Source organism: Neotabrizicola paludis (assembly GCF_044142105.1).
Taxonomy (GTDB): Bacteria; Pseudomonadota; Alphaproteobacteria; order Rhodobacterales; family Rhodobacteraceae; genus Pseudogemmobacter.
Genome location: NZ_JBGTYM010000005.1, coordinates 220,841 through 275,829, shown reverse-complemented (window position 1 = coordinate 275,829; position 54,989 = coordinate 220,841). Strand labels below are relative to the sequence as shown.

The following is a 54,989-nucleotide window of genomic DNA, read 5'->3' as shown; positions in this document are numbered from 1 at the left end:
ATCGGCCAGGGTGCCGGGTGTGCTGCCCTGGGCGAAGGCCTCTTTCTGCGGCGTCATCTGCTCGGTCCGACCCTTGTAGACCAGACCGGCCAGATCGCAGAGCCAGATGTTCTCGCGCCGGACACCCAGCTTCACCAGCATCTCGAGGCAGGCGATGCCCGCGGCTCCGCCGCCGGTGGACACGACCTTGATCTGGTCGAATGTCTTGCCCGCGACGATCAGCGCATTTGTGGCCGCTGCGCCGACAACGATGGCGGTGCCATGCTGGTCATCGTGGAAAACCGGGATCTTCATGCGTTCGCGGCACAATTGTTCAACGATGAAGCAATCCGGCGCCTTGATGTCCTCAAGGTTGATTGCGCCGAATGTCGGCTCAAGCGCGCAGACGATATCGGCCAGTTTGTGGGGATCGGCCTCGTTCACCTCGATGTCGAAACAGTCGATATTGGCGAATTTCTTGAAGAGGACGGCCTTGCCTTCCATGACGGGTTTCGAGGCCAAAGCCCCGATATTGCCCAGCCCCAGCACGGCGGTGCCGTTCGAGACCACGGCGACCAGGTTGCCGCGCGCGGTGTAGCGGCTGGCGGTGGCGGGATCGGCCTTGATCTCGAGACAGGCTTCGGCGACGCCGGGGGAATAGGCGCGGCTGAGGTCGCGGCCATTGGCAAGCGGCTTGGTGGCGCGGATCTCCAGTTTCCCGGGTTTGGGGAATTCGTGGTAATCCAGCGCGGCCTGCCGTGCCGCGGCGCGGGCCTCGTCGTGACGATCGTCGCTCATGATCCCCTCCCTGAAGATGGTTCAGCCTTAAACCACCCGCGCCTGTCCGCCAAGTCGCGGCTTTCCGCAAGACTTGCATGGCCGGGTTGCAAATCCGGTGCCTGCCGAAGCATCCTGCCCGCAAACAGGAGTCAACGGAATGACGCAAACCCGTGCCGAGATCCAGGTGCCGACGAGCAGCCTGCGCGAGGACCTGCCGTTCTTTACCAAGCTGCTTGGGATGCGGCTGGACATGATCTATCCGGCCGACGATCCGGCGGTGGCGGTGGTTTCGGGTCATGGGTTGCGGCTGCGGCTGGAACAGGGCGCGGGCGCGCCGGCACGGCTGCGCATCCTGACCGAAACGCCCGATGCCTTTGCCGGGGGGCAGCGGCACCTGACGGCACCGGGCGGCGCGCAGGTGGAAATCGACGAGCTGGATCCACCGCTGGTCCTGCCCGCGACCGAACATGCCTTCGTCGTCCGCAGGTTGGCCGATCAGGCGCCCTGGGTGATCGGGCGGGCCGGGATGATGTATCGCGACCTGGTGCCATCGCGGCTGGGGGGGGCGATGATCGCAAGCCATATCCGCGTGCCCGATGGCAAGGTCCCGGATATGGTGCATTTCCACAAGGTCGGCTTCCAGTTGATCTTCTGCATCCATGGCTGGGTGGATGTGCTGTATGAAGATCAGGGCGGCATCCGCCGCCTGCATGCGGGCGACTGTTTCATCCAGCCGCCGCAGATCCGCCACCGGGTGCTGGAATCGGGCGCGGGGATCGAGGTGATCGAGATCGGCGTTCCGGCCGAGCATGTGACCGAGATCGACCATGACATGGAGCTGCCGACGCCGCATTTCCGACCCGAGCGCGAATGGGACGGCCAGCGCTTCGTGCATGATCTGGGCAAGGAAGGCCGGTTCCGCCCCTGGCGGATTCCTGGGTTTGAGGCGCGCGATACCTCTATTGCCGAACATACGAAGGGTGTGGCCAGTGTCATGGTGGCGCGCCCGACCGGGGCAGAAGTGCCCTGGGTGCGCCATGCCGGCGATATCCTGTTCGGCTTCGTGATGACGGGCGGGATGACACTGATGGGCGAGGGGAAAGAGCCCTATCGCCTGTCGCCGGGCGATGCTTTCGTGATCCCGCCGGGAATGGCCACCCGCTTTGCCGAGGCCAGCGAGGATCTGGAACTGCTGGAAGTGACGCTGCCGGGCAATCCTGAAACCGCGGTCGTGGCGGAACCGGCGTGATCCGGCGCCGCCGCTTTGCGCGGAAGGTGCGCGAGGCCTCGAGACAGGGGGGCTGCCCCCCGGCTTCGCCTCCCCCCGGAATATTGGGGCCAGGGTGAAGGGGTGGGGCCGGGCTTGCGGGCGGGCGGGCTTCGCGCCATCCTTTGCGCGATGTGACAGGAAAGGGTGCCCCCGATGGATCTGCTTGAAGCCGCAAGGCAAGTGCGCGAGCGTGCCTGGGTGCCCTATTCGCGCTTCAAGGTGGGGGCGGCGATCCGGGCCGAGTCGGGTGCCGTATATCAGGGGTGCAATGTGGAAAACGTGGCCTATCCCGAGGGCACCTGCGCCGAGGCCGGGGCGATCGCCGCCATGTGCGCCGGCGGCGATTACCGCATCGCCGAGATCACGGTGATCGCCGACAGCCCCGAGCCCGTGCCCTGCTGCGGCGGCTGCCGCCAGAAGATCGCGGAATTCGCCGGGCCGGAGGTGCGTGTCACCATGGCCACGATTGACGGCAAATCGCGCACCGTGACGGTGGCCGAACTGCTGCCGGGGGTCTTTTCCGCCGCGCATATGGATCGGGCCTGACATGGCGGCCCCGCCCGATGCCCGGCGCATCATCGCGACGATCCGCGATGGCGGGCGGCCCACGGCCGAGGAGCTGGGCTGGTTCGCGCAGGGCCTGGCCTCGGGCGCGGTCAGCGATGCCCAGGCCGGGGCCTTTGCGATGGCAGTCTTGCTCAAAGGCTTGGGCGAGGAGGGGCGGGTCGCCCTGACGCGGGCGATGCGCGATTCCGGGCATCGCATGGTCTGGCATCTGCCCGATCCGGTGGTGGACAAGCATTCCACCGGCGGGATCGGCGATTGCACCTCGCTTCTCCTGGCGCCGGCCCTGGCCTCCTGCGGGGCGGCGGTGCCGATGATCTCGGGCCGTGGGCTGGGCCATACCGGCGGCACGCTGGACAAGCTCGAGGCGATCCCCGGTTTCCGCACCGGGTTGAGCGAGGACCAGTTTCGTCGTCAGGTCGGCGATGTGGGCTGCGCCATCGTTGCGGCCAGCGCCGATCTGGCCCCGGCGGACCGGCGGCTTTACGCGATCCGCGATGTCACCGGCACGGTGGAAAGCATCGACCTGATCACCGCCTCGATCTTGTCGAAGAAGCTGGCGGCGGGGCTTGAGGCGCTGGTGCTGGATGTGAAATGCGGCTCGGGCGCCTTCATGGCCGGGCTTGAAGAGGCCGAAGCATTGGCCCGTGCGCTGGTTTCGACGGCGCAGGGGGCAGGGTGCATGACCTCTGCCCTGATCACCGACATGTCGCAGCCTTTGGCCACCGCGGCGGGGAACGCGCTGGAGGTGATAGAGGTGATGGAGACGCTGACCGGCACCTCGGTCAATTCGGCGCTCTGGGATCTGACCTGCGATCTGGGCGGCGAGGTTCTGGCGCTGGCGGGGCTGGCCAGCGACCCGCAGGATGGGGCCGGGCGGATGGCGCAGGCGCTGGAAAGCGGGGCTGCGGCAGAGTGTTTCGGGCGGATGGTCGCCGCGCAGGGTGGACCAGCCGATTTCGTGGAACGCTGGCCCGACCGGCTGGCCGCGGCGCCGGTGGTGGTCGAGGTGCCGTCGCTGGACGATGGTTATGTCGCGGCGATCGACGGGCGCGCGCTGGGCGAGGCGGTGGTGCATCTGGGCGGCGGGCGGCTGCGCGAGGGCGACCGGATCAATCCGGGGGTCGGCCTGTCGGATCTGGCCGGGATTGGCGAGGAGACCGGGGCGGGCGTGCCGCTGGCAATGGTCCATGCGCCCAGCCTTGAGGCGGCGGAAGCGGCGGTCAGGGCGGTGCAGGCCGCCTATCGCATCGCGGCCGCGGTGCCGGAGGAACCGGCGCTGGTTCTGAAAAGGATCACGTGATGTCCAGGGCCTTTCTGGTGGTGCTGGATTCCGTCGGTGCAGGCGGTGCGCCGGATGCGCGGGAATTCGGCGATCAGGGCGCGAACACGCTGGGGCATATCGCACAGGAATGTGCAGCGGGCCGGGCGGATACGGGCCGCAGCGGCAAGCTGCATCTGCCGGTGCTGGACGGGCTGGGTCTTGGCGCGGCGGTGAAGCTGGCCTCGGGGATGGACGCGCCGGGGCTGGGGGCCGAACCTGCAGGCCTTTGGGGCGCGGCGGAAGAGGTGTCGCGCGGCAAGGACACGCCCTCGGGCCATTGGGAATTGGCGGGCGTGCCGGTGCCCTGGGACTGGAGCTATTTCCCGCTGACCGAACCCGCCTTTCCCGCGGAGCTGGTGGCCGAGGTTTGCCGTCTGGCCGGGACCGAGGGCATCCTTGGCAATTGCCATGCCTCGGGCATGCCGGTCATCGCGCGGTTTTGCGCGGAGCATAGGCGGACCGGCTGGCCGATCTGCTACACTTCGGCGGATTCCGTCTTTCAGATCGCGGCGCATGAAGAGTGGTTCGGGCTCGACCGGCTCTTGGCGCTGTGCGAGGGCATCGCGCCGATGCTGCACGCGATGAAGGTGGGGCGGGTGATCGCGCGGCCCTTTATCGGCACATGCGACGATTTCCGGCGCACCGCCAACCGGCATGATTTTGCCATCGCGCCGCCTGCACCGACGCTTCTGGATTGGGTGGCGGGGGCGGGGCGGGCGACCCATGCCATCGGCAAGATCGGTGACATCTTCTCGATGCGCGGGGTGGGGAAGCTGTGGAAGGGCAAATCCGACGCCGATCTTTTCGAACATCTGGTGCGGCTTGGCGCCGAGGCGGAGCTGGGCTCGTTGACCTTCGCCAACTTTGTCGAGTTCGACAGCCTATATGGCCATCCGCGCGACGTTGCGGGCTATGCGCGCCACCTGGAATGGTTCGATGCCGCCCTGCCGCGCTTTCTGGCGACGCTTGGCCCGGGCGATCTGGCGATCTTTACCGCAGACCATGGCAATGATCCAACCTGGACGGGCACCGATCACACGCGCGAACGGGTGCCGGTGCTGGGGTTTGGTGTCGGGGCGAAACCGCTGGGCCTGCGCGGATTCGTCGATGTGGGCGCGAGCGTCGCGGCCCATCTGGGTGTGGTGGCGCAGGGGCCGGGGCGGCCGTTCCTGTGACCGGCCCCGGGGGCGCTGCGCCCCCGGTCCCCCGGAGAGTATGTGAGCCAAGATGAAGGGGCGGGAACGTGAAAGAGCTTCCGAAGGTCGAATTGCATCTGCATCTGGAAGGGGCCGCGCCGCCCGCCTTCGTGCGCGGCATGGCGGCGGAAAAAAGAGAGGATATCTCCGGCATTTTTGATGATCGCGGCGCCTATCACTACAAGGATTTCTGGGACTTCCTGAAAGTCTATGAGGCGGCGACATCCGTCTTGCGCACGCCAGACGACTATCGGCGCCTGACGCTGGCGGTGCTGGAGGAAAGCGCCGCCGCGGGCGTGGTCTATTCGGAATGTTTCCTTTCGCCCGATTTCTGTGGCGGGCGCGATGTGGCGGCCTGGAAGGATTATCTGGCGGCAATCCGCGATGCGGCGGATCAGGCCGAGCGGAGCATGGGCATCACCCTGCGCGGGATCATCACCTGCATCCGCCATTTCGGCCCCGACAAGGCGCGCGAGACCGCGATCTGCGCGGCCGAGACGGCGGGAGACTGGGTCGTGGGCTTCGGCATCGCAGGGGATGAGAAGGTGCTGGCGCCCAAGGATTTCCTGTGGTCCTTCGATTGCGCCCGCGAGGCAGGGCTGCGCATCACCGCCCATGCCGGGGAATGGCAGGGGCCGCAGGGCATCCGTGATACGCTGGCGGCGCTGAACCCCGAGCGGCTGGGCCATGGCGTGCGCGCCATCGAGGATCTGGCGCTGGTGGATGAGCTGGCCGAACGGGGCACGGTGCTTGAGGTCTGCCCGGGGTCGAATGTCGCCCTTGGTCTGTATCCGAATTTCCGCGCCCATCCGATCAACGAGTTGGACCGGCGCGGGGTGAAGGTGACGGTTTCGACCGATGATCCACCCTTTTTCCACAGCACCATGGTGCGGGAATATGAGGAATTGCACCGTGCTTTCGACTGGGATGAGGGCCAGTTCGCCAAGATCGCCAAGGCGTCGCTTGACGCGGCCTTTTGTGACGCCGATACGAAGGCAAGGATCGCGAAGAAGCTGGAGGCCTGAGACATGCTGGATCACCTGACCGTCGTTTCCCATCCGCTTGTCCAGCACAAGCTGACCCTGATGCGCGAGAAGGATACGTCGACCGCGTCCTTTCGCAAGCTTCTGCGCGAGATCAGCTTGCTTCTTGCCTATGAGGTCACGCGCGAATTGCCGATGACGACCAAGGCGATCGATACGCCGCTGGAGCCGATGAACGCCCCCACGATCGACGGCAAGAAGCTGGCGCTGGTGTCGATCCTGCGGGCGGGCAATGGCCTTCTGGATGGCATCCTGGAGCTGATCCCGGCGGCGCGGGTGGGGTTTGTCGGGCTCTATCGCGACCCCGAAAGCCTTCAGCCGGTGCAATATTACTGCAAGCTGCCCGATCATCTGGACGAGCGGGTTTCGATCGTGGTCGATCCGATGCTGGCCACCGGCAATTCCAGTGCGGCGGCGATCTCGCTGCTGAAACAATCCGGGGCCAAGGATATCCGCTTCCTCTGCCTTCTGGCCGCGCCGGAAGGGGTGAAGCGGATGAAAGAGGCCCATCCCGACGTGCCCATCGTGACAGCAGCGGTAGACAGTCACCTGAACGACCATGGATATATTGTGCCTGGCCTAGGGGATGCGGGTGACCGCATGTTCGGCACGAAATAGGGGGCGAACCCGCTTTACTTGGAAACAGTCTTGTTCCACACTTCCCGCAGCTGCTTCGGGGGAAGTGCATGTCTGTTTATCGTCTTCCGGCCGCGCTTGTTGCGGCCCTTTGCGCCGCCTCGCCCGCTCTTGCCGATCTGAGCGGTCCGGCCGAACTGCCGCCCGCTTCTTATCAAGGCCAGCAATATGTCGACAGCCGGGGCTGCGTATTCCTGCGGGCGGGCTATGGCGGGCAGGTGACCTGGGTGCCGCGGGTAACGCGGGATCGCAAGCAGCTTTGCGGCTATCCGGGATCGGGCGGCGCGGTCGATGTCGCGCCCGACGCAGCGCCTGTGGCCGCTGCGCCCGAGCCGAAGCTGGCCGAAAAGCCGGTTCCGGCGGTGCCGAACCCCGAACCTGTGGCCGAACCGAAAGCCCAAGCGTCCGTCGCGGTCGCGCCTCGGGTGACGGTCATGCCGGCGGTGAAATCGGCGAAATATCCCGACCCGGCGCCGCCCGCAGGCTGGAAGCAGGCCTGGAAGGATGACCGGCTGAACCCCAATCGTGGCAAGCAGACGGTCGCGGGCTTGCTGGATCAGGACGAGATCTGGGCGCGCACCACCCCCATGGTTCTGCGCGAGGACTGGGGCAAGCCCAAGGCCCCGCTGACGATCATTGTCCGCCGCGCCGATGGCAGCGAAGCGCGCTATGACGGCTTGGTGGTCTCGACCAAGGGCGACGGGCGGCTGGTGGTGCGGCTTGACGATGGCAAGGGCAGCACGGTTGTCGTTCCGGCGCTGGTGACGAAATCCAGCAAGAGCAGCCCGGAAGCGGTGGCTCCCTCTGGCAAGAAGGCCGGGACGGTGGCAAAAGCCACGACGCCGGTGACGACGGGGCAGAAGCTGTATGTCCGGGTCGGCGCCTATGGCGTGCAGGCCAATGCCGACAAGGCGGTCGGCAAGCTGCGCGGGCTGGGTCTGAAAGTGGCGCGCGGCAAAGCCAAGGACGGCGCGGTGCAGCTGGTCTATGCCGGTCCCTTCGCCTCCAAGGCCGAGGCCAAGGCGGCACTGGCCGCAGCGCGGGGCGCCGGGTTCCCGGATGCGGTTATGGTCCAGTAGCGCCCCGGTTCTTGACGAGGATCAAGGGCTGGTCCCTAGCCCTGGCAGACCGATTGCAAGGCGATCCAATCGTCATCCGGCAGCAGCGGGCTGGAGATCAGGCCCTTGAACGGATCGCCCGCGATCAGCCCCTCGACGCCCGCGCCTGAAGGCGCGCGCCATTTGACATAGGGCGACAGCGGCACCTGCGCCTTTTCGAAGGCGGCGATCAGCTTGGCGTCGGGCACCGCTTCCGGCGCGGCGCGCAGGAATTCCTCGCCATAGCCGGCAAGCGCCTCGGGTGGCAGGTTGCCCGAGGTCAGCAGGTCGAAACTGGCCCGCAGCCCGGCATGTTCAAGGATCGGGATCACCGGATCATCCAGCCCCGCCGCCACGCCTTCGGCCAGGGCGGCCCCGGCCAGCGCATCGGGGGCCTCAAGCTCGATCAGGCTGCGGGGCAGAAGGATCACTCCGCCGGGAAGATGGGCGGGGCGGGTCAGCCCTTCGGGGAGAATATAGAGGATCGGTGTATTCTCGGGGCCGAAGACCCGTTCGGACAGTTCGGCCAGCGCGGGCAGGCCCATTGCCCCGTCACAAGGCGCGCCGGTCAGGCGCGTCACGTCATCCAGCGCCGTCTGGCCGATTTCGGCCCGTTTGGCGGCGGGCATGACCTTGGCGGTATGCGAGACCAGCACACCGGGCAGGACAAATGCCGCGATGGCCAGGATCACCGCCGTCGTGCCGAAGATCAGCACGCCGCGCAAGCGGCCCGGATGCGGGCTGGCATGGCGCACCGCGGTCTGCACGGTGCGCAGCGCGGCGATCATGTCATCGTCTTCCAGTTCCAGCGTCTCGGACCCCTCGGCGCCGGGTGCGAACAGGGCAGGGCGCTGGCCGGGATTCAGCCGTTCGACTGCGGGCAGCGACCAATGCGAGAGCACCCCGTCATTGCGCGGATCGAGAAGCATCAGCGTGGCTTCGCCCAGACGGACCACCACATCGCGGCGCTGGCCCTCGGGCCCATCACGCCACAGGCCCGAACATTCGAGCTTCTGATACTTCTTCAGTGCCGTCATCGGGTCTTGCCGCGACCTTCCCTGCCTCTGCGCGCCACCCTAGCGCCCCCGGCGCCCGGCCACAATCACATCAGCTTCGCCACGGCCCGCAGCTCGAATTTCTGGATCTTGCCGGTCGAAGTCTTGGGCAGTTCGTGGAACACCACCAGCTTCGGGCATTTGAACCCCGCCAGATGTGCCCGGCAATGGGCGATCAGCTCGGCCTCGGTCGTCTGCGCGCCCGGCTTCAGCTCGACAAAGGCGCAGGGCACCTCGCCCCATTTGTCATCGGGCTTCGCGACCACCGCGCAAAGCGAGATGGCGGGGTGTTTCATCAAGATACCCTCGACCTCGACCGAAGACACGTTTTCGCCCCCTGAAATGATGATGTCCTTGGCGCGGTCGGTGATCTTGAGATAGCCGTCGGGATGCTGGATGGCGATGTCGCCCGAGCGGAACCAGCCGCCCTTGAAGGCCTCGGCCGTGGCTTCGGGGTTGCGATAGTAGCCCTTCATCACAAGATTGCCGCGCAGGGCGATCTCGCCCAGATGGCGGCTGTCCTTCGGCACGGGCTGTCCCTGCGGATCGTGCACTTCCGCGCCTTCCAGCATGGCCATGGGCACGCCTTGGCGCGATTTCAGATCGGCGCGCTCATCACCCGCGATGCCGTCCCATTCGGGCTGCCAGAGGCATTCGGTCGAGGGACCATAGGTCTCGGTCAGGCCATAGACCTGCGTCACGTTGAAGCCCAAGGGCTCAAAGGCCGCCAGGGTGGCGGCAGGAGGCGGCGCGCCCGCGGTGAAGACCTCGACCCTGTGGGCAAAGTCGCGGCGGTCCTCGGATTTGGCATTGACGATCATGTTGAGCACGATCGGCGCGCCGCCGAAATGGGTTACGCCTTCATCCCCGATCGCATCGTAGATCGCCTTGGCGGTGATGTCGCGGCAGCAGACCAGGGTGCCCCCCAGCATGGGCAGCATCCAGGGGTGACACCAGGCATTGCAATGAAACAGCGGAACGATGGTCAGGTAGACCGGGAAAAGCTGCATCCGCCAGGCCAGAGCATTGCCCATTCCGGCCAGATAGGCACCGCGATGGTGATAGACCACGCCCTTGGGCCGCCCGGTCGTGCCGGAGGTGTAGTTGATCGCGATGGATTCCCATTCGTCTTCCGGCATCAGCCAGTCGAAGCCGGGATCACCCTGATCATGCAGCGCCTCCCAGGTGGGATAGGCGCCGGTCGCGGTGAAGCCGCGGTCCACCGCTTCGACGATTTGCGGCGCGGGGCTTTCCATCCGCCGGATCGCCTCTTGCGCCAGCGGCACAAGGGCGGTGTCGACCACCACCATCTTCGCCCCGGCATGGGCGAGGATATAGGCCACGGTATCGGCGTCGAGCCTTGTGTTGATCGTGTTCAGCACCGCGCCGCAGGCTGGCACGGCGAAATGCGCTTCGGCCTGGGCGGGGATATTGGGCAGAAGCGTCGCTACCACATCGCCGGGGCGGATGCCGTGCTGCGACAGCGCCGAGGCGAGGCGTGTCACGCGCGCGGCGTAATCGGCGTAGCTCAGGCGGATGTCCTTCCAGACCACGGCGATGCGATTGGCGTGCACGCTTGCCGCGCGCTTCAGATGCGACAGGGGCGTCAGCGCCACATGGTTCGCGGCACATTTCTCAAGCCCGGCTTCATCCGGCAACCAACCCATGACATTCCTCCCCTGCCTGTCGCGCATGTCGCTTTCGGGCGCGCAGGGGGCAGCCTATCAGGCTTCACTGCCGGGCAAAGGCCGAAGATGACGCAGCCCCGGCCGGAAGACCCAGATGACACAAGCCAAACCTGACCGGACACTGGCTGCGGCAGGGCTGATCCTCGTCTATGCCGCGATCATCGGGTTTACCGACAATTTCGTGCAGGTCATCGCCCGCGAGTCCGGGCTGTGGCAGTTCCACGCCGCACGCAGCGCCATGGCGCTGCCGCTTCTGCTGCTGGCCGCGTGGATCCTTGGGCTGGATCTCAAGCCGCGGCGCTGGGGCGCGGTGGTGGCGCGTTCGTCCATCCATGGCGCGGCCATGGTGATCTATTTCGGCGCGCTGGCCTTTCTGCCGGTCGCGCTGGTGGCGGCAGGGCTGTTCACCGCGCCGATCTTCGTGCTGCTGATCTCGCGTCTGGCCTATGGCCACCAGATCGGCCCGGTGCGGATCATCGCCGTGGCGCTGGGTTTCACCGGGGTCGTGCTGGTGCTGGGGCCGGAAGTTCTGGGCGAGGCGTCGTTGGCCGCCGTTCTGCCGGTTGCCGCAGGGGCGCTTTATGCGCTGGGCAATATCGCCACGCGCGAATGGTGCGAGGGCGAGCCTGCCGAAGTGCTGCTTGCCGGATTCTTCGGCGCATTGGGGCTGATCGGAGTTGTCGGAATGGCGGCGCTGACCCTGTTCCCCCAGGCGCTGCCCGAGGGACCGGCGGCCTTTCTGCTGCGCGGTCCGGTCTGGCCGGGGACAGAGTTCTGGGTCTGGACCTTCGTTCAGGCGGCGGGATCGCTGCTGGGCGTCGGGCTGATGATCCGGGCCTATCAGATCACCGATGCCGGACGGGCCAGCGTGATCGAATATGTCATCCTGCCAGCGTCGGCCTTCTGGGCCTGGATCATCTGGGGCGAGCTGCTGACGCCGCTGGCCTGGATCGGCATGGCGCTGATCGCGCTGGCGGGGGGGATGATCGCGCTGCGCGCCAGGGTGCAGGAGGCAGGATCCGCCGGGGAGCTGCCGGAGCGCGCCTAATCCTGCGCCTCGCGGTCGCCCACCGCCTCGCGCCAATGCTTGCGGCAGAGGCTCTGATAGGTCTCGTTGCCGCCGATCTGCACCTGATCGCCGTCTTTCAGCGCCTTTCCATCCGGGCCGCGGCGGATGACCATGCTGGCCTTCTTGCCGCAATGACAGATGGTGCGCACCTCGCGCATCTCGTCGGCCCAGGCCAGAAGGGCCGCCGAGCCGGGAAAGAGATTGCCCTGAAAATCGACCCGCAGCCCGTAGCACATGACCGGCACCTTCAGGTCATCGACCGCGCGCGCCAGCTGCCAGACCTGCTCTTTCGACAGGAACTGCGCCTCGTCGATGAAGACGCAGGCGACCGGCCCGCGCGCCAAGCGCGCCGCCAGCTTGGCGAACATGTCTTCGCCGGGCGCGAATGTGTCGGCCGGGGCGCCGATGCCGATGCGGCTGCCGATCCGCGCCTCGCCCGCGCGGTTGTCCAGCCGGGCGGTGACCAGATAGGTCTGCATGCCGCCTTCGTGGTAATTGTGCGCGGCCTGCAAGAGCAGGGTCGACTTGCCCGCGTTCATTGTCGAGTAGTGGAAATAGAGCTTGGCCATGCGCCTGCCCTAAGGCGCGCACGGGGGCAGATCAAGCGCCCAGCACTGTGGCCATGGGCAAAAGGGGTGGGGGGCGGCGGCCCGCCTGGCAGGGACGGCGGCGCGGAATCCGGCCGTTCCTGGCGCAAAGACGGGTCCGCCGCAGGTTCTGCTGCAAGCCTGACGACGGACCCCCACCCCACCGGCGCTGGGGACACCGGCAACTCGTTACCGCCCCGGCACCTGCTGGGACGCTTTAATCATGACAAAGCGCTTTCCTGATATTAATGGGAAAAGTCGATGTGATTTCCCCCAGTCCGCCAGCGGCGCGGGGGCTGGAGGCGCGAATGTCCACGGAAAGCTATCTGAAGAAACATACCGAGGCGCTGGTCAAGGAGGTCGGGATCGAGGCCGCCTGCCAGTTGACCGGCAAGTCCAAGGCGACGCTCGGGCGCTACTACTCGGACAGCGAGGAACATGACGACCGTTTCATGCCCATCGACGTGGTGGCCCAGCTTGAGGCCGCCTCGCGCTTTCCGCATGTGACCGAGGCGCTGGCCGATCTGCGGGGCATCACCCTGTCCTATGACGGCGATAAGCGGATGGCGGCGTCAAAGGGCGTCAATCAGGACGTGGTCGCACTGGCGCAGCGCTTTGCCACGCTGATGAGCGAGTACAATCAGGCGATCAGCGATGGCAAGATCACGGTGAACGAGGCGAAACGCCTGCTGCGCGAGACATTGGCGCTGCAGCAGGTGCTTCTGGATATGAAGCTGAACCTCGAGGACGAGGTCAGCTAGGCCGCCGCCGCGGCACCCCTGCGCCGCCCTGCGGACGGGCCTTTTGCCCCTGGGGGCGGCTTCCCTGCGGGGAAGGCTGCGGACGGCCTGCCGGTTTCCCGGCCGCTTTGGCGGCGGCCTTGGCGGGATTGCTGGACATCTTCTGGCCCTGGCGCCCGCCGCCCTGAGGCCGCGCGCCGCGGTTCTGGCCGGGCTTGGGTGCCGCGGCCACAACATCGGCCGCCCAGGGCGCGCCACCGATCACCGGCAACGGCTTTTTCAGAAGTTTCTCAATCGCCTGCAGTTCGCCCATTTCGGCGGGCGCGCAGAAGCTGATGCTGGAGCCCTCCGCCCCGGCCCGTGCCGTGCGGCCGATGCGGTGGACATAGTTTTCCGGCACATTAGGCATGTCGTGGTTGTAGACATGGCGGACGGTCGGGATGTCGATGCCGCGCGCGGCCACATCGGTCGCGACCAGGACGTCGACCTCGCCCGCCTTGAATTCGCTCAGGATGCGGTCGCGCTGGTTCTGGCTGCGGTTGCCATGGATGGCGCCGACGCGAAATCCCCATTGTCCCAAGACCTTGGCCAGTTTGTCGGCGCCGTGCTTCGTGCGGGAGAAGACCAGCGCCTGCTCGCCGGGGTGCTTCTTGAGATAGTCTTCCAGAAGCTTCGCCTTGTCGCCATTGGGGATGTAATGCACGCCCTGCGTCACCTTCTCGGCGGGCTTGCCGGGGGGGGCGACCTGCACCTTGACCGGGTCGCGCAGATAGGTGTCGGCGATTTCGGTGATGTCCTTGGGCATGGTGGCCGAGAACATAAGTGTCTGGCGCTTCAGCGGAATATGCTTGGCGATCCGGCGCAGGGAATGGATGAAGCCCATGTCGAGCATGTGGTCGGCCTCGTCGAGAACGAGGTAGCCGCATTTCTCAAGGCTGACATCGCCGCGTTCCAGAAGGTCGATCAGGCGGCCGGGCGTGGCGACCAGAACATCGGCCCCGCGCGACAGCGAGGCGGTCTGCCGGTTGATCGAGGCGCCGCCCACGACCATAAGCACCTTGACCGGGGTGCCCTTGGTGAAGGTTTCCAGGTTCTCCTTGATTTGCAAGGCCAATTCCCGGGTCGGGGCCAGGATCAGGGCGCGGATCATCTTCGGACCCGGCGGATGGCCGATGTCGAGGATGCGGTGCAGAAGCGGCAGGCCGAAAGCGGCGGTCTTGCCGGTGCCGGTCTGCGCCAGACCCATGAGGTCGCGGCCCTGCATGATATGCGGGATGGCCTGGGCCTGGATCGGCGTGGGGGTCTTGAGCGTGGTTTTTTCCAGCGCGGTCAATATCTTGGGCGAAAGCCCGAGGGATGCGAAAGTCGTCATGCTCCGTCCATATCGTCAAAGGGCAGGCGACCCTCGCCCCCGGGGAAACCCCGGTTGCCGTGCCGCCCGCGGCGCCCCTGCGTGATGGTGGGAACCTAAGTCCGGGCCTTCAGGTGCTCACGCGGCACGGGCTTCGGACTGAGCGGGAGATGGGGCAAATGCCACGAAAAGTCAAGCTGGCGAGGCATCTTCCGATTGTCTTCCAAACGTCTTCCAAACGTCATCCGAAGGTCTTCCGGTGTCAGAGACCTGGCGCCCGCTATCGTGGTTTCCAGTTTGAAGACAGCACGTGACGGTTGTTTTCATGCCTGTATATTTTGAGCCTTGATTTTGCCCCGATTCTGACCCCTCTCTTCACTCAATTGTGACTGCATTGTGTTCCCGGCCCAAATTCCTGCGTTACGACGACAAGAAGCTTTTGGTTGCGCCATTACGGCGGGACATGTGGCGAAAAGACCTGAAACCGAAACTGAATTTCAAAACCCAGGGAGGGTATCATGAAAGCTTTCAAGGCGGCGGTGACCGCAGGTGCGATTACCCTTGCCGCCGGCGCTGCCCAGGCAGCACCCGTTACGGTTGAGCAGATCGGCACCCTGACCAGCGTTGGTCAGGATTTCACCTTCACCTTCAGCGGCATCTCCAATTTCATCGGTGGCGCGGTGGTGACAATTACGACGTTGGGCGGGGCGACACCGGGCCTTGATCTCAGCGGCGCGTTTACGGGCGAGGATGAGAATTTCGAGGTCCTGTTCGACAGCATCTCGCAGGGGTTCTTCAGCTGTGATGGCCCGTCCAACAACGGCTCCACCGCGATCCCGGGCGCGGTAGACAACAGCTTCAACTTCAACAACTGTGCTTTCTCGCTGCCGTTGGCGATTGACGCCGCCACATTCGCCAGCCTTGCCGGCGACGGCGCGCTGGATGTCGGCGTGTTCTTCGGTGATGACGTGAGCTTCACGGCAGATCTTGACCAGTTCAAAGTGTCGCTCAGCTATGAAACGACCGTGGCGCCCGTGCCGCTGCCGGCTTCGGCCTTGATGCTGGGTGCGGGACTTCTGGGCCTGGGTGCAGTGGCGCGGCGTCGCAAGACGCGCGCCTGATCCAGAATCACGGAACAGCACGGCCGTCGCAGAGATTGCGGCGGCCGTTTTCGTTGACGGTCAGGGCGAGGCGGTACTGGCGCGGATCACGAGTTCGACCGGCAGGACCGTGTCGAGCGGTCCCTCTTCCGCGCCCGCCAGCCTTCGCAGCAGGCGCTGCGCTGCGATCTGGCCGATCTGCATGCGCGGCTGGCGGATCGTGGTCAGCGGGGGGGCGATATGGGCGATCAGTTCGATATCGTCGAAGCCGACGACAGAGACGTCGCGCGGCACTTTCAGCCCGTGGCGCTGCACCTCGCCGATGAAGCCGCAGGCCATGGCGTCTGAGGCCAGGAAGACGGCAGTAGGCCGAGTGGCCCTGGGCTGGTCAAGCCAGCGGGCGGCGGCGGCGCGGCCTGAATCGAGCGAGAAGTCACCGGGATAGACGGCATCGGGTGCGGCGCTCAGGCCGCGGCGCGCTAGCGCCTCGTGATACCCGGCCAGCCGTGCGATGCTGAGGACATTGCCCTCGGGTCCGACGACATGGCCGATGCGCTGGTGGCCCAGATCGGCCAGATGGTCGACGGCCAGGCCGGCGGCGGCGCGGTTGCCGATCTTGACGCGCGGCACGGCCAGGCCGGGGATCCATTCGCAGGCCTCGACCACGGGCACGCGGCCCACAAGCGCGGCGGCGGGCAGCGCGCCGTCAAGGACGATCAGCCCGTCGGCGCGGGACGGTTCGGCATAGTCCAGCAGCCGCGCGGCACCATTGGTCGAGGTATCGGCGATCAGGAGGTTGTATCCCGCAGGACCAAGGACGGAATCGATGCCGTAAAGGATCTGCGAAAAGAACGGGTTGGCCAGGTTCGGCACCAGCGCCACGATGCCGCCGGTGCGGCGGTGGCGCAGGTTGCGCGCGGCGTGGTTCAGCCGGTAGCCGGTTTCGGAAATCGCGGCCTGGACGGCGGCGCGGGTTTCCTCGCTGACGACATCGGGATTGGACAGGGCGCGGCTGACCGTGGCGGTCGAGACCCCGGCAAGCCGGGCCACATCGCTGATCCTGGGACGTCCGTCTTTCATGCCCCTCTCCTACGCTGGAGAGCCGCGCCGCTCAATCGCGTTCTTGGTCGCGATTCCCGGCAAGGAATCATCTTGCAACCGATTACATTCGATGTCTATCCTGCTTGCAACCGATTACATTGCGCCTGGGGAGGAGCAGATGCAGACGATCAGGGGGCCGGGCCTGTTCCTGGCCCAGTTCGCCGCCGACCAGGCCCCGTTCAATTCGCTGCCTGCCATCGCCCGCTGGGCGGCCGGTCTGGGCTATCGCGGCGTGCAAATTCCAAGCTGGGACGGGCGGTTGTTCGATCTCGATCGGGCCGCCGCCTCGCAGGATTATTGCGACGAGGTGAAGGGCATCTGCGCCGAGGCGGGGGTGGCGATCACCGAATTGTCGACGCATTTGCAGGGCCAGCTGGTGGCGGTGCATCCGGCCTATGATGCGGCCTTTGACGGCTTTGCCGCGCCTGCGGTCCGGGGCAATCCGGCGGCGCGGCAGTCCTGGGCGGTGGATCAGGTCAGGAAAGCGCTGACCGCGTCAAAGCGGCTGGGGCTGACGGCGCATGCCACGTTTTCCGGTGCGCTGGCCTGGCCCTATGTCTATCCCTGGCCCCAGCGCCCGGCGGGACTGGTGGAAGAGGCCTTCGACGAGCTGGCCCGGCGCTGGCACCCGATCCTGGACCATGCCGAGGAATGCGGCGTGGATGTCTGCTACGAGATCCATCCCGGCGAGGATCTGCATGACGGGGCGAGTTACGAGATGTTCCTTGACCGCGTGGGCAACCATGCGCGGGCCAATATGCTGTACGACCCCAGCCATTACGTTTTGCAGCATCTGGATTACCTGGCGAATATCGACATCTATCACCAGCGCATCCGCATGTTTCACGTCAAGGATGCCGAGCTGAACCCGACCGGGCGGCAGGGGGTCTATGGCGGTTTCCAATCCTGGGTCGACCGCGCCGGGCGGTTCCGCAGCCCGGGCGACGGGCAGGTCGATTTCGGCGGCGTCTTCTCGAAGCTGACGCAATACGGCTTCGACGGCTGGGCCGTGGTGGAATGGGAATGCTGTCTCAAGCATCCCGAGGATGGTGCACGGGAAGGTGCGGCTTTCGTTGAGGATCACATCATCCGGGTGACCGAAAAGGCCTTTGACGATTTCGCGGGGGCGGGCACCGACCGGGCCGCCAACCGCAGGATGCTGGGGTTGCAGCCATGACGGAAATCAGGCTTGGCATGGTGGGCGGCGGGCAGGGGGCGTTCATCGGCGCCGTGCACCGGATCGCGGCACGGCTGGATGGCGAATACCGGCTGGTGGCGGGGGCCTTGTCCTCGACCCCCGAGAAGGCGAAAGCCTCGGGCGCGGCGCTGGGGCTGGACCCGGCGCGCTGCTATGGCGATTATCGCGAGATGGCGCAGCGCGAGGCGCGGCGCAAGGACGGCGTGCAGGCGGTGGCGATCGTGACGCCGAACCACATGCATGCGGGCCCGGCGATCGAGTTCCTGAAACGCGGCATCCATGTGATCTGCGACAAGCCGCTGACCGCGACCATGGCCGAGGCGAAGAAGCTGGCCAAGGTGGCCGAGGCGTCGCAGGCGCTGTTCATCCTGACCCATAATTACACCGGCTATCCGATGGTGCGGCAGGCCCGCGCCATGGTGGCGCGCGGCGATCTGGGCCGGTTGCGGCTGGTGCAGGTGGAATATGTGCAGGACTGGCTGACCGAGGCGGCCGAGGCCACGGGGTCGAAACAGGCGGAATGGCGCACCGATCCGGCGCGGTCGGGGGCAGGGGGCGCGCTGGGGGATATCGGCACTCATGCCTATAACCTCGCCGCCTTCGTGAGCGGGATGGAGCCCGAGGCGCTGGCGGCCGATCTGGCCGCGATGGTGCCGGGGCGGCGGCTGGATGACAATGCGCATGTCCTTTTGCGCTATGCGGGCGGGGCCAAAGGGATGCTCTGGGCCAGTCAGGTTGCGCCGGGCAATGAGAACGGGCTGCGGCTGCGGATCTATGGCGAGAAGGGCGGGCTGGACTGGGCGCAGGAGGACCCGAACCGGCTGTGGTTCACGGCCTTTGGCCAGCCGAAGCAGTTGCTGACCCGCAATGGCGCCGGGGCCGATCCGGCGGGGCAGCGGGTAAGCCGCGTGCCGGGCGGCCATCCCGAAGGTTATCTGGAGGCCTTTGCGACGATCTATTCCGAGGCCGCGCGGGCGATCCGGGCGCGGGATGCGGGCGAAGCAGTGCCGGAAGAGGTTGTCTATCCGACGCTGAAGGACGGGCTGGCGGGGATGCGCTTCGTCGAGGCCTGCGTCCAGTCGGCCAAGCGCAATGCGGCCTGGGTGACGCTGTGAGTCAGGTCCCCGCCCTGGCGCTGGCGGATGTGCGCAAGAGCTTTGGCCCGATCGAGATCCTGCATGGCATCGACTTTGCCCTGCATCCGGGCGAGGTCCATGCCCTGATCGGCGAGAACGGGGCGGGCAAGTCGACGATCATGAAGATCCTGGGCGGCTATCTGGCGCCCACATCGGGGCAGGTGCTGCTGGATGGCGCGCCCGCTCCCTTCCGCTCGGGCGCCGAGGCCGAGGCGGCGGGGATCGTGGTGATCCATCAGGAATTCAACCTCGCCCCCGACCTGACCGTCGCCCAGAATGTCTGGCTGGGTCGCGAGATGGGGCGCATCCTTCTGGATCACAAGGCGATGCGCGCGGCGACGCAGGCGCTGCTGGACCAGCTGGAATGCCGCGTCTCGCCCGATGCGCGCATCCGCGACCTGCCAGTGTCGGACCGCCAGATGGTGGAAATCGCCAAGGCCCTGTCGCGCAAGGCCCGCGTCTTGATCATGGACGAACCTTCGGCGGTGCTGACGGGCCGCGAGGTGCAGATCCTGTTCCGGCAGATCGAGCGTCTGCGGGCCTCGGGTGTGGCGCTGCTGTACACTTCGCACCGGCTGGACGAGGTGGATCATCTTGCGGACCGGATCACGGTTCTGCGCGATGGCGCTGTGGTGCGGCGCGCGCTGCGGGGCGAATTGACCGAAGACGGCATGGCGACGGCCATGGTCGGACGCGATCTGAAAGACATTTTCCCGCCGCGCCGCGACACGTTCGGCCCGGTGGTGTTCGAGGCGCGCGATGTCGCGGTGCCGCCCCTTGTGCAGGGCGTGACCCTGACCCTGCGGCGCGGCGAGGTTCTTGGAATTTCGGGCCTTGTCGGTGCGGGGCGGACGGAGCTGGCGGAAGGCCTGGTGGGGCTGCGCGCGCATACCGGCACGATCCTGCGCGACGGGCGGCCGGTCAGCCTGCGGTCGCTGTCAGATGCGGCGGCGCAGGGCATCGCCTATCTGACCGAAGACCGCAAGGAGCGCGGCCTTCTGCTGACCAAGACGCTGCGCGAGAACCTGACCCTGTCGACGCTGGACCGGTTCGGCAGCCCGCTGATCTCGCGCCCCGCGGAAGAGGCGGCACTGACCAAGGCCATCGGCGATTTCGACATCCGCGCCCCGCGCCGCGACATGGCGGTGGGCAACCTGTCGGGCGGCAACCAGCAAAAGGTCCTGCTGGCCAAGACCATGCTGCCCGAACCGCAGGTGGTGATCATCGACGAGCCGACGCGCGGCATCGATATCGGCACCAAGAGCCAGATCTACCATTTCATCGACCGGCTGGCCCGCGAGGGCCTGTCGGTGATCGTCATCTCCTCGGACATGCCCGAGATCCTGGGCCTGTCGGACCGTGTGCTGGTCATGCGGCAGGGCCGCGTGGCGGGCGTGCTGGAAGGGACGGAAATCACCGAGACCGCGGTGGTGCGGCTGGTCATGGGCACAAGCGAAGAGAAGGCTCCCGAGGATGCGTAACCTGTCTTTGTCGACCCTCGGCCCCTTGGCCGCGCTGATCCTTCTGATCGCGCTGGGCGCCTATCTGAATGAGAATTTCTATTCGGCGGGCAATATCACCAATGTCCTCGCCCGGTCGGCCTTTATCGGCATGATCGCGGTGGGGATGACCTTTGTCATCACCAGCGGGGGCATCGACCTGTCGGTCGGCTCGATGGCGGCCTTCATCGCGGGGATGATGATCCTGGCGATGAATGCGCTGATCCCGACCCTGGGCATCGGCGTGCCCCTGGTTCTGGCCGGGATGGGCGTGGCGCTGCTGGTGGGGCTGCTGGCGGGCTTCGCCAATGGTTTCCTGATCACCAAGGTCAGGATCGAGCCTTTCATCGTGACGCTGGGCACGATGGGCATCTTCCGGTCGCTGGTGACCTGGATCGCCGATGGCGGCACGCTGTCGCTGGATTTCGAGGCGCGGCAATTCTACCGTCCGGTCTATTATGACGGGCTGTTCGGCGTGGCCTGGCCAATCATCGTCTTTGCCATCGTGGCGGTGCTGGGCGAGGTGGTGATGCGTCACACCCGCTTTGGCCGCTATTCCGAAGCCATCGGATCGAATGAGAAGGTCGCGCGCTATTCGGCGGTCAAGGTCGAGCGGGTGCAGTTGCTGACTTATGTCGTCCTTGGCCTGCTGGTCGGGCTGGCGACCATTCTTTACGTCCCCCGCCTCGGCTCGGCCTCGGGCTCGACCGGGCTGTTGTGGGAGCTGGAGGCGATCGCCGCCGTGATCATCGGCGGCACTGCGCTGAAGGGCGGCTATGGCCGGGTCTGGGGCACGGTGGTGGGCGTGCTGATCCTGTCGCTGATCGACAACATCCTGAACCTGGCCGATCTGGTCTCGCCCTATCTGAACGGCGCGATCCAGGGGGTCATCATCGTTCTCGCCGTTGTGCTGCAACGGGGAAAGTCTTCCGCCGAAGGGCGGTAGGGTAACTGCCGCAGGAGAAGCGGCTTTTTATGGGAGGAATGAGAGATGCAACGCAGACAGTTCTTTGGGGCCGCCGCTGCCGTCGCCGCCGCCGCCACCACTGCGCGCCCGGTTCTGGCGCAGGACCAGACCTTCACCATCGGCGTGTCGATCCCCTCGGCCACGCATGGTTTCATGGGCGGGTTGAACTGGCATGCCCAGCAGTCGATCGCCCGGCTGGAAGCGACCTATCCGAATGTCAAATTCGTGCTGGCCACGGCGGGCGAGCCGGGCAAACAGGTGGATGACATCGAGGATATGCTGGCCACCCGCAACATCGACGGTCTGGTGGTGCTGCCTTTCGAATCCGAGCCGCTGACCGGGCCGGTCAAGGCGGTGAAGGATGCCGGGAAATGGGTGACGGTGGTGGACCGGGGCCTGTCGGTCGAAGGGATCGAGGATCTCTATGTCGCGGGCGACAACACCGCGTTCGGCCGGGTCGCAGGCGAGTATTTCAAGGCCAACCTGCCGTCGGGCGCCAAGGTCGTGGTGCTGCGCGGGATTCCCACGACGCTGGACAATGAGCGGGTGGACGCCTTCCAGAAGGCCATCGACGGGTCGGGCATCGAGATCCTGGACATGCAGCATGGCAACTGGAACCGCGACGACGCCTTCACCGTGATGCAGGACTTCCTGTCGAAATACCCCAAGATCGACGCGGTCTGGGCGGCGGATGACGATATGGCGATCGGCGTGATGGAAGCCATCGCCCAGGCCGGTCGGACCGAGGAGATGTGGATCATCGGCGGCGCCGGGATGAAGGAAATCGTCAAGCGGATCATGGACAAGGACCCGCAGCTTCCGGTGGATGTGACCTATCCGCCGGCCCTGATCTCGGCCGCGATCGAGATGACGGCGCTGCGTTTCGTGTCGGACACGCCGGTCTATGGCCGCTTCATCATCGGCTCGACCCTGATCACGCCGGAGAATGCGGAACGCTTCTACTTCCCCGACAGCCCGTTCTGAGCGGGAAAAGGAACCCCCGGTCGAAAGGCCGGGGGTTTTGCTTTGGGGGATAGCCCCTTTCATATCTCGGCTTTTCGGCCCTGGTGCGGTTGCGGGGCTGGCATGGATTGTCGGCTCCTCGTTGCGTCGGGCCGTTTGGCGCTGAAAACGCTACACTGGAGCGTTTTCGCCCCGGCAAAGCCGGGGGCCGCGCCTCATCCCTGCAACGTCCTGACCCCATACCCCTCGCCCCGCGCCTTCATCGCCGCGACGGCGGCAATGCTGGCGGCTGCCGTGGTGAAATAGGGGATCTTGTCCATCAGCGCGACGCGGCGGATGTCGCGGCTGTCGCTGATCGACTGGGTGCCTTCGGTCGTGTTCATCACCAAAGCGATCTCGTCATTCTTGAGGCGGTCGACGATGTTCGGGCGGCCTTCATAGACCTTGGCGACCAGTTCGGCCTTGACGCCCTGTTCGGCCAGCCAAAGCTGCGTGCCGCGGGTGGCGATCACTTCGAAACCCATGGCGACCAGGTCGCGGGCGGCGGCGGCCAGCGCCTCGGACTTGTCCATGTCCTTGACCGAGAGGAACACCCGGCCGCCTTCGGGCAGGGTCATGCCCGCGCCCATCTGCGCCTTGAGGAAGGCCAGCGCAAAGCTGCGGTCCCAGCCCATGACTTCGCCGGTCGAGCGCATTTCCGGCCCCAGAAGCGGGTCGACGCCGGGGAAGCGGGCGAAGGGCAGCACGGCCTCTTTCACGCTGAACCACGGTGTCTGCGGATCGGCCAGCGTCAGCGGATCGGCCAGCGGCAGCACGGTGTCGGGGCCGACACCGGCGGGGTAGGCGGCGCGCTGCGGGAAGGTCGACAGTTTCTCGCCTGCCATCAGCCGCGCGGCGATGGAGGCAATGGCGCTGTCGGTCGCCTTGGCGACGAAGGGCACGGTGCGCGAGGCGCGCGGGTTCACTTCGAGAACGTAGATCACGCCATCCTTGATGGCGAATTGCACGTTCATCAGCCCGACCACATTCAGCGCGCGGGCCATCTCGACGGTCTGGCGCTTGAGATCGGCGATGGTCTCGGCGGACAGAGAATGGGGCGGCAGGCAGCAGGCCGAGTCGCCGGAATGGACGCCCGCTTCCTCGATATGTTCCATGATCCCCGCGACATGGACGGATTGCCCGTCGCAGAGTGCATCGACATCGACCTCGATCGCGCCCGCCAGATAGCTGTCCAGAAGGACCGGGCTGTCACCCGAAACCTGCACGGCGGTGGTGATGTAGCGTTCAAGCTGGGCGTCGTCGCGGATGATTTCCATCGCGCGGCCGCCCAGGACGAAGGAAGGCCGGATCACCAGCGGATAGCCGACCTGCGCCGCGACGCGGAAGGCCTCGTCGCGGCTGCGCGCCGTGCCGTTGACCGGCTGCTTGAGACCAAGCTTGTGCAGGAGCTGCTGGAAGCGTTCGCGGTCTTCGGCAAGGTCGATGGCATCGGGCGTGGTGCCAAGGATCGGGATGCCTTCCTCATGCAGCGCATTGGCCAGTTTCAGCGGCGTCTGGCCACCGAACTGGACGATCACGCCGTGCAGGGTGCCGTTTTCCTGCTCGACCCGGAGGATTTCCAGCACATGTTCCAGCGTCAGTGGTTCGAAATACAGCCGGTCCGAGGTGTCGTAATCGGTCGAGACGGTTTCCGGATTGCAGTTGACCATGATGGTTTCATAGCCCGCCGCGGTCAGCGCGAAGCAGGCATGGCAGCAGCAATAGTCGAACTCGATGCCCTGGCCGATGCGGTTGGGGCCGCCGCCCAGGATGACGACCTTCTTCGCCGCCGAGGGGCGGCTTTCGCATTCCACATCGCCCATCGCGGGGGCTTCGTAGGTGGAATACATATAGGGGGTCTGGGCCTCGAATTCGGCGGCGCAAGTGTCGATGCGCTTGAAGACCGCCGTGACGCCAAGGCTGCGGCGATCGCGGCGGATCTGGCCCTCGTCGCGGCCGGTGAGCCTGGCCAGGCGGGCATCGGTGAAGCCCAGCATCTTGAGGGCGCGCATGGCCTCGGCCGTGACCGGCATGCCCTCGCGGCGGATCTTTTCCTCGGTGTCGATGATCTCGCGGATACGGGCGAGGAACCAGGGATCGAAGGCGGTGATGGCCTGGATCTCGTCATCCGCGAACCCATGGCGCATGGCCTGGGCGATGACGCGCAGACGGTCGGGCGTGGCCTGGGACAGCGCCTTGGAAATGGCGGCGCGGTCGGGGGCGCCGGGGATGGCGATCTCGTCAAAGCCGGTCAGGCCGGTCTCAAGGCTGGCCAGGGCCTTTTGCAGCGATTCGTGGATGGTGCGGCCGATGGCCATGGCCTCGCCCACCGATTTCATCGCGGTGGTGAGGAAGGGCTCGGAGCCGGGGAATTTCTCGAAGGCGAAGCGCGGGATCTTGGTGACGACATAGTCGATGGTCGGCTCGAAGCTGGCGGGCGTGACCTTGGTGATGTCGTTGTCCAATTCGTCCAGCGTGTAGCCGACGGCCAGCTTGGCGGCGATTTTCGCAATCGGGAAGCCCGTGGCTTTGGAGGCCAGCGCCGAGGAGCGCGAGACGCGCGGGTTCATCTCGATCACGACCATGCGGCCGTCTTTCGGGTTGATCGCCCATTGCACGTTGGAGCCGCCGGTCTCGACCCCGATCTCACGCAGGACAGCGATGCTGCCGTTGCGCATGATCTGGTATTCCTTGTCGGTCAGCGTCAGCGCCGGGGCGACGGTGATCGAGTCGCCGGTATGCACGCCCATCGGATCGACATTCTCGATCGAGCAGACGATGATCGCGTTGTCCGCCTTGTCGCGGACGACCTCCATTTCATATTCTTTCCAGCCGAGCAGCGACTCGTCGACCAGAACCTGCGCCACCGGCGAGGCTTCGAGCCCCGAGCGCACGATGGCTTCGTAATCGTCGCGGTTATAAGCCACGCCGCCGCCGGTGCCGCCCAGCGTGAAGGCGGGGCGGATGATGGCGGGCAAGCCGATCTGTTCCAGGTCGGCCATGGCCTGGCGGACGCCGGCGGCGATGTCATATTTGCCGTTTGCCTTGGGCGCGGCGACGATGGTGGCCTTGGGGTTTTCCAGCCCGATCCGGTCCATCGCTTCGCGGAACAGCTTGCGGTCTTCGGCCATTTCAATGGCATCGCGCTTGGCGCCGATCAGTTCCACGTTGAACTGGTCGAGGACGCCCATGTCGGCCAGCGCCAGCGCGGTGTTCAGCCCGGTCTGCCCGCCCATGGTGGGCAGGATGGCGTCGGGGCGCTCTTTCTCGATGATCTTGGCGACGACTTCCGGCGTGATCGGCTCGATATAGGTCGCATCCGCCAGACCGGGATCGGTCATGATCGTGGCGGGGTTCGAGTTCACCAGGATGACCCGGTAGCCTTCCTCACGCAGCGCCTTGCAGGCCTGGGCGCCCGAATAGTCGAACTCGCAGGCCTGGCCGATGACGATGGGCCCTGCGCCGATGATCATGATCGAGTGGATATCTGTCCGCTTCGGCATGTCTGGGCCCCCTTGGCTGTCGGCAAATTGCCGGGGGTTTAAGAGCGAAGCGGCAGGGGCGCAAGGGGCAAAGGGGCGACAAGGCGGGACGCGGAATCCTTCGAAGGGTTTTGCAGATTTCTGTGAAGAAACGTACCAGGCGCCGCAGGGCCTGTCGGCGCACCGGAGCGGGCCGTCGCAAAACCGCTGGCCTGCGCGCAGCATTCGGCCTAACTGGCGTCAAGTGATGGGAGGTTCGGGGTGATCCTGCTGGAATATGGCCCGCTTGGTGCCCCGGTCGTGTTCGACCGGCCGGAAGAGGTGATTCTCGCCCAGGCCCCGGCCGAGGTCGCCCCCGCGCTGGCGCGGGCCGAGACGGCGCGGGCGGCGGGGGCTTGGATCGCGGGCTATGTCGCCTATGAGGCGGGCTATGCGCTGGAGCCCAAGCTGCGGCACCTGATGCCGCGGCGGCGGCAGGGGCCGCTGGTTGCGCTGGGGGTCTTTGGCCCGCCGGGCGATGCCGTGCCGACGCTGGCGCAGGCGGCCGAGGAAGGCCAGGCCAGCGCGATGCTGCCGCCGGTGCCGGGGGTCGGGCGGCGGGCCTATGGCGGGGCGATGGCGAAGGTTCTGGCCTATATCGCGGCGGGCGACTGCTATCAGGTCAACCTGACCTTCCCGATGCGCTCGCGGCTGGTCTCGGGCACGGCTCTGGGCCTTTACGGCGCCTTGCGGCGCACGGGCGCCGTGGGCCATGGCGCCTTTGTCGATCTGGGCGTCGGGCCGGTGGTCGTGTCGCGCAGCCCGGAACTGTTCTTCAGCCTCGATGCCGGGGGAAGGATCGCGGCGCGGCCGATGAAGGGCACGCGGCCGCGCGATGCCGATCCGGTCGCCGATGCGACGCTCAAGGCCGAGCTTCTGGCCAGCGCCAAGGACCGGGCCGAGAATCTGATGATCGTCGATCTGCTGCGCAATGACATTTCCCGGCTGGCGGAGGTGGGTTCGGTCCGGGTGCCCGCGCTCTATGCGGTGGAAAGCTATGCGACCGTGCATCAGATGGTCTCGGCCGTGGAAGGCCAGCTTGCCGCGCCGCCGACGCTGCCCGGACTGATGGCGGCGCTGTTTCCCTGCGGCTCGGTCACCGGCGCGCCGAAGATCCGGGCGATGGAGATCATCCGCGAGGTCGAGCGCGCCCCGCGCGGGGTCTATTGCGGGTCGGTCGGCTGGATGGCGCCGGATGGCAGCGCCGATTTCAGCGTGGCGATCCGCACGCTTTCGGTCACGGGCAATGAGATCGTGATGAATGTGGGCGGGGGCGTGGTGCATGAATCCACCGCTGCGGGCGAATGGGAGGAGGCGCTGTGGAAAGCGCGCTTCGTGAAGGCGGCCTCGATCAAGGGCTGAGGCTGATCGAGACGGTGCTCTGGGACGGGCGCGGCGCGCCGCGCTGGCCGCTGCATCTGGCGCGGCTGACGCGGGCGGCGGGGCTTTTGGGCTGGGACTGCCCCGAGGTCGTTCTGCCGGGACCGGACCATCCGGCGCGGCTGCGGCTGACGCTGGGGCGCGCAGGCCGGGTGGCCTGGGAGGTGCATCCCCTGCCGCAAGCCAAGCCGGAATGGCGGGTCGGCCTGGCGGCGGCGCGGCTTTCATCGGGCGATCCCTGGCTGTCGGTGAAATCGACCCGGCGCGGTCTCTATGATGCGACGCGAGCGGCGCTGCCGGAGGCGTTGGACGAGGTCCTGTTCATCAACCAGCGCGGCGAGGTTTGCGAGGGGACGATCACCAATGTCTTCTTCGACCGGGGGCAAGGCATGCGGACGCCGCCTTTGTCTTGCGGCCTGTTGCCGGGGGTGCTGCGCGCAGAGCTGGCCTGCAAGGAAGAAGTCCTGCTGTCCGACGATCTGCCGCAGGTGCGGCTGTGGGTCGGCAATGCTCTGCGCGGGCTGATCCCGGCGCGCTTCTTGCCCCGGGGCGGCGCAGGCTGAGGGCGCGGACGCTTCGCGGGGCGCATCTGTGCCCAAGATGACGGGGTGAGGCGTTTCGTTTCATCCTGATCCAAATCTGCGCGCCAGAGGCATTCGCCGCCAGCCGTCTGGTGCAACGGCCGGGGTTGACTTCACCAGGGCGGGGCGCTCTATCGGCGCGATGGAATTTCTGCCCTCGGAAGGGGATCGACGATGCATGCCTATCGCAGCCACACCTGTGCCGCGCTGAACAAGGCCCATGTGGGCGAGACCGTCCGGCTTTCGGGCTGGGTCCATCGGGTGCGCGACCATGGCGGCGTGTTGTTCATCGACCTGCGCGACCATTATGGTATCACCCAGGTGCTGGCCGACAGCGACAGCCCGGCCTTTGCCGCGCTGGAGAAGGTGCGGTCGGAATGGGTGGTGCGGATCGACGGGCGGGTGAAGGCCCGCGATGCGAGCCTGGTGAACGCGAAGATCCCGACCGGCGAGATCGAGGTCTATGCGCTGGGCGTCGAGGTTCTGGGCGCGGTCGAGGGCGAGTTGCCGCTGCCGGTCTTTGGCGAGACGGAATACCCGGAAGAGACGCGGCTGACCTACCGTTTCCTCGACCTGCGCCGCGACGGCATGCATCAGAACATGATGCTGCGCAGTAACGTGGTGCGCTGGCTGCGCGAGAAGATGTGGAGCCAGGGTTTCACCGAATTCCAGACCCCGATCATCACCGCCTCCAGCCCCGAAGGCGCGCGCGACTTTCTGGTGCCGTCGCGTCTGCATCCGGGCAAGTTCTATGCCCTGCCGCAGGCGCCGCAGCAGTTCAAGCAGCTGATCCAGGTGGCGGGGTTCGACCGCTATTTCCAGATCGCGCCCTGTTTCCGCGACGAGGACCCGCGCGCCGACCGCAGCCCGACCGATTTCTACCAGCTTGATGTCGAGATGAGCTTTGTCGAGCAGGAGGATGTCTTCGCCGCCGTCCAGCCGGTGCTGCAGGGCCTGTTCGAGCATTTCGGAAAGGGCCGCAAGGTCCATGCCGACTGGCCGAAGATCGCCTATCGCGACAGCCTGAAATGGTATGGCAGCGACAAGCCCGACCTGCGCAACCCGATCCGGATGCAGGATGTGAGCGAGCATTTCCGCGGCTCGGGCTTCGGCATCTTCGCCTCGCTGCTGGAGAATGAGGGCACCGAGGTGCGCGCCATTCCCGCGCCCACCGGCGGCAGCCGCAAGTTTGCCGACCGGATGAATGCCTTCGCGCAGAAGGAAGGCCTGCCGGGGATGGGCTATATCTTCTGGCGCCAACGCGAGAAGAGCGCCTTGCAGCTCGGTGTCGAAATACTGAAGCCCCTCGCTGCTACCATGGAAGCAATTGAGAAGACCAACTATGGTGGCTCTGCCTTCGATGAGCTTTCGAAGGCAGCTCGCAAGCTGGTTGATGATCTGACTCCTCAGCTGATCGCGGAAGAGGAAGCGGTTCGGAAGTACAAAGACGCAGTTGATGCAGGAAACTTCCGGCGCGCCGCCTTGCTATTCAATGCCTACTTCAGCGACTTCGAGGCCGCCGGTCCGATTGCTAAGGCTTTGGGACCGGAAAGAACTGAAGCAATCCGTCAGCAACTTGAGCTTGAGCAAGGCGATGCCGTCTTCTTCCTGGGCGGAAAGCCTGAAGTGTTCGAACCCGTCGCGGGCCGGGCGCGCAACGAGATTGGCCGCGAGCTGGGGCTGACCGAGACGGATTGCTTCCGCTTCGCCTGGATCGTCGATTTCCCGATGTATGAGAAGACCGACGAGGGCGGGATCGATTTCTCGCACAACCCCTTCTCGATGCCGCAGGGGGGCCTCGAGGCGCTGAATGGTGATCCGCTGAAGGTCTATGCCTATCAGTATGATCTGGCCTGCAACGGCTATGAGGTCATTTCGGGCGGTATCCGCAACCACAAGCCCGAGATCATGTACAAGGCCTTCGAACTGGCGGGCTATCCGAATTCCGAGGTCGACAAGCGCTTTGGCGGCATGGTCAAGGCGTTCAAATACGGCGCGCCGCCGCATGGCGGCTGTGCGGCGGGGATCGACCGGCTGGTGATGCTGCTGGCGGATACGACGAATATCCGCGAGGTCATCATGTTCCCGATGAACCAGCGCGCGGAGGACCTGCTGATGAACGCGCCCAGCGAGCCGACGCTGAAACAGCTGCGCGAGTTGCAGTTGCGGGTCGTGCCGAAGGACAGCTAATCGGCGGTGATGTTGCCGGGGAGGATGCCGATGGCCAGAACCGGGCATCCTCCGCTGCGGCCGGCGGCGATGCGGCTGATCAGCTTGTGGGTGCCGGTTGTGCTTGCGCCGAACTTCGCGGCGACAGTTTCGGTCGTCTCGATGCCTTGCTTGTCCAGGCAATACCCAAGAGATTTGAAGAAACCATTCGACAATTCACGGGTCACGATGACACCGACATCGATCACCCCGGCTTCGAAAAAGCTGCGGAAGGCGTAGAGGTCGCGGTCGTAGGTCTGGTCCTTGCTGTTCCATTCATAGTCGAAGGCCACCCGGCCGCGCCAGAAATCGACCATGTGATTGTGGATGAAGTCATCGCGCCGCATCTCGGCGATCAGCGGCGGCTCCTTGCCCTTGCCAGCGCGCAACTTGACGAGAAGATCGGCTTCGATGCGCACTTCTTCATGAAAACCCGCCGATCTTGCCAGATCGCCGAAACGCTCGGTCGCGGACATGCGATTCCCGCCCGGCGAGCGGATTTCCGTTTGCGAAATGGTGAATTGCCGCAGCACTGCAAGGATCGCGGCAAGTTCCTGTGGCGCTCTCTGGCGCAGGACGGCCGTGGCGCTTCGATAGCTTTTGACCGAATATCTGGCGAGGAGCGCGTCGTCGAAGACTTCGGCGGCAAAGGCGTCGTCGTCGAAAACGGCGTCAGCCCCGCGCGTCATCCTTACTCAGCCGCCATCCCGGAATTATAGGAATAGGTCTTCCAGCTGGGCTTGTAGTCGGCGTCAGCCTGATTGCCCCAGACCGTCCAGCCGTCGCGCACGCCGCGCCCGAACATTTCGAGATAGGGACCCCAAGAGCAGGCTTCGATGATGTCATACTGCTCGTCCGGCTTGCGGGAATGCTCGCGCTTGCGCGTCGACAGGAAGTTGACCTGGCGCCGCCCAGCCGAGAGCGTGCGGGCGTTCTTCCCGCGCGTTCCGAACAGAATCACCTCGGTCACATTGCGGAAGTAGAAGCCGACTCCACGCCCGTCCGAGCCGCCATCCTTGCGCTCCTTGTGCCAGATCAGGTTTGACTTGTAGTCGAAACCCCAGGCTGAAAGCACCCTCAGACCGTCCGGGAGCAAGGCGTTGGGCACCCAGAGATAGCAATGCGCGCGATCTTCCAGATGTTCCGCCACCGGCAGTGCGCAGATTTCCTCAAGCGTCATCGTCGGATAGCGTGACAGGCGCTTGTGCTCGGGCGCGACCTTTCCGGTGCGATTCTCGAACCGCCAAGGCGGGTCGGCCATGACACAGCCGAAACGGTCGCCATTGAGAAACCGGCGCAGGTCTTGTGCGGCTGTGCTACCCATGTCCAACATCTTGCGGGAACCCCTGAACGGATCAAGGTGAACAATGCTGGAACAGAAGTAAAGGCCGAATGAACGCCAATCCACCGATCTTCACGGCCACCGTCCCGGTGTTTCGCCACTACCTGTCGCGGATCAGCGACATCGTGGCGCTGGCCGGGCCGGATGCCCTTGATGCGGCCCTGGCCGACATGCCCTCGGCGCGCTGGCAGTTCGCCACCGCGGCGGGGTTTGCGATGCGGGTGACCTGCCCACTGGCGGGGCGCGACGTGCCCGATCTGCCTTCGGGCCTCGGGCCGCGGCTGGCGGTGGCGCGGGCTGTCTTGGGGGCGATGAAGCCCGCCGAATTCGACGGCGCCGAGGCGCGGGTGATCCGCCATCGCGCGGGCTTTGCCGAGATCGACCAGACGGCGGAGCAGTTCCTTTATCTGTTCGGCCTGCCGAATTTCTTCTTCCACATGACCATGGGCTATGCGGCCCTGCGCGCGGCAGGGGTGGCGCTGGGCAAGGAGGATTACGATGGCATTCATCTTTACCCCGCCGATTATCGCCTGCCCGAAAGCTAGGTCGCGCTCTGCACACGGCTTGGTGACATGCGGGCGGCGATAGGCCGGGCTAGGATCGCAGAAGACAGGGCCGTGACCGCGCGGCTGAGAGTAGATGCCGCAGGACCATGTCCGATCTTGCCGAAATCGCCGCCTTTCGCTTTGCCTATGGCCTGCCCGCCGCGGCGGGACAGGCAGGGCCCGACGCCCTGATGGCCGGGCTGCGCGGCCCCGATGTCATGGCGCAGACCTGGCCCGCCCATGGCACGGCCGAGATCCTGCCGCATCTGCGCGATTTCAAGGCTGCCCGCGAGGCGCGCAAGGCGGCGGGAGAGGATGCGGGCGCGGCGAAGGCCGCGACCAAGGCCGAACGGCGCGCGGTCAAGGCGACGAAGGCGCTGGGCCTGAAGGCGGCGCAGGCCGCCTATGCCCGGGCGATCGACAGCGAAACCCCGCTGCGCGAGCGGTTGGTCGCGTTCTGGGCCGACCATTTCACCGTGACGCCGCGCAATCGCACCCAGAACGCCTGGCCCTCGGCTTTGGTGGAAGAGGCGATCCGGCCCAACCTGACCGCGCCTTTCGCGACGATGTTGCAAGCGGTGACGCTGCATCCGGCGATGCTGATCTATCTGGATCAGGTCAATTCTCTGGGGCCGAATTCGAAACGCGGGGCCAAGCGCGGCAAGGGTTTGAACGAGAATCTCGCCCGGGAGATTCTGGAGCTGCATACGCTGGGCGTGGGGGCGGCCTATACGCAGGATGATGTGCGCGAGATGGCGGAATTGCTGACCGGGCTGACCTTCGTGCCCGAGCGCGGCTATGCCTTTGACGCGGCGCGGGTCGAGCCAGGCGATGATCAGGTTCTGGGCGTCACCTATGGCGGCGAGGGCGTGGCCCCGATCCTGCGGGCGCTGACCGATCTGGCGGTGCGGCCGGAAACGGCGCGGCATCTGGCGGGCAAGTTGGCGGTGCATTTCACCTCGGATACGCCCGACCCGGCGCTGGTGGCGGCGCTTGAGGCGGAATGGTTGCGGACGGAGGGAGATCTGGGGGCGGTGGTTTCCGCCTTGCTGGCCCATCCGGCCTCTTGGGTGCCCGAGGCGCAGAAGGTACGGCAACCTTTTGATTTCACGGTGGCGGCTTTGCGGGCGCTGGGTGTGACAGGGGCGCAGATCATGGCTTTGCAAGAGGCGGATTTCCTTTCCCTGCTGCTGGATCCGCTGGCCGCCATGGGCCAGCCCTGGCAGATGGCCCCCGGCCCGGATGGCTGGAAGGAAGAGGCCGAGGCCTGGATCACGCCGCAGGGCATGGCGGCGCGGATCGACTGGGCGCTGGCCGCGCCGGAGCGGCTGGCGCCTGCCTTGCCCGAGGCGCGTGCCTTTGTCGCGCGGGCGCTGGGCAGCCAGGCCGAGGCTGGGCTGGTCTGGGCGGTCGGCGCGTCGGAAAGCCAGCGCGAGGCGGTGGGGCTGGTGCTGGCCAGCCCTGCTTTCAACAGGAGATAGCAATGGATCGGCGTGGCTTTCTGCGGGGCTTCGGCGCCATTGCCTGTTCGGCGGCGGCGCATCCCTTCCTGTCGACCGTGACGCTGGCGCAGGGCGCGCCCGCGCTGGGCGAGAACCGGCTTATCGTGGTGATCCTGCGCGGCGCGATGGACGGGCTGGATGTGGTGCAGCCGCGTTTTGACCCGGCCTATGCCGGGCTGCGGCCCGGCCTCTTGGCCAGCCCGGCCCTGGCGCTGGGGTCCGGCGATTGGCAGATGCATGGCGCGCTTGAGGGGCTGTTGCCACTGTGGCAGGCGGGCGAGCTGGGCTTTGTCCACGCGACATCGACCCCCTATCGCGACAAGCGCAGCCATTTCGACGGGCAGGACATGCTGGAGGCCGGGACCGGGGCGGATGTGCCTTTGGGCGCGGTGCGCGATGGCTGGCTGAACCGGATGTTGCAGGCGGTGCCGGGGGTGCAGGCCGAGACCGCCTATGCGGTGGGGCGCGACGAGCTCAAGGTGCTTTCCGGCGCAGCGGAGGTGCGAAACTGGGCGCCGGATCAGGAACTTGCGCTGTCAGTGCAGGGACGGCTGCTCCTGGAACATGTGGCGCATGACGACCCCTTGTTCCGCGAGGCCGTGGCCGAGGCCCTGGCCCTGACGCAAGGCGGCCCGATGGGAATGGCAGAGGACGACGAAGCGGGCGGCGTGACGCAGCTTGTCGATTTCGTCGCCGGGCATCTGGCCGGCGAGACCCGGATCGCGGCCTTTTCCCTGACCGGATGGGACACGCATAAGGGCCAGAGCAATGCGCTGCGCCGCCCGCTGACCCGGCTGCAAGAGGTGATCCTGCGGATGAAGGCGCAGCTTGGCCCGCAGGTCTGGGGCCGCACCGCATTGCTGGCGATGACGGAATTCGGCAGGACAGCGCGGGAAAACGGCTCGGCCGGGACCGACCATGGCACGGGCGGGCTGATGGTGGCGGCGGGGGGCGCGGTGAAGGGCCGGCAGGTTCTTGGCGCTTGGCCCGGCCTGGGCGAGCGCGCGCTGTATGAGGGGCGCGACCTGATGCCCACCAGCGATGTGCGGGCCTGGGCGGCCCATGCCATGGCGCAGCTTTACGGGCTGGACCGGGCGGTTCTGGAACGGGCGGTGTTTCCAGGCCTGCGGGCCGAAGGGGCGAAGGGGCTGATCCTCTAGCATCTTGCAGGGCGCAGGGCCTGCGCTTAGCCTGCCCGCGAGAGCGGTCAGGGATGGCATTCAATGGATGACGCGGCGCGGCTGGGACAGGTGGTGAGCGGCTGGTCGGTGCCGCCGCGGCCGGGAGATGAGCCGCTGGAGGGCCATTGGGTGCGGCTGGAGCCTCTGTCGGCCGATACCCATGCCGCCGATCTGTTCCGCGCCTTTTCGGGCCATGACGCGCTGTGGGACTACATGCCCTATGGCCCGTTCGCCTCGGCCGCGGCCTATCACCGCTGGGCCAAGGAGCGCGAGGCGGGCGAAGACCCGCGCTTCTTCGTGCTGCGCGACCGCGCGACCGGCCATTGCGGCGGCATCGCCAGTTTCCTGCGCATCGCGCCCGAGGCCGGGTCGATCGAGGTCGGCCATATCTGCATCGGACCCGAGATGCAGCGCGGCGTGGCCGCGACCGAGGCGATGGCGCTGATGATGGGCTGGGCCTTCGCGGCTGGCTACCGGCGCTATGAATGGAAATGCAATGCGCTGAACCTGCCCTCGCGCCGGGCGGCGCAGCGGCTGGGCTTCAGCTATGAAGGCATCTTCCGTCAGCATCTGGTGGTCAAGGGCCGCAACCGCGATTCGGCCTGGTTTTCGGTGATCGACAGCGAATGGCCAGCGCTGGCCGAGGCGTTCAAGGCCTGGCTGTCGCCCGCCAATTTCGACGCGGCAGGGCGGCAGCGCGAACGCCTGTCCGATCTGACGCGGCTGGTTCGGGCCGGGTCGGACCCGGCGGTCCGGGACTGAACAACCGGGCGCTTGGGCATCGGGGCGGGGCGAAATCTTCCGCCCTAGGCGCTGTCTCGGAAAGCGGCGTTCCGGGCGATCCGGTCGCGCAACAGGGTGGAAAGCTGGGCATCCTTGACCGAGGGGTCGCCGATGGCGCGGCTGGCGCTGTCCAGCGCCTGATCGCTGGCCTGGCGCGCCAGGCCCGAGACGAAGCCCGCAAGATAGGCGCGTTCGGCAGGCGATGGCCCGGCCTCGAGCGCCCGGGCCGCCTGAAGCAGATCGTCGGTCAGGGCCAGCGGATCGGGCCGCACTTCGCCGGGAAAGGGAGGGGGCCGCATCTCGGCCCCCGGCAGATGGGCGAGGATCGTGGCCTGGAAGATGGCCAGGCCGGGCACGGGTTTGTCCAGAAACCCTGCCGCCCCGGCGGCCAGCGCGGCGGCGCGGCCATCGGGATCGCCGCTGGTGCCCAGCACGACCGCACGTTTCTGGACGGCAAGGCTATGGATCAGCGCCTCTCCCCGGCCATCGGGCAGGCCCAGATCGACGATCACCACATCGGGCCGGTAGCAGCGCAGATGCGCCTCGGCCGCAGCAAGACTGTCGGCCCGGCGCAATCGCCCGCCGGAGCGCTGGCACATCAGGCGCAGCGCGTCCGAGGCATAGCGGCTGTCTTCGACGGCAAGGATGGTCAGCCCCTGCAGGGGCAGCGCGCCACGCAGCGCAAGCGCGGGACCAAAGAAGCTGGGATCGGGCAGGTCGTCGGGGCGGGGCATGGCAGGGGCCTTTCGCTGCGGGCGGGGTGCCGAACCGGGACGCGCGCCATCGGCCAGTCTAGGCAGGGCAGGGTGAATTGCAGGTTAACGGCAGCGCGCGATCCCCTGCTTTGGTCGGGCGGGCTGCGGCGGCACGCCCCCTTGCCCGCCGGGGCGGCTGGGGCGATAAGCAGGGAAAGCGCCCCACGCGGGCCGCAGCTTCCAGCCAGGAGACGCCCATGATCGGACGCCTGAACCATGTTGCCATCGCCGTGCCCGATCTTGCGGCGGCCTCGGCCCAGTATCGCGACACGCTTGGCGCCAAGGTCGGTGCGCCGCAGGACGAGCCGGATCATGGCGTGACGGTGGTGTTCATCGAGTTGCCGAACACCAAGATCGAATTGCTCTATCCCTTGGGCGAAGGCTCTCCGATCGCTGGATTCCTTGAGAAAAACCCGGCCGGGGGCATCCATCACATCTGCTATGAGGTCGAGGATATCCTGGCCGCGCGCGATAAGCTGAAGGCACAGGGCGCCCGGGTTCTGGGGTCGGGCGATCCGAAGATCGGCGCGCATGGCAAGCCGGTCCTGTTCCTGCACCCGAAGGATTTCAACGGCTGTCTGGTTGAACTGGAGCAGGTATGAACATCACCGGCGCCATCGTCCTGTTCTCGGTCACCTGGTTCCTGACCTTTTACATCGTGCTGATGGTGCGCACCCGCACCCAAGGCGAAGCGGGCGAGATCGTGCCCGGCACCCATGCCGGCGCGCCTGCGACCGAGGATGTCGGCCGAAGCGCGCTGATCGCGACGGGCTTTGCCACGGTGATCTTCGCCGTGCTGACCTGGGTGATCCTGTCGGGCCGCTTCACGGTGGATGACCTGAACGTCTTCGGGCTTGAAGCGCCGGTCACGGCGGATCAGTAAGGCCTCTGCCTTACCGTCCTTCGGCCATAAGCTTATGAAAGATATGGGTGAAGGTCGCGGTGCCCAGCACCGGGATCAAGAGGTTCACCAAGGGAACCGACAAGGGCGCGGCCATCAGCGCGCCCGCCATCCAGACCGTGAATCCATTGCGGCTGCGCAGGGCCTTGGCCTCATCGGCGGGCAGGCGGCGCAGGGCGACGAGCATGAAATACTCGCGCCCGAGCAGCCAGCCATTGGCGGCCCAGAACAGGACCGGGGCGAAGGGGCCGATGACCAGAACGGACATCAGCGCGGCAAGGTTCACAAGGACCAGCAGCCCGATCAGGTTGATCGAGGCGCGCAACCCCTCGGCCCAGCCCAGGCTGCGGGCAGGGGGCAGGAAGGGGTAATGCACCTCTTCCACCGCCTGGGCGACGTCATCGGTGAAAAGCCCGGCAAAGGCGGCGGCGGCGGGGATCATCAGGAAGACCGAGAGGGCCAGCATGAAGAAGAGCGAGGCCCAGCCCAAGAGCTGATGCAGGCCCGAGATCGGCCCGAGGAAGGGCAGCTCGACCAGATCGGGGGTCAGGGTCGCGATCATCAGCAGGAAGAGCGCATAGATCACGGCCAGAAGCGCGAAGGCAAGCAGGACGCCCAGCACCAGAACCCGGCGGAAACGCGGGTCGCCCATCTGGCCGACAGCCGCGCCAAAGGACTGAAAGATCATGACAATCCCCGCTGGACGATCCGTGCCAGATCGGGGCGCGGGCGGTCGGGGGGAAGGGTTGCGGGCGGGGTGGCGATGTGGACGATTCCGGCGACGGTTTCGGCCTCGGTGCAGGCGAAGGCGTGGGCGCGGAAGACAGGGTCATGGGCGGGCCAGCCGGTCAGCCAGGAGGCGCCCCAGCCCGCCGCCGTGGCGGCATGGACGAGGTTCATGCAGAGCGCGCCGGAAGACAGAACCTGTTCGGTCAGCGGGATCTTGTCAGAGGCCTTGGGAGAGGAGATCACCACCACGGCAAGGCGGCCAAGATCATATTGCCCGCGGCCCTTGGCGATCTTTTCCGCATCGCCGCCAAGGTCGCGCGCGCGGGCCTCGGCCAGATCGGCGAGGCGGGAAAAATCCTGTCCTTGCAGCACGATAAGCCGCCACGGTTCCAGCTTGCCATGATCCGGCACGCGCAGGGCGGCGGTCAGGATGCGGTCAAGTTCGGCCGCATCTGGGACGGGATCGGTGAACAGCTTGGCGGGCGCGGACCGGCGGGTTTCGAGATAGGCGAAGGCTGCGGGATTCGCTGCGAGATTCGGGGACGGCATGGGCACTCCTGACGGCTTGCGCGGAAGGTAGGCGGGATCGCCGCGCATTTCAAATGGCGGGCCGGCGGGCAGGGTTCGGGTGGGGCTTTTCACGTCTTCCCGGCGTCTTCCGACTGTCTTCCGAACGTCTTCCGTTTTGTCCTCCGCCCGGACCTTGCCGCCCGGCGCCCGGAGGTTCAGTCTGGCCGCTCTGGAGGGTGTTATGGCCGAAGACCTGCCTGACCTGTCACATCTGGCCCGGCCCGGCGCCGAGATCGCGCTGCGCGTGACGCCGAATGCGCGGCGGGCGGGGATCGTCGCAGGCGAGGTCCTGAGGATTTCGGTCACCGAAATCCCGGAGGATGGCCGCGCCACGGCGGCGGCACAGGCCCTTCTGGCCCGCGCGATGGGAGTGGCGAAGACGAGGCTCACGCTGGTGCGGGGCGCCAAGGCGCGGGACAAGGTCTTCCGGCTGGACTGAGGCGGCGGGCCTGCGCGGCGTCTCGCGGAGTTGGCGCGCGCTGCGCCCCGGCCTGCGGCCTCTGCCCCGGAGTATTTGGCGCCAAGATGAAGAGGCAGACAGGGGCGGCCCACGGGGGATGCCGTGCGTTGTGTCGCGGGGCGTGCGCTTTGCCGGGGCTGCTAGTCGCCGGTCGCGGGCTTGCCGCGACGGTCGAGCCTGTAGCTGCCCTCGGGCAGGTTCAGCGCCGCCGCGAGGTCGGCCACCTGGGCGAGCGAGAGGGTGAGGCGCGAGACTTCGTCGGTCTCGGGATCGGTCTGCTCGACGGTGACGCAATCCTCAAACGTGGTGACGGTGACGTCGCCCATCAGGGGCAAGTCGCCCCCCTCGTCGATCAGGGTGATGACCGTGGCGTCGAATTCGTGCTCGATGGTGAACATGGGGCAAGGCTAGCCGGGCGCGCGGGCGGCGGCAATGGCCAATGGTGCGGGATGATGTGGAGGGGCAAGCGATGGCCGGGCCACCCCGCGCGGCCAGCCTGGACCTGTCGGGCGGGAGGGGCGGGAGTCTGGGGGCAGGGCCGGACAGATGAGCGGGGCTGCAACGGGGCAGGCGGCGGGGGCTGAGACGGGGCAAGAGGGTGGCAGATGCCGGAAATAAAAGCGCCGGGCGGCGTTACGGTTGCGTGAGAAGGCCCCAAGGCCCCTTTATTCCGCGCGCGGGTCTGATAGCTTCACGCGGCATGGCCAGGTGATACCGCCGCCGCCTTGCCCTGCCCCCGTCACCTTGCCCCGTCACCCTGTTCCGCCGGACCGCCTGCCCATGCCCTTCGCCGCCGTCGCGCGCGCCCTTGCAGCGCTACTACTGTTTCCTCTGACCCTTGCGGGATGTGTGACCGGGCAGGAGGTGGTGCGGGAACTGCCGCCCGGAATCAGCATCGATTTTCCGCCCGGCACCCCGATGCGCTTTGTCGAGGCGGCGCGGCAGATCGAGCCCGTGGCCGAAACGATGTGCCGGGCGCGCGTCAAGGGGCGCCATTGCAATTTCACCATCGCGCTGGATGCGCGGCCCGGCCAGCCCGCCAATGCCTTCCAAACGCTGGACCCCTATGGGCGGCCCTGGCTGTTCGTGACGACGGCCCTGATCGCCAAGGCGCGCAATGCCGATGAACTGGCCTTTGTCATGGGCCATGAGGCGGCCCATCACATCGCGGGCCATATTCCGCGCCGCGACAGCCAGGCGCGCGAGGGCGCGATGCTGGCCGGGGTGCTGGCGACCCAGGCGGGGGCCAGCCCCGAAGAGGTCAAGCGGGCGCAGCAGACCGGGGCCGAACTGGCGGCGCAGAGCTACTCCAAGGCCTTCGAGCTGGAGGCCGATGCGTTGGGGGCCGAGATCGCCTGGCGCGCGGGGTTCGATCCGATCCGGGGCGCGACCTTTTTCCTGCGCCTGCCCGATCCTGGCGTCACGGCGCATGGATCGCATCCGTCGAATGCGCAGCGCCGGGCGGTGGTGGCGCGCGTCGTGGCCGCCTTGCAGGCGGGCGGCGGGGCCTGAGCGCCCGCGGCCGGGCGAGAGGCGCGGATATTGCCATATCTGGCATGAAGATTTCTTGCATTCTTCGCACTTGCCCCGGTTCTGCTTGATCTGCGTCAAGGCCGCGCCGCGGGTGCGGCGCCACTCTTGGGCCTTCGGGACTGGATGACGCAGGGATCTGCAGGAGGTGTGAGGTGCTGGGATTTACCGATTCACCGCGGGCCTGGTGGCTGACGCGGGCCATGGCGCGGCTGACCGGCGTCAGCCTGCCGCAAGCCGTGGTCGAGGGTTGGCTGAGCCGGGGCGAGCTGGGCGCGATCGTCGCCCGCTGCGAGGGCTGCGCCCAGCCGGCGCGCTGCCAGGCCTTCATGGAGACGCGCGCCGATGAGAAGGCGATGCCCGGCTTCTGCCCGAACAAGGCAGTGATCGAGGCGCTGGCGATCTCGTGAGCGCTTGGGCCGGTTGACCCCGCGGCGGGCGCGCGCCAGAGAGGCGTGATGGAGCAACCGGGCTTTTTCACGCTGGACGATGTGCTGCGCGACCGCGGCTCGCGCTATGCCGTTTCGGGTGGGCCTGCGGCCGGCAGGGCCGAAGCGCGGGCCTTGGTGGCGCAGCTGTGCCGCGAGAAGCGCTTTGCCAAGGCGACCCATAATTCCTGGGCGCTGTTGTCGCGGGCAGAGGGGCCGATCAAGGCCGATGATGGCGAGGCGGGCGCGGGATCGGTGATCCTGCGGATGCTGGAGCGCGAAGACCTGTATGATATGGCGGTGATCGTGACGCGCTGGTTCGGCGGCACGCATCTGGGGGGCGACCGTTTCGCCCATGTCGCAAGCTGCACGCGGGCCTGGCTCGACGCGCTCAGGGCGCGGCGCTAGGCTGGCGCGGCCGGGGAGGGACCGGTTGCGGCAAGGGGGGATGGGAATGCAGTTTCTGAAGGCCGAGTTGCAGCGGCTGGCCAACACCTGTCTGTGGTCCTGGGCGGGCTGGCGCGCGGCCTGGGCCAGCGAGAAGAGCCTGCGGCAATGGACGCTGGCCAATCTTGCCTCGGCCGCCCTGGCCTTCAGCCTGGATCTGACGCCAGGGGAACGCGCGGTGATCCTGGGGCTGGGGCTGATGATCCTGGCGATGGAGCTGGTGAACACCGCGATCGAGGAAGTGGTCGATTACATCTCGGACCTGCGCGACCCGCGGGCGGGCAAGGCCAAGGATTGCGGCAGCGCCGCGGTGGCGCTGGCCGCGATTGCGGCAGGGGTGGCCTGGGGGGTGATCCTGCTGGGCTAGCGGGCGGCGCGCGCGACGTTCGCCAGCCAGATCAGCGCGCCCAACATGATCAACCCTTCGCTGATCCCGATCACCGGGCCGATTGCCGCTTCTGCCACCTTGCCCGAGAGCAGCAGGTAGAGCGACAGCAGCGTGACCAGCGTGCCGATCTGGTGCAACCAGAACTGCGCGACGCCCATCCAGCCATCGGCCAGAGCGGGAAAGACGCGGTAGGAGAGCCCGAACAGCGTCATCAGGGTGAAGCCCAGGAGGTTGATATGGGCATGGACGGGGGTGAGCGAGTGGTCGCCCGAGCCGCCCATATAGCTGCCAAGGATCATGCCGACGATCAGGTAGACGCCGCCGACAAGGAGGAAATTGCGCGAGAGGTTCATGGAGTCATCCGTTGCAAATCAGGGTGATCGGTCGAAATGCGCTGACCGCCTCCGCCGGAGGATGGCCGCGGGTGGGGGCTGCGCCTTGGTCCTTGCGCGGTCACGCACCCGGACACCAATCTTGCACCGAAGAATCCGCATTCCCTATCTGAATCTTTCACCCCCTGCTGACGGGCCGGTGCGCGGCCTTCCGCGAGCGGGGCCTGCGGCTTTCGGCGAGCTTCCGCCGGTTGCGCCGCGCCAGCCGGAACCAACCCACGGACCCGGCCGTTTGCCCCCCAGACGGTGCCTCCGCGCCGCCAGAGGAAAAGAGGACGACATGCAACAGCAAGCCGAGAGCCATTCCGACGCCCGCCCCGGTGCCGCGCTGATCTCCAGCACGGATGTCAATGGCACCGATGTCTATAGCCCTGCGGGCGATCATCTGGGCCATATCGACCATCTGATGATCGACAAGGTCTCGGGCAACATCACCTATGCCGTGATGAGCTTTGGCGGCTTTCTGGGCCTCGGTGCCGGCGCGCATCCGATCCCGTGGAAGAAGCTGCGCTATGACGTGGCGCGCGAGGGCTATGTGACCGACATCACCAAGGCCCAGCTCGAGGCCGCGCCCGAGCGCCCCGAGGACTGGCGCGTGAACCGCGACTATGAGCGCCGCGCCTATGACTATTACGGCGTCTCACCTTATTGGCTGTAAGAAGGCCGCAAGAACGGCGGCCCGCTGCCCTGCGGTGACGCCTTCGCGCCCCTGCGCGCAAGGGGCGGCCCCCGGTGTCGAAAGATGCCGGGGGCAACGATTCTGGGGGGTCAGGCAGTCGTTGGACTTCCGCTAACGAAGCCGACGTCGATAAGTATCCCCATTACTATTGCGGAGTATCCCTCTTCCTCCTCAGATTGATACCGGTCTGATGCAAACGGCCTTAACCACGCGATTTCTGCTCCCAACCAATGCAGTGAAATAGCGTGCAGGCCCAGCAAAAACTTAGACAGACTTTCATTGAATGGCGAAGTCATTCGTTCACCATTAACACCCTGAATTTCATATAAGAAATCTGGGTGAGTGAGGTGCGAAAGCTCTGTTAGATGCACATACGCCTTCATCAACTTCATCCGCTTCAAAATAGCAGTGCGCGGGGGACGCCTCACCTTGAAGATCGCGGTTCTAAGCGCGTAAAGATTGCATAAGCCCTCGACTTGCTGTCGCAAGAGCGTTGCGGCCTGCGGGTAGAGACAGCGATCAATAAGGTTTTCGATAGCTGCCACGCCATTTAGTAGAGCAATGTGAATCGCGTGGCATCTAACCTTCATTTGTGTCTGATCGGCAGGCACTTCGCGATCAAGGCGTAGGAAGATGCTGGCGGCAACTGAACGCGCGAGCACGCACGCAAAATGCTCTTTCGCCAATGGCAACTCTCCCTGCGCCATCGCCGATATCTGAATTCTCTCTTGAGATTCAAGCAGATAGAGGTTGCGGCGAATGAACTCCTCGGTTTCCTTCGGAATGTTTAGCGGCAATCCCTGCAAGTCGCGTGCTCACTCGCCCGATAATTCCTTGTGAATATCATATATCCGTATCAACTTGCGGCAAGGCCGTCGGCTGCGCACGCATCGCTGAAAATTGCAGTTCACCGCGCCGAAAGGTCGCTTCCGGCGTCGATGTCTATCATTTCTCATCTCCCGGCAGCGCCCTTGACCGCCCCGCCTCATCCAGCGCCACGAAGGTGAAGGTCGCATCCGTCACCTTCTCGCTTTCCGTGCCATAGCGCGGGCGGCGCCAGGCCTCGACATGGATGCGCATGGAGGTTCGGCCGGTGCCTTCGAGATGGGCGTAGAGCGAGACTTCGTCGCCGACCTTGACGGGTTTCAGAAAGGCCATGCCATCGACCGCGACGGTCGCCGAACGGCCCCGGGCGATGCGGCCGGCCAGGTTGCCCGCCGCAAGGTCCATCTGCGCCATCAGCCAGCCGCCGAAGATATCGCCCGAGGGGTTGGTGTCAGCGGGCATGGCGATGGTGCGGATCACGGGTTCCGCTTCCGGCGGGGTCTGGGTCAAACGCGGCTTCCCCACAGGTCATATTCCCCGGCCTCATCCACCTCGACGGTGACGATGTCGCCGGGGGCCAGGCCCTCAAACCCCTCGTCGATGAAGAGGTTGCCGTCGATCTCTGGCGCGTCGGCCTTGGTGCGGCAGGTGGCGCCTTCTTCGTCGACCTCATCGACGATCACCTCGATCCGGCTTCCCAGCTTGGCGGCCAGCTTCGCCTCGGAAATGGCCTGGGCCTTTTCCATGAAGCGGGCGAAGCGGTCTTCCTTGACCTCTTCCGGCACATGGTCGGGCAGGGCGTTCGAGCGCGCGCCCTTGACGTTTTCGTATTTGAAGCAACCGACCCGGTCCAATTGCGCCACGTCCAGCCAATCCAGCAGGTGCTGGAATTCGGCCTCGGTCTCGCCCGGATAGCCCACGATGAAGGTGGAGCGCAGGGTGATATCGGGGCAGGCGGCGCGCCAGGCGGCGATTTCATCGAGCGTGCGGGCGGCGGCGGCGGGGCGGGCCATGCGGCGCAGCACATCGGGATGGGCGTGCTGGAAGGGAATGTCGAGATACGGGAGCACAAGCCCATCGGCCATGAGCGGGATCAGGTCGCGGACATGCGGATAGGGATAGACGTAATGCATCCGCACCCAGGCGCCCAGCGACCCAAGGTCGCGGGCAAGCGATGTGATCGGGAATTTCTCGTCGCGGTCCTTCCAGTCAGTGCCATAGGCGCTGGTGTCCTGGCTGATGACCAGGAGTTCCCTCACCCCGGCCTCGACCAGCTTTTCCGCCTCGCGCAGCACGGCGCGGGCGGGGCGGCTTTGCAACCGGCCGCGCATGTCGGGGATGATGCAGAACTTGCACTTGTGGTCGCAGCCTTCCGAGATCTTCAGATAGCTGTAGTGGCGCGGAGTGAGCGAGACGCCGGTGGCGGGCAGAAGGTCGATGAAGGGATCGGGCGCGGGCGGCACCGCGCCATGGACGGCATCCAGCACGGATTCATATTGATGCGGGCCGGTGACTGCCATGACCTTGGGATGCGCGCCGGTGATATAGTCGGGTTCGGCGCCGAGGCAGCCGGTGACGATGACCTTGCCGTTTTCCCGCAGCGCCTCGCCGATCGCATCCAGGCTTTCGGCCTTGGCGCTGTCAAGGAAGCCGCAGGTGTTCACGATGACCGCGTCTGCCCCCTTGTAATCTGGGCTGATCGCATAGCCTTCGGCCCGCAGGCGCGTGAGGATGCGCTCGCTGTCGACAAGGGCCTTGGGGCAGCCAAGGCTGACCATGCCGATGGTGGGCTGGCCCTCGCGGCGGGGGCTGGCCTCGACCTGGGCGCGGGCAAGATCGGGGCGGAGAAGGGGCGGGTTCTGGCTCATGGGCGGTGGATATAGCGCAGAGGGCCTGCGGCGGGAAGCGCTGGCGGATGGACCCGGGGCGGGCTGCGCCGTACCCCGGGATACTTGGGCCAGGATGAAGACCATGGCTGTCCTGCCCCCTTCCTTCTGCCGCCAGATGCTTGGAGAGGCCGGGGCTGGCTCCTGCGGCATGTGCCGGGTGCGCCCGGACCGTCTCGCGCGATGTTTCAATGACGGCGGTTTGATGCCGGAAAGATGGGCAAGTTCTTGCCGGAACCGGGCCGCTGTCCTAGGCTTTCTCAACAAATCAGAAACTTGAGGCAGGTGGCGATGCGGTGGCTGATCCGGGCAATCGGGGCGCTTCTGCTCCTGGCCCTTCTGGGGGCGGGGCTTCTGGCGCTGGTGCCGGCCGAACGCGTGGCGGGGGCCGCGGCGCGGGAATTCCAGCGCCTGACCGGGCGCGATCTGGTGATCGAGGGCGGTGTCTCGGCGCAGTTCTGGCCGGTTCTGGGCGTCGTTACCGGACCGGTGCGCATTGCCAATGCCGATTGGTCCAGCGAGGACGGGCCGATGTTCAGCGCCGACCGGCTGGTGATCGAGGTCAATGCCTCGGCGCTTTTGGGCGGCGATGTGCGAATCCTCGGGCTTCGGGCCGAAGCACCGAAGGTGCTGCTGGAACGCGCCAAGGACGGGCGCGAGAACTGGGTCTTTGGCGGCGGCGGCGCGGCGGGCGAGATCAGCGCTGCGACGCCGGGCGCAGGCCAGGCCTTCACGCTGGAGGAGGGCCGGATCACCGGCGGCACGATCCGGTTGCTCGACCATCAGGCGGGGCGCGATGTGACCCTGGACGGGGTGGACCTGACGCTGGCGATCCCGGATTACACCGGCCCCTTCACGCTCAAGGCCAGCGCGGTGACGCAGGGCCGCCCGGTGACGCTGTCGCTGGCGGCCGAAGTCTTCTCGGCCTTTTCCGAGGGGCGCATCGTGCCCCTGGTCGCCGATCTGACGGCGGGCAAGGCCCGCGCGCATTTCGAGGGGCGCGGCGGCTGGAGCCCGGTTGCGGCCGAGGGGCGGCTTGAGGCTGACCTGACCGATATTGCGGCGCTGGCTGGGCTGGCCGGGGCGGCGGCGCCCAGCCTGCCTCGCGGATTGGGGGCCGAGCGGCTGAAGCTGTCAGGCAATCTGGTGCTGGATGGCACGGGCAAGGCCTTTTTGCGCGGCGCGCGGATCGAGGCGGATGGCAATGCGCTGGAGGGCGATCTGGACCTGTCGCCGGGCAAGGAGCGGCCGAAACTGTCGGCGCAGTTGCGCGCCTCGGCGCTGGATCTGTCGGGCCTGTCGGGCGGGCAGGGCGGCGGCGCGGGCGGTGGCATGAAGGCGTCGGGCTGGCCCGAGGATCGCATCGACGTTTCGGCCCTGGGGCTGGTCGATGCCGCCGTGGCGCTGAGCGCGCCTTCGGTCGATCTGGGGGTGGCCAGGTTCGGCGCGACGGGGGTCTTGATCACCTTGGACCGGGCGCGGGCGGTGTTCGATCTGCAGAAGCTTGATGCCTATGGCGGCAGCGTCACCGGCGAATTCGTCGTCAACGGCCGTGGCGGCCTGTCGGTCGGCGGCAGGCTGTCGCTGGCCGGGTTGCAGATGCAGCCCCTGCTGCAGGACTTGTCGGGTTGGGACCGGCTGGTGGCGCAGGGCAATCTGACGCTGCGCTATCTGGGTGTCGGCAATTCGCTGGCCGAGATCATGCGGTCGCTTGAGGGCGAGGGCACGCTGAGCCTGGGCAAGGGCGAATTGCGCGGCCTCGACATCGGGGGGATGCTGCGGACGCTGGACCCGAACTATGTCGGCGAGGGGCAGAAGACGATCTTTGACGGTGTGGCGGGCAGTTTCACGATGAAGGCGGGGGTGCTGTCGAACAGCGACCTCAAGCTGGTCGCGCCCTATGTCACCGCGACCGGGGCGGGGACGGTCGATCTGGGCCAGCGGCGGCTGAATTACCGGCTGCGGCCCACGGCGCTGGCGGGCGAGGATGGCACGGGCGGGGTGATGGTGCCGCTGCTGATTACCGGCCCCTGGGCGAAGCCGAATTTCTCGCTCGATCTTGAGGCGATCGCCCGGGAGAAGATGGAGGAGGAGGCGCAGGCGGCGGCGGAAAAGCTGCGGCTGGAGGCCGAGAAGGCCGAGGCCGATGCCAAGGCCGCGCTCGAGGCGAAGCTGGCGGAAGAAGGCATCGTCGCGGGCGAGGGCGAGAGCCTGGAAGACGCGGCCAAGCGCCGGGCGCAGGAGGTGCTGGATGACGAGGCGCGCAAGCTGCTGGAAGGCTTGCTGAAGGGGAACTAAGGGCGCGGCTGGGCTCAGGCGGGACCGACCAGCCTGCGGGCAAGGGCGCGGGCATGGTCGGGCTCGACCTGCCAGGAACAGGCCACTTCCCAGGCAAGGGTGGCCCGGTGGATGGTGTCGGACGGCGGCGCAACCTGGGCAAGGTCGAAAGCGGCAAGGTCGCGTCGGGATTCGTCCCAGTCGAGCAGGATGGGCAGCCCATCAGCCCCGTGCAGGATGTTGCCGGAGGAAAGATCGGCATGGATCACCGTCTCATCGCCCCGAAGGCCGGACCAGGCGGCGCGGCAGGCAAGGGCCAGGATGGGCGGCATCAGCGACAGATCGACATCGCCGCCCCGGTCCTGCGTGAGCAGGTCGCGCGAGGACAGGAAGCCCGGCCGCTGCGGCAGGGCGGCCGTGGCGCGGTGGAAAGATCGGATGCGCGGCGCCAGGGCAGGCAGGTCGGCGGCGGCGAAGGGTCGGCCTTCCAGAAAGGGCTCGCAGGTCCAGCCCTGTTCGGCCAGCGCGCGGTTGCGGCTGGGGATCAGGCCGGGGACGGTGAAGCCCGCATCGCGGGCAAGGGCATGGACCGGGGCAAGCCAGGCCAGGGCCTCGGCGCTGCGGCGGGTGGATTTGAAGACAAGGCCCCGCGCAAGGCCGGTGGTGCGGAAGGCCCGGTTGCGGTGGCCGCCGGCCAACGGTTCCAGCGGCGCATCCACGCCCCAGAGGCCTATGGGCGGCAGCGCGGTCATGTGCCACGCGGCTTGGCGCGCAGGGTGGGTTCGGCCTGGGTCGGGTCTTCGGGCCAGGGATGTTTCGGATATTGCCCGCGCATGTCCTTGCGGACATCGGCATAGGACTTGGCCCAGAAGCCCGGCAGATCTTGCGTCACCTGCACCGGGCGTTGGGCGGGCGACAGAAGCGTGATGCGCAGCGGCAGGCGGTTCTGGCCGACCGTCGGATGGCGGGTGACGCCGAAAACCTCTTGCAGGCGCAGGTCGATGGCAGGGGCTTCGCCCTCATAGTCGATGGGCACCGCCCGGCCTAGCGGCGTGGTGAAATGCGCGGGGGCGAGGCGGTCAAGCTCGGATGTCTGCGACCAGTCGAGAAGCGACAGCAGCGGTTGCGTGAGGTCGAGACCGCGCAGATCGGAATCCGTGCGGGCGCGGGCAAGCTGGGGCATCAGCCAGTCGGGATCGCGGGCGAGAAGCGCCTCGTCCGTCACCTCGGGCCAGTCGTCGCGGCGACAGAGCGCTATGCGGGCGCGCAGGCGGCGGGCCGATGGGGTGAGGGGTAGGCCCAGAAGGCGCAGGCCCTCCAGCGCGGCGGCGGCGAGGGCTTCGGCCGGGGCATCCGGCCAGGGGCGGTCGTCGAGGATCAGGGCGCCGAACATCTCTTGCCGCCGGGCAGCGACGCGGCCTTCGCGGCGGTCCCAGTGCACGGTCTCGCGCCAGCGGATGCGGGGGGCGTAGAGGCGGCGCAGATCGGCCTCGTCCAGGGCGGCGGCCTGGCGGATGCGGGCTTCGCGCGGGTCGCCGTCAAGATCGGTGGCGACCAAAATCCTGACGTTGGAAAGCGATGTGCCGGGGGGAAGGACGGCCCCCTTGCCACCGGAAAGAAGGAAACGCGGCGCCTCGCCCTTGCGGCGCAGGCCGATGCGGTCGGGATAGGCGAGTGCGGCCATGGCGGCGGGTGAGAGGCCGGGCAGCCTGGCGGTCGGAGACTGGGGGGCAAGGCGTCTCGCCTCGGCGCGGATGCGCTCGATGGCGGCAAGGTCGGCCTCGGGCGGCGGGCGGCGAATGGCGTCGAGCCGCAGGGAAAGCTCGGGGCCTGCCCCGCGCAGGGGATCGCGTTCGGCCAAAAGCGCGGCAAGGGGCGCGGCTTCGGGGCCAGCAAGGGCAAGCATATGGCCAAGGCGGGGCTGCAGCGGCAGGGCGGCCAGCGCGCGGCCATGTTCGGTGATGCGGCCCGCCGCGTCCAGCGCCCCAAGATCGGCCAGCAGGGTCCGCGCCTCGGCCAAGGCGGGGGCCGGGGGTGGGGTAAGGAAGGGCAGGTCGGACGATCCCCAGAGCGCGAGGTCGAGCGCGAGGGGCGCGAGGTCGGCCGCTTCGATCTCGGGCGGCGGGAAAGCAGCAAGGCTGCCCTCTTCGCCGCGCGTCCACATGCGGTAGCAGATCCCCGGCCCGACCCGGCCCGCGCGGCCCCGGCGCTGTTCGGCCTCGGCTTTGGTCACCCGTTCCGTGACAAGGCGCGACATGCCGGAGGCGGGATCGAAGCGGGCGCGGCGGGCCCGGCCCGCGTCGATGACGACGGTGATGTCGGGCAGGGTCAGCGAGGTTTCGGCGATGGCGGTCGCCAGCACGATCTTGCGGCCCGGCGCGGGGCCAAGGGCGGCGCGCTGGGCGGCCAGGTCCATGGCGCCGAAAAGCGGGCGGATCGTGACGCCCGGCAGGCCCTGAAGCGCGGCTTCGGTGCGGCGGATCTCGCCCTCGCCGGGCAGGAAGACCAGAAGGCCGCCGGTGGTTTCCGAGGCGGTTTCTTCAAGCGCCTGGCGGATCAGCAGCGCGGTCGCGGCCTCAAGCCGCAGCGAAGGGTCGACGGGCCGGGGCAGCCAGCGGGTTTCGACCGGGAAGGCGCGGCCCTGCGCCGTGATGCGGGGGGCATCGCCCATCAGCGCGGCGACGGGGGCGGCGTCGAGCGTGGCGGACATGACGAGAAGCGACAGGTCGGGGCGCAGGGCGGCGCGGATTTCGAGCGCCAGCGCAAGGCCAAGATCGGCCTGAAGCGAGCGTTCGTGAAATTCGTCGAAGATCACCAGCGAGATGCCGAGCAATTCGGGATCGGATTGCATCATGCGGGTCAGGATGCCCTCGGTCACAACCTCGATGCGGGTGGCGGAGGAGACCTGGGCCTCGCCGCGGATGCGGTAGCCGACGGTCTGGCCCAGGGGGGTGCCCAGGGTCTCGGCCATGCGCAGGGCGGCGGCGCGGGCGGCGAGGCGGCGGGGTTCCAGCAGCAGGATGCGGCCGGGGAAAAGACCGGAGGCCAGAAGGTCGAGCGGCACCAGCGTCGTCTTGCCCGCGCCGGGCGGCGCCTCGAGCACGGCCAGGCCGTGTGCGGCCAGCGCGGCGCGCAGATCGGGCAGGATATGGGTGACGGGCAAGGCTTCCATGCCGCCTTATGGCAAGGCGGGCGGGGCTTGGCCAGCGCGGCGGGGAAGCATGACTGCCTGCCAGAATCACCTGCCCTTGCGGCCCCCGCAGGCAAACGGATAGAATGGGGCAACCATCAGACAGCCGGAGAGACAGATGTCCTGGACGGACGAGCGCGTCGAGACGCTCAAGCGCATGTGGGCCGAGGGCCAGTCGGCCAGCCAGATCGCCAAGGAACTGGGCGGGGTGACGCGTAATGCCGTGATCGGCAAGGTGCATCGTCTGGGCCTGTCGAACCGTGTGGGCGGCAAGGAAGACGAAGAGATGCCGGCCCCGGCCGCAAGGGCGGAACCGGCCCCGGCCGCCGCAAGGCCGGAGCCTGCGCCTGCCGCCGCGGCCCCGCGCCCCGAGCCGGCCGCCGCCCAGCCGCGCCCGGCCCCGGCCGAACGGACCGCCGCCCCGGCGGCTGCCTCGAACGTGACGCCGCTGCCGGTGCGCAAGGCGATTGTGCCCGCGGGCCAGCCGCTGCCGCCGCAGCCGAGCCTGAACGAGATCAGCCCCGAGGCGCTGGCCAGCGTGCGCGAGGTCGAGAAGCGGGCGCGGAAGCTGACTCTGATGGAACTGACCGAGCGGACCTGCAAATGGCCGATCGGCGACCCTGCGACCGAGGATTTCTGGTTCTGCGGCCTGCCCTCGCTGCCTGGCAAACCCTATTGCGAGGCCCATGTCGGCGTCGCCTTCCAGCCGATGAGCGCCCGCCGGGACCGCCGCCGCTGAGGCGGAGGAAGAAGATTTCCGGCCGAAAATTCAGCAAGGCCCGGCGCATGCCGGGCCTTTTGCTTTGCCGCTGTATCCGCGCGATCTGCATGGCCTGCCGGGAAATGTCGCTTTCAGGCGGGCGCCGCGCCCGGTGCCGGGCTAGGGCGGGGCATGAGCCAGGACCGTATCCTTCCGGGCATCGTCCTGATGCTTGCCTTCTGCGTGCTCGCGCCGCTGCTGGACACCTGCGCCAAGCTTGCGGCGGAGGGCGGGATTCCGGTTGGCCAGATCACCACTGCGCGATTTCTGGTCCAGACCCTGCTGATGCTGCCCATCGTGCTGGCCATGGGCCACAGTCTGCGGATGACCCCAAGGGCGCTGGTCTTCGTGACCCTGCGCGCCGTCATGCTGGTGATCTCGACCTTCACCTTCGTCTCGGGCGTCAAGGTGATGCCGCTGGCCGACACGCTGGCCATCGTTTTCGTCGAACCCTTCATCCTGCTGTTCCTGGGCTGGCTGATCTTTGGAGACCGGATCGGGCCAAGGCGGATCGTGGCCTCGGCGGTGGGCTTTGTCGGCGTGCTGCTGGTCATCCAGCCCGCTTTCGACACGTTCGGGCTGGTGGCGCTTTGGCCGCTGGGCACGGCGCTGTCGTTTTCCTTCTACATGCTCGTGACGCGGGCGATCTCGGCCTATATGCACCCGGTCCCGATGCAGTTGCACACAAGCTGGACCGGGCTCTTGATCTGCCTGCCGCTGATGATGGCCTTTGACGGCGGGCCGGTGCCCGAGCTGGATCCGATCTGGCCCATGGGTCTGATGTGGCTGTGGCTGCTGGGCGTCGGGGTCTGGGCCTCGGCCAGCCATATGTGCATGACCTATGCGCTGCGCTTTGCCCCGGCGGCGACGCTGGCGCCGCTGCATTATCTGGAGATCGTGGTGGCGGTGACGCTGGGCTGGGCAATCTTTGGCGATCTGCCCAATCGCGAGACGATGCTCGGTATTGTGATCATCGTAGCCTCGGGCCTCTATGTCATCCACCGCGAGCGGATTGCCGCCCGGCAGGCCCCCGCGCAAGTCCCGGTGCCAGCGCCGCTATCGCCGCCGCAAGCCGCGACCGCGGAAGGATGACGATCATGCCGGGGCCGGAGACGCGCAGCCGCACCTGACGGGCGGTGACGCGGTTCGAGGTACCGATCATGCCATCCGGGACAAAATGCAGGCCCTGAAGCGGCCAGTACAGGCCTTCGCTTTCCGCTGTGAGCGGCGCGAGCGGGAACAGCGAGAAGGCCTCGCCCGGTCTTGTGGCCAGGGTCAGCTCGGGCGGGCAGGCAAAGGCGAAATCCTTTGGGCCGATCACAAGGCAGGGTTGAGACGGATGGCGCACCAAGGCGTTGAGGACCGCGAGCCCATGGTCGATCCGGGCGCCCTGAAAGCCGAGGGCGAGGATGAGAGGGGCCTTGATCCGGGCCAGGGCCTTGTCGAAATCGGTGGTGTCCTGATCGGCCAGAGGGTGCAGCCGGTCCGGTGGCAGGGCGGCGCGGGCCTTGGGCGAGAGGCTGTCGAAATCGCCGATCACCGCATCGGGCAGGATGCCCGCCCGCAGCAGCCGGTCAGCCCCGCTGTCGGCGCCCACGGCCCGAGGGGCGCGGGCCAGCGCCAGGCGCAGGTCACGCGCCGCGACCGGCCCGCCCCCGACCAGCGTGACGGCGTCAGGGGATTCGACAATTGGCTGAATCATGCGGATACTGTTCGAATTGAGGCAACTTTTCCGGGGCTGGGACACAATCAATCCTTCAAATTACCCTTGTCTGTCCATGGATTTGAACAGCGGGGCGGTAATGTTTCCCGTAAAGCGGAAGTGCGAGGGCTGCATCCATGATCGGTGCAAACAAGATCCTGACGGTGTCTTACGGGACGTTCAGCTGCACGCTGGAAGGTTTCGACGAGCCCTTCAACACCATGAAGGCGATTGCGGAGTATTTCCGGGATCTTGCCGCCGAGGATCGCTATTTCGGGGCCGAGCCGCCCCAGCCCGATGCCGCCATGCTGCATCGCATCGCCGAACGCGAGATTCAGCGCCGGGTCGAGGCGCGGGTTGAGGAAAACAACCTTATTCTGAAGGCGGATGGCGAGGTGACGCCGGCGCCGGTCGTGGCTTCGGCTGCCGCTGCCGTTGCTGCGCCTGCCGCCGCGGCGGGGGCGCCTGTGGTGCCCCAGGCCGCCGCGCCCGAAGCTGCCGCGCCGCAACCCGCCGCCGCCCCCCCCGCCGCCGAACCCGTTGTCGCGGAACCTGCTGCCGTCGCGCCCGCTGTGGCGGCGCCCGCCCCGGAAGCCCCGATCGCCGAATCGGTTACGCCCGAAGAGATGGTGCCCGAGGCGCAGGCCGCCGTTGCCGCCGATTTCGCGCGTGAGGCCGAACCGGCGCCCCGGCCCGAGCCCGAGCCGGAACCCGAGATGCCGCGTCTTGCCCCGGCCATGCCCGAAGGCGTGGCGGCCAAGCTGGCGCGCCTGCGCCGGGCGGTCTCGCAATCGGCGGGTGGCAATGTCGTGTCGCTTTCGGTGCTGCCGCCGGTCGCGGCGGATCTGCCGGGCGATCTGGATTTCATCGAGGACGAACCTGCCGATGTTCCCGGCATGGAGAGCACGGCCGGTCTGATGCCGGCTATCGCCGAGGCGGAGGCTTTCGACGAGATCGAGGCCGATGCGGTGGAGGACAGTTTTACCGAGATCGAAGCGCCGACCCTGTATGACGATCTGGCCGAAGATTTCGCGCCCGAGGCGGTGGCGGAGGACATCGCCGCCGATGATATGGCGGAACCCGAAGCCGAGGATGCCGTCGCTATTGGGGACGCCGCCGAGGCGGATGAGGCCCATGAGGATGACATGCTTGCCCGTCTGGCCATGGCCGAGACGGTGGAGCCGACCGCCGGTGCCGTGACCGAAGGGGCCGAGAGCGAAGAAGAGGAAGAAGCGGATACGCTTGGATCGCTGATCGCCACGCTGGCGGGCGGTGCGGCGGACGGGGAGGATATCGGCGGTACGGTTGCCGCGACCCCTGCTGCCGATCCCTTCGCGATGGATGACGCGGTTGCCGAGGATGACGCGCTCTATGATCTGGCTGAAGCGCCGGAGACCCCGGTCATCGCCCGGGACGAACTGGGCGATCTGAACGACGATCTGCCCGAAGATCTGACGGAGGAGATGGTCGATCTGGCGGCGCTGGACGCGGTCGCGCCCGAGGCCGAGGTCACGCCGCAGGAGGTGGAGGATTTTGGGGTCGATCTGGTCGAGGCGGAGGAAGCCGCTCCGGTGCCCGCCGAACCGGCGGCTGCCGCGGCAGCGATGCCGCCTGAGGCGGAACCCGATCCCGAGCCTGATGACGC

General features: G+C 67.0%; 54 protein-coding genes (2 of these 54 running past the window's edge). 34 read left to right on the top strand and 20 right to left on the bottom strand.

Going from position 1 to position 54,989, the window contains the following annotated elements; genetic code table 11:
• Positions 1-777: the 5' end (the start) of an NADP-dependent malic enzyme gene (locus ACED67_RS13435; protein WP_395542168.1), read on the bottom strand. Its footprint begins 1,515 nt before the window's first position; only the first 777 of its 2,292 coding nucleotides appear in the window; it begins with the start codon at positions 775-777; its stop codon lies beyond the left edge, outside the window.
• A gap of 139 nt (positions 778-916) precedes the next feature.
• Here ACED67_RS13435 and ACED67_RS13430 point away from each other — a divergent pair, with 139 nt between their 5' ends.
• The 7 genes from ACED67_RS13430 to ACED67_RS13400 all read left to right on the top strand — a co-directional run bounded on the left by ACED67_RS13430 (position 917) and on the right by ACED67_RS13400 (position 7,871).
• Positions 917-2,008: a cupin domain-containing protein gene (locus ACED67_RS13430; RefSeq protein ID WP_395542166.1), complete on the top strand. Its 1,092-nt coding sequence runs from the start codon at positions 917-919 to the stop codon at positions 2,006-2,008.
• Positions 2,009-2,182: 174 nt separating this feature from the next.
• Positions 2,183-2,575 carry a cytidine deaminase gene (locus tag ACED67_RS13425; RefSeq protein WP_395542165.1) on the top strand — a complete coding sequence of 131 codons (393 nt, stop codon included), beginning with the start codon at positions 2,183-2,185 and terminating at the stop codon, positions 2,573-2,575.
• Between the two features lies 1 nt (position 2,576).
• A complete protein-coding gene (locus ACED67_RS13420; RefSeq protein ID WP_395542164.1) occupies positions 2,577-3,896 on the top strand; it encodes a thymidine phosphorylase in 1,320 nt (439 codons plus the stop codon).
• Positions 3,896-5,092: a phosphopentomutase gene (locus tag ACED67_RS13415; RefSeq protein ID WP_395542163.1), complete on the top strand. Its 1,197-nt coding sequence runs from the start codon at positions 3,896-3,898 to the stop codon at positions 5,090-5,092. The genes ACED67_RS13420 and ACED67_RS13415 overlap by 1 nt, the downstream gene beginning before the upstream one ends.
• A 68-nt stretch (positions 5,093-5,160) precedes the next feature.
• Positions 5,161-6,138, top strand: coding sequence for an adenosine deaminase (locus ACED67_RS13410; RefSeq protein ID WP_395542162.1), 978 nt, complete (start codon positions 5,161-5,163; stop codon positions 6,136-6,138).
• A gap of 3 nt (positions 6,139-6,141) precedes the next feature.
• Positions 6,142-6,774: a uracil phosphoribosyltransferase gene (upp, locus tag ACED67_RS13405; protein WP_395542161.1), complete on the top strand. Its 633-nt coding sequence runs from the start codon at positions 6,142-6,144 to the stop codon at positions 6,772-6,774.
• A gap of 68 nt (positions 6,775-6,842) precedes the next feature.
• Entirely contained in the window at positions 6,843-7,871 is a 1,029-nt protein-coding gene (locus ACED67_RS13400; RefSeq protein ID WP_395542160.1) for an SPOR domain-containing protein, read from the top strand.
• 35 nt (positions 7,872-7,906) lie between these two features.
• Here ACED67_RS13400 and ACED67_RS13395 read toward each other — a convergent pair whose 3' ends face one another.
• Together ACED67_RS13395 and ACED67_RS13390 are read right to left on the bottom strand one after the other, a co-directional pair.
• Positions 7,907-8,926 carry a hypothetical protein gene (locus tag ACED67_RS13395; RefSeq protein WP_395542159.1) on the bottom strand — a complete coding sequence of 340 codons (1,020 nt, stop codon included), beginning with the start codon at positions 8,924-8,926 and terminating at the stop codon, positions 7,907-7,909.
• A 65-nt stretch (positions 8,927-8,991) separates the two neighbouring features.
• Positions 8,992-10,611, bottom strand: coding sequence for an AMP-binding protein (locus ACED67_RS13390; RefSeq protein ID WP_395542158.1), 1,620 nt, complete (start codon positions 10,609-10,611; stop codon positions 8,992-8,994).
• Between the two features lie 115 nt (positions 10,612-10,726).
• On the opposite strand from ACED67_RS13390, the gene ACED67_RS13385 reads away from it, so the two are divergent.
• On the top strand, positions 10,727-11,680 hold the full coding sequence (locus ACED67_RS13385; protein WP_395542157.1) for a DMT family transporter: 954 nt from the start codon (positions 10,727-10,729) through the stop codon (positions 11,678-11,680).
• Here the strand turns inward: ACED67_RS13385 and ACED67_RS13380 are convergent.
• On the bottom strand, positions 11,677-12,270 hold the full coding sequence (locus ACED67_RS13380) for a thymidine kinase (protein WP_395542156.1): 594 nt from the start codon (positions 12,268-12,270) through the stop codon (positions 11,677-11,679). The two genes, ACED67_RS13385 and ACED67_RS13380, sit on opposite strands and share 4 nt — an antisense overlap.
• A 326-nt stretch (positions 12,271-12,596) precedes the next feature.
• Here ACED67_RS13380 and ACED67_RS13375 point away from each other — a divergent pair, with 326 nt between their 5' ends.
• Positions 12,597-13,049, top strand: a complete 453-nt coding sequence (locus ACED67_RS13375; RefSeq protein ID WP_395542155.1) for a hypothetical protein — start codon at positions 12,597-12,599, stop codon at positions 13,047-13,049.
• Here ACED67_RS13375 and ACED67_RS13370 read toward each other — a convergent pair.
• Positions 13,042-14,400, bottom strand: a complete 1,359-nt coding sequence (locus ACED67_RS13370; protein ID WP_395542154.1) for a DEAD/DEAH box helicase — start codon at positions 14,398-14,400, stop codon at positions 13,042-13,044. The genes ACED67_RS13375 and ACED67_RS13370 overlap by 8 nt on opposite strands.
• Before the next feature lie 497 nt (positions 14,401-14,897).
• On the opposite strand from ACED67_RS13370, the gene ACED67_RS13365 reads away from it, so the two are divergent.
• Positions 14,898-15,500, top strand: coding sequence for a VPLPA-CTERM sorting domain-containing protein (locus ACED67_RS13365; RefSeq protein WP_395542153.1), 603 nt, complete (start codon positions 14,898-14,900; stop codon positions 15,498-15,500).
• 60 nt (positions 15,501-15,560) lie between these two features.
• Here ACED67_RS13365 and ACED67_RS13360 read toward each other — a convergent pair whose 3' ends face one another.
• On the bottom strand, positions 15,561-16,559 hold the full coding sequence (locus tag ACED67_RS13360) for a LacI family DNA-binding transcriptional regulator (RefSeq protein ID WP_395542152.1): 999 nt from the start codon (positions 16,557-16,559) through the stop codon (positions 15,561-15,563).
• Positions 16,560-16,698: 139 nt separating this feature from the next.
• Here ACED67_RS13360 and ACED67_RS13355 point away from each other — a divergent pair, with 139 nt between their 5' ends.
• The 5 genes from ACED67_RS13355 to ACED67_RS13335 are packed head-to-tail and all read left to right on the top strand — an operon-like array spanning position 16,699 to position 22,364.
• The gene (locus ACED67_RS13355; RefSeq protein WP_395542151.1) at positions 16,699-17,757 is read left to right on the top strand and encodes a sugar phosphate isomerase/epimerase family protein; all 1,059 of its coding nucleotides are present in this window, start codon (positions 16,699-16,701) and stop codon (positions 17,755-17,757) included.
• Positions 17,754-18,893 carry a Gfo/Idh/MocA family protein gene (locus tag ACED67_RS13350; protein WP_395542150.1) on the top strand — a complete coding sequence of 380 codons (1,140 nt, stop codon included), beginning with the start codon at positions 17,754-17,756 and terminating at the stop codon, positions 18,891-18,893. The genes ACED67_RS13355 and ACED67_RS13350 overlap by 4 nt, the downstream gene beginning before the upstream one ends.
• Positions 18,890-20,395, top strand: a complete 1,506-nt coding sequence (locus tag ACED67_RS13345; RefSeq protein WP_395542149.1) for a sugar ABC transporter ATP-binding protein — start codon at positions 18,890-18,892, stop codon at positions 20,393-20,395. The genes ACED67_RS13350 and ACED67_RS13345 overlap by 4 nt, the downstream gene beginning before the upstream one ends.
• Complete coding sequence (locus tag ACED67_RS13340) at positions 20,388-21,359, top strand: ABC transporter permease (RefSeq protein WP_395542148.1); 972 nt, start codon at positions 20,388-20,390, stop codon at positions 21,357-21,359. The genes ACED67_RS13345 and ACED67_RS13340 overlap by 8 nt, the downstream gene beginning before the upstream one ends.
• A gap of 45 nt (positions 21,360-21,404) precedes the next feature.
• Positions 21,405-22,364, top strand: coding sequence for an ABC transporter substrate-binding protein (locus tag ACED67_RS13335; protein WP_395542147.1), 960 nt, complete (start codon positions 21,405-21,407; stop codon positions 22,362-22,364).
• Positions 22,365-22,558: 194 nt separating this feature from the next.
• On the opposite strand, the gene carB is transcribed toward ACED67_RS13335, so the two are convergent.
• Positions 22,559-25,885 (bottom strand): carbamoyl-phosphate synthase large subunit, encoded by a 3,327-nt coding sequence (carB, locus tag ACED67_RS13330; RefSeq protein ID WP_395542146.1) that lies wholly within the window; start codon positions 25,883-25,885, stop codon positions 22,559-22,561.
• 240 nt (positions 25,886-26,125) lie between these two features.
• On the opposite strand from carB, the gene ACED67_RS13325 reads away from it, so the two are divergent.
• The 3 genes from ACED67_RS13325 (at position 26,126) to aspS (ending at position 30,054) form a co-directional block, all read left to right on the top strand.
• A complete protein-coding gene (locus ACED67_RS13325) occupies positions 26,126-27,265 on the top strand; it encodes an aminodeoxychorismate synthase component I (protein ID WP_395542145.1) in 1,140 nt (379 codons plus the stop codon).
• Positions 27,223-27,846, top strand: a complete 624-nt coding sequence (locus ACED67_RS13320; protein ID WP_395542144.1) for an aminotransferase class IV family protein — start codon at positions 27,223-27,225, stop codon at positions 27,844-27,846. The genes ACED67_RS13325 and ACED67_RS13320 overlap by 43 nt, the downstream gene beginning before the upstream one ends.
• A 192-nt stretch (positions 27,847-28,038) precedes the next feature.
• Positions 28,039-30,054, top strand: coding sequence for an aspartate--tRNA ligase (gene aspS, locus ACED67_RS13315; RefSeq protein ID WP_395542143.1), 2,016 nt, complete (start codon positions 28,039-28,041; stop codon positions 30,052-30,054).
• Here aspS and ACED67_RS13310 read toward each other — a convergent pair.
• A complete protein-coding gene (locus ACED67_RS13310) occupies positions 30,051-30,761 on the bottom strand; it encodes a BglII/BstYI family type II restriction endonuclease (RefSeq protein WP_395542141.1) in 711 nt (236 codons plus the stop codon). The genes aspS and ACED67_RS13310 overlap by 4 nt on opposite strands.
• Positions 30,762-30,763: 2 nt before the next feature.
• On the bottom strand, positions 30,764-31,396 hold the full coding sequence (locus ACED67_RS13305; protein ID WP_395542139.1) for an MT-A70 family methyltransferase: 633 nt from the start codon (positions 31,394-31,396) through the stop codon (positions 30,764-30,766).
• A gap of 68 nt (positions 31,397-31,464) precedes the next feature.
• Here ACED67_RS13305 and ACED67_RS13300 point away from each other — a divergent pair, with 68 nt between their 5' ends.
• The 4 genes from ACED67_RS13300 (at position 31,465) to ACED67_RS13285 (ending at position 35,404) form a co-directional block, all read left to right on the top strand.
• Positions 31,465-31,959 carry a DUF1993 family protein gene (locus ACED67_RS13300; RefSeq protein WP_395542138.1) on the top strand — a complete coding sequence of 165 codons (495 nt, stop codon included), beginning with the start codon at positions 31,465-31,467 and terminating at the stop codon, positions 31,957-31,959.
• A gap of 107 nt (positions 31,960-32,066) precedes the next feature.
• Positions 32,067-33,440, top strand: coding sequence for a DUF1800 domain-containing protein (locus ACED67_RS13295; RefSeq protein WP_395542137.1), 1,374 nt, complete (start codon positions 32,067-32,069; stop codon positions 33,438-33,440).
• Positions 33,441-33,442: 2 nt separating this feature from the next.
• The gene (locus ACED67_RS13290; RefSeq protein WP_395542136.1) at positions 33,443-34,621 is read left to right on the top strand and encodes a DUF1501 domain-containing protein; all 1,179 of its coding nucleotides are present in this window, start codon (positions 33,443-33,445) and stop codon (positions 34,619-34,621) included.
• A gap of 63 nt (positions 34,622-34,684) precedes the next feature.
• On the top strand, positions 34,685-35,404 hold the full coding sequence (locus ACED67_RS13285) for a GNAT family N-acetyltransferase (RefSeq protein WP_395542135.1): 720 nt from the start codon (positions 34,685-34,687) through the stop codon (positions 35,402-35,404).
• 44 nt (positions 35,405-35,448) lie between these two features.
• On the opposite strand, the gene ACED67_RS13280 is transcribed toward ACED67_RS13285, so the two are convergent.
• The gene (locus ACED67_RS13280) at positions 35,449-36,159 is read right to left on the bottom strand and encodes a response regulator (protein WP_395542134.1); all 711 of its coding nucleotides are present in this window, start codon (positions 36,157-36,159) and stop codon (positions 35,449-35,451) included.
• A 218-nt stretch (positions 36,160-36,377) separates the two neighbouring features.
• Between ACED67_RS13280 and mce the strand changes: the two genes are divergently transcribed.
• Both mce and ACED67_RS13270 read left to right on the top strand, forming a co-directional pair.
• Positions 36,378-36,782, top strand: coding sequence for a methylmalonyl-CoA epimerase (gene mce / locus ACED67_RS13275; RefSeq protein ID WP_395542133.1), 405 nt, complete (start codon positions 36,378-36,380; stop codon positions 36,780-36,782).
• The gene (locus ACED67_RS13270; RefSeq protein WP_395542132.1) at positions 36,779-37,063 is read left to right on the top strand and encodes a DUF1467 family protein; all 285 of its coding nucleotides are present in this window, start codon (positions 36,779-36,781) and stop codon (positions 37,061-37,063) included. The genes mce and ACED67_RS13270 overlap by 4 nt, the downstream gene beginning before the upstream one ends.
• 10 nt (positions 37,064-37,073) lie before the next feature.
• On the opposite strand, the gene ACED67_RS13265 is transcribed toward ACED67_RS13270, so the two are convergent.
• Positions 37,074-37,769: an EI24 domain-containing protein gene (locus ACED67_RS13265; RefSeq protein ID WP_395542131.1), complete on the bottom strand. Its 696-nt coding sequence runs from the start codon at positions 37,767-37,769 to the stop codon at positions 37,074-37,076.
• Positions 37,766-38,359, bottom strand: a complete 594-nt coding sequence (locus ACED67_RS13260; protein ID WP_395542130.1) for a nitroreductase family protein — start codon at positions 38,357-38,359, stop codon at positions 37,766-37,768. The genes ACED67_RS13265 and ACED67_RS13260 overlap by 4 nt, the downstream gene beginning before the upstream one ends.
• A gap of 202 nt (positions 38,360-38,561) precedes the next feature.
• Between ACED67_RS13260 and ACED67_RS13255 the strand changes: the two genes are divergently transcribed.
• On the top strand, positions 38,562-38,819 hold the full coding sequence (locus ACED67_RS13255) for a DUF167 domain-containing protein (RefSeq protein ID WP_395542129.1): 258 nt from the start codon (positions 38,562-38,564) through the stop codon (positions 38,817-38,819).
• Between the two features lie 161 nt (positions 38,820-38,980).
• On the opposite strand, the gene ACED67_RS13250 is transcribed toward ACED67_RS13255, so the two are convergent.
• Complete coding sequence (locus tag ACED67_RS13250) at positions 38,981-39,238, bottom strand: DUF8831 family protein (protein ID WP_395542128.1); 258 nt, start codon at positions 39,236-39,238, stop codon at positions 38,981-38,983.
• A gap of 382 nt (positions 39,239-39,620) precedes the next feature.
• Here ACED67_RS13250 and ACED67_RS13245 point away from each other — a divergent pair, with 382 nt between their 5' ends.
• From ACED67_RS13245 to ACED67_RS13230, 4 genes are all read left to right on the top strand, one after another.
• Entirely contained in the window at positions 39,621-40,352 is a 732-nt protein-coding gene (locus ACED67_RS13245; RefSeq protein WP_395542127.1) for a M48 family metallopeptidase, read from the top strand.
• A 173-nt stretch (positions 40,353-40,525) separates the two neighbouring features.
• Positions 40,526-40,780 carry a DUF6455 family protein gene (locus ACED67_RS13240; protein ID WP_395542126.1) on the top strand — a complete coding sequence of 85 codons (255 nt, stop codon included), beginning with the start codon at positions 40,526-40,528 and terminating at the stop codon, positions 40,778-40,780.
• 48 nt (positions 40,781-40,828) lie between these two features.
• Positions 40,829-41,206, top strand: coding sequence for a YigZ family protein (locus ACED67_RS13235; RefSeq protein WP_395542125.1), 378 nt, complete (start codon positions 40,829-40,831; stop codon positions 41,204-41,206).
• Positions 41,207-41,252: 46 nt separating this feature from the next.
• The gene (locus ACED67_RS13230) at positions 41,253-41,612 is read left to right on the top strand and encodes a diacylglycerol kinase (RefSeq protein WP_395542124.1); all 360 of its coding nucleotides are present in this window, start codon (positions 41,253-41,255) and stop codon (positions 41,610-41,612) included.
• Here the strand turns inward: ACED67_RS13230 and ACED67_RS13225 are convergent.
• Positions 41,609-41,986 carry a hypothetical protein gene (locus ACED67_RS13225; protein ID WP_395542123.1) on the bottom strand — a complete coding sequence of 126 codons (378 nt, stop codon included), beginning with the start codon at positions 41,984-41,986 and terminating at the stop codon, positions 41,609-41,611. The two genes, ACED67_RS13230 and ACED67_RS13225, sit on opposite strands and share 4 nt — an antisense overlap.
• Before the next feature lie 319 nt (positions 41,987-42,305).
• Between ACED67_RS13225 and ACED67_RS13220 the strand changes: the two genes are divergently transcribed.
• Complete coding sequence (locus ACED67_RS13220) at positions 42,306-42,683, top strand: PRC-barrel domain-containing protein (protein WP_395542122.1); 378 nt, start codon at positions 42,306-42,308, stop codon at positions 42,681-42,683.
• 110 nt (positions 42,684-42,793) lie between these two features.
• On the opposite strand, the gene ACED67_RS13215 is transcribed toward ACED67_RS13220, so the two are convergent.
• The 3 genes from ACED67_RS13215 to rimO form a co-directional block, all read right to left on the bottom strand.
• Positions 42,794-43,510 carry a hypothetical protein gene (locus tag ACED67_RS13215; protein ID WP_395542121.1) on the bottom strand — a complete coding sequence of 239 codons (717 nt, stop codon included), beginning with the start codon at positions 43,508-43,510 and terminating at the stop codon, positions 42,794-42,796.
• Between the two features lie 139 nt (positions 43,511-43,649).
• On the bottom strand, positions 43,650-44,039 hold the full coding sequence (locus ACED67_RS13210; protein WP_395542120.1) for an acyl-CoA thioesterase: 390 nt from the start codon (positions 44,037-44,039) through the stop codon (positions 43,650-43,652).
• Positions 44,036-45,397, bottom strand: a complete 1,362-nt coding sequence (rimO, locus tag ACED67_RS13205; protein WP_395542119.1) for a 30S ribosomal protein S12 methylthiotransferase RimO — start codon at positions 45,395-45,397, stop codon at positions 44,036-44,038. The genes ACED67_RS13210 and rimO overlap by 4 nt, the downstream gene beginning before the upstream one ends.
• Before the next feature lie 309 nt (positions 45,398-45,706).
• Here rimO and ACED67_RS13200 point away from each other — a divergent pair, with 309 nt between their 5' ends.
• Positions 45,707-47,713: an AsmA family protein gene (locus ACED67_RS13200; protein WP_395542118.1), complete on the top strand. Its 2,007-nt coding sequence runs from the start codon at positions 45,707-45,709 to the stop codon at positions 47,711-47,713.
• 14 nt (positions 47,714-47,727) lie between these two features.
• On the opposite strand, the gene ACED67_RS13195 is transcribed toward ACED67_RS13200, so the two are convergent.
• Together ACED67_RS13195 and hrpB are read right to left on the bottom strand one after the other, a co-directional pair.
• Positions 47,728-48,444: a phosphotransferase gene (locus ACED67_RS13195; RefSeq protein ID WP_395542117.1), complete on the bottom strand. Its 717-nt coding sequence runs from the start codon at positions 48,442-48,444 to the stop codon at positions 47,728-47,730.
• Entirely contained in the window at positions 48,441-50,864 is a 2,424-nt protein-coding gene (hrpB, locus tag ACED67_RS13190; protein WP_395542116.1) for an ATP-dependent helicase HrpB, read from the bottom strand. The genes ACED67_RS13195 and hrpB overlap by 4 nt, the downstream gene beginning before the upstream one ends.
• Before the next feature lie 136 nt (positions 50,865-51,000).
• Between hrpB and ACED67_RS13185 the strand changes: the two genes are divergently transcribed.
• Positions 51,001-51,621 carry a GcrA family cell cycle regulator gene (locus tag ACED67_RS13185; RefSeq protein WP_395542115.1) on the top strand — a complete coding sequence of 207 codons (621 nt, stop codon included), beginning with the start codon at positions 51,001-51,003 and terminating at the stop codon, positions 51,619-51,621.
• 153 nt (positions 51,622-51,774) lie between these two features.
• Positions 51,775-52,734 (top strand): DMT family transporter, encoded by a 960-nt coding sequence (locus tag ACED67_RS13180; RefSeq protein ID WP_395542114.1) that lies wholly within the window; start codon positions 51,775-51,777, stop codon positions 52,732-52,734.
• Here the strand turns inward: ACED67_RS13180 and ACED67_RS13175 are convergent.
• Complete coding sequence (locus ACED67_RS13175; RefSeq protein WP_395542113.1) at positions 52,637-53,344, bottom strand: thiamine diphosphokinase; 708 nt, start codon at positions 53,342-53,344, stop codon at positions 52,637-52,639. The genes ACED67_RS13180 and ACED67_RS13175 overlap by 98 nt on opposite strands.
• A 137-nt stretch (positions 53,345-53,481) precedes the next feature.
• Between ACED67_RS13175 and ACED67_RS13170 the strand changes: the two genes are divergently transcribed.
• A protein-coding gene (locus ACED67_RS13170; protein ID WP_395542112.1) for a hypothetical protein crosses the window boundary here: on the top strand, positions 53,482-54,989 show its 5' portion. 949 nt of this gene lie beyond the right edge of the window; only the first 1,508 of its 2,457 coding nucleotides appear in the window; its start codon is at positions 53,482-53,484; its stop codon lies off the right edge, out of view.

Bases quoted from the DNA above. Each gene is read 5' to 3' on its own strand.
- ACED67_RS13230 (WP_395542124.1), top strand. From the start codon at position 41,253: ATGCAGTTTCTGAAGGCCGAGTTGCAGCGGCTGGCCAACACCTGTCTG.
- ACED67_RS13335 (WP_395542147.1), top strand. From the start codon at position 21,405: ATGCAACGCAGACAGTTCTTTGGGGCCGCCGCTGCCGTCGCCGCCGCC.
- ACED67_RS13200 (WP_395542118.1), top strand. From the start codon at position 45,707: ATGCGGTGGCTGATCCGGGCAATCGGGGCGCTTCTGCTCCTGGCCCTT.
- ACED67_RS13395 (WP_395542159.1), bottom strand. From the start codon at position 8,926: ATGACGGCACTGAAGAAGTATCAGAAGCTCGAATGTTCGGGCCTGTGG.
- ACED67_RS13295 (WP_395542137.1), top strand. From the start codon at position 32,067: ATGTCCGATCTTGCCGAAATCGCCGCCTTTCGCTTTGCCTATGGCCTG.
- ACED67_RS13255 (WP_395542129.1), top strand. From the start codon at position 38,562: ATGGCCGAAGACCTGCCTGACCTGTCACATCTGGCCCGGCCCGGCGCC.
- ACED67_RS13225 (WP_395542123.1), bottom strand. From the start codon at position 41,986: ATGAACCTCTCGCGCAATTTCCTCCTTGTCGGCGGCGTCTACCTGATC.
- ACED67_RS13235 (WP_395542125.1), top strand. From the start codon at position 40,829: ATGGAGCAACCGGGCTTTTTCACGCTGGACGATGTGCTGCGCGACCGC.
- upp (WP_395542161.1), top strand. From the start codon at position 6,142: ATGCTGGATCACCTGACCGTCGTTTCCCATCCGCTTGTCCAGCACAAG.
- ACED67_RS13390 (WP_395542158.1), bottom strand. From the start codon at position 10,611: ATGGGTTGGTTGCCGGATGAAGCCGGGCTTGAGAAATGTGCCGCGAAC.
- ACED67_RS13340 (WP_395542148.1), top strand. From the start codon at position 20,388: ATGCGTAACCTGTCTTTGTCGACCCTCGGCCCCTTGGCCGCGCTGATC.
- ACED67_RS13305 (WP_395542139.1), bottom strand. From the start codon at position 31,396: ATGGGTAGCACAGCCGCACAAGACCTGCGCCGGTTTCTCAATGGCGAC.
- ACED67_RS13370 (WP_395542154.1), bottom strand. From the start codon at position 14,400: ATGACGACTTTCGCATCCCTCGGGCTTTCGCCCAAGATATTGACCGCG.
- ACED67_RS13310 (WP_395542141.1), bottom strand. From the start codon at position 30,761: ATGACGCGCGGGGCTGACGCCGTTTTCGACGACGACGCCTTTGCCGCC.
- ACED67_RS13250 (WP_395542128.1), bottom strand. From the start codon at position 39,238: ATGTTCACCATCGAGCACGAATTCGACGCCACGGTCATCACCCTGATC.
- carB (WP_395542146.1), bottom strand. From the start codon at position 25,885: ATGCCGAAGCGGACAGATATCCACTCGATCATGATCATCGGCGCAGGG.
- mce (WP_395542133.1), top strand. From the start codon at position 36,378: ATGATCGGACGCCTGAACCATGTTGCCATCGCCGTGCCCGATCTTGCG.
- ACED67_RS13300 (WP_395542138.1), top strand. From the start codon at position 31,465: ATGAACGCCAATCCACCGATCTTCACGGCCACCGTCCCGGTGTTTCGC.
- ACED67_RS13180 (WP_395542114.1), top strand. From the start codon at position 51,775: ATGAGCCAGGACCGTATCCTTCCGGGCATCGTCCTGATGCTTGCCTTC.
- ACED67_RS13415 (WP_395542163.1), top strand. From the start codon at position 3,896: ATGTCCAGGGCCTTTCTGGTGGTGCTGGATTCCGTCGGTGCAGGCGGT.
- ACED67_RS13400 (WP_395542160.1), top strand. From the start codon at position 6,843: ATGTCTGTTTATCGTCTTCCGGCCGCGCTTGTTGCGGCCCTTTGCGCC.
- ACED67_RS13270 (WP_395542132.1), top strand. From the start codon at position 36,779: ATGAACATCACCGGCGCCATCGTCCTGTTCTCGGTCACCTGGTTCCTG.
- ACED67_RS13385 (WP_395542157.1), top strand. From the start codon at position 10,727: ATGACACAAGCCAAACCTGACCGGACACTGGCTGCGGCAGGGCTGATC.
- ACED67_RS13290 (WP_395542136.1), top strand. From the start codon at position 33,443: ATGGATCGGCGTGGCTTTCTGCGGGGCTTCGGCGCCATTGCCTGTTCG.
- ACED67_RS13355 (WP_395542151.1), top strand. From the start codon at position 16,699: ATGCAGACGATCAGGGGGCCGGGCCTGTTCCTGGCCCAGTTCGCCGCC.
- ACED67_RS13265 (WP_395542131.1), bottom strand. From the start codon at position 37,769: ATGATCTTTCAGTCCTTTGGCGCGGCTGTCGGCCAGATGGGCGACCCG.
- aspS (WP_395542143.1), top strand. From the start codon at position 28,039: ATGCATGCCTATCGCAGCCACACCTGTGCCGCGCTGAACAAGGCCCAT.
- ACED67_RS13380 (WP_395542156.1), bottom strand. From the start codon at position 12,270: ATGGCCAAGCTCTATTTCCACTACTCGACAATGAACGCGGGCAAGTCG.
- ACED67_RS13365 (WP_395542153.1), top strand. From the start codon at position 14,898: ATGAAAGCTTTCAAGGCGGCGGTGACCGCAGGTGCGATTACCCTTGCC.
- ACED67_RS13245 (WP_395542127.1), top strand. From the start codon at position 39,621: ATGCCCTTCGCCGCCGTCGCGCGCGCCCTTGCAGCGCTACTACTGTTT.
- ACED67_RS13185 (WP_395542115.1), top strand. From the start codon at position 51,001: ATGTCCTGGACGGACGAGCGCGTCGAGACGCTCAAGCGCATGTGGGCC.
- hrpB (WP_395542116.1), bottom strand. From the start codon at position 50,864: ATGGAAGCCTTGCCCGTCACCCATATCCTGCCCGATCTGCGCGCCGCG.
- ACED67_RS13360 (WP_395542152.1), bottom strand. From the start codon at position 16,559: ATGAAAGACGGACGTCCCAGGATCAGCGATGTGGCCCGGCTTGCCGGG.
- ACED67_RS13420 (WP_395542164.1), top strand. From the start codon at position 2,577: ATGGCGGCCCCGCCCGATGCCCGGCGCATCATCGCGACGATCCGCGAT.
- ACED67_RS13425 (WP_395542165.1), top strand. From the start codon at position 2,183: ATGGATCTGCTTGAAGCCGCAAGGCAAGTGCGCGAGCGTGCCTGGGTG.
- ACED67_RS13280 (WP_395542134.1), bottom strand. From the start codon at position 36,159: ATGCCCCGCCCCGACGACCTGCCCGATCCCAGCTTCTTTGGTCCCGCG.
- ACED67_RS13220 (WP_395542122.1), top strand. From the start codon at position 42,306: ATGCAACAGCAAGCCGAGAGCCATTCCGACGCCCGCCCCGGTGCCGCG.
- ACED67_RS13375 (WP_395542155.1), top strand. From the start codon at position 12,597: ATGTCCACGGAAAGCTATCTGAAGAAACATACCGAGGCGCTGGTCAAG.
- ACED67_RS13350 (WP_395542150.1), top strand. From the start codon at position 17,754: ATGACGGAAATCAGGCTTGGCATGGTGGGCGGCGGGCAGGGGGCGTTC.
- ACED67_RS13285 (WP_395542135.1), top strand. From the start codon at position 34,685: ATGGATGACGCGGCGCGGCTGGGACAGGTGGTGAGCGGCTGGTCGGTG.
- ACED67_RS13430 (WP_395542166.1), top strand. From the start codon at position 917: ATGACGCAAACCCGTGCCGAGATCCAGGTGCCGACGAGCAGCCTGCGC.
- rimO (WP_395542119.1), bottom strand. From the start codon at position 45,397: ATGAGCCAGAACCCGCCCCTTCTCCGCCCCGATCTTGCCCGCGCCCAG.
- ACED67_RS13260 (WP_395542130.1), bottom strand. From the start codon at position 38,359: ATGCCGTCCCCGAATCTCGCAGCGAATCCCGCAGCCTTCGCCTATCTC.
- ACED67_RS13175 (WP_395542113.1), bottom strand. From the start codon at position 53,344: ATGATTCAGCCAATTGTCGAATCCCCTGACGCCGTCACGCTGGTCGGG.
- ACED67_RS13195 (WP_395542117.1), bottom strand. From the start codon at position 48,444: ATGACCGCGCTGCCGCCCATAGGCCTCTGGGGCGTGGATGCGCCGCTG.